The sequence below is a fragment of the Coprococcus sp. RTP21428st1_C9_RTP21428_210409 genome (assembly GCF_040227395.1).
Taxonomy (GTDB): Bacteria; Bacillota; Clostridia; order Lachnospirales; family Lachnospiraceae; genus Coprococcus; species Coprococcus aceti.
This window is the reverse complement of record NZ_JBEHVV010000011.1, coordinates 1-57,671: the sequence shown is the minus strand read 5'-3', so window position 1 is coordinate 57,671 and position 57,671 is coordinate 1. Positions and strand designations below refer to the sequence as shown.

Below are 57,671 nucleotides of genomic sequence, written 5' to 3'. Positions count from 1 at the left end.
GTGAGACAGTTCGGTCCCTATCCGGCGTGGGCGTAGGATATTTGAGAGGAGCTGTCCTTAGTACGAGAGGACCGGGATGGACAAACCTCTGGTGTATCTGTTGTTTTACCAAAGGCATGGCAGAGTAGCCAAGTTTGGCAGGGATAAACGCTGAAGGCATCTAAGCGTGAAGCCCCCCTCAAGATAAGATATCCCATCTTCGGAGTAAGACCCCTTGAAGACTACAAGGTTGATAGGCTTTGTGTGTAAGTGCGGTAACGCACTCAGCTGAGAAGTACTAATAGGTCGAGGACTTATCCTTAGAGGTTTCTAAGAGATAAGCTTTGGAGATACGCAAGTGTGCATGATATCTGCAAGGTGCAGAATCTAAGGCATACACAGTAAAGAATAAAGTTTACTTTGAAACAGTCGTTGGTTGTTAGATGGGGTTAGGTTACTAGCTTTCTGTGTGAAATTCTGAAGGTACAAAATAAAAGTACCGAGAAAATTTAACGCTGCAACAGGTGTTAAATTTTTTCTGTATATAGGGGATTGGTCAAATGGTATGATAGGGGTCTCCAAAACCTTTGGTGGGAGTTCGATTCTCTCATCCCCTGCTAAAAAGCCTTGAAAACTCAGTGTTTCAAGGCTTTATTTATATTAGTGGGAAGGAAAATGGCAAACTATGAAAAAGGAGAATGAACCACATTAATATAAAGGCAGTTCTATATATTTTATAGTGACTTTGGTGGAAAAATATGTAAAATATTATAATATAAAGTAAAGAGAAGAAGGGATTAATATGTATTACAATGATGTGCTTGATCTGATAGGGAATACTCCGCTTATGTGTCTGAAAAAGTCGACAGGATACAATATATTTGCCAAGGCGGAATTCCTTAATCCTGGTGGAAGTATTAAAGACAGGATCGCAAAAAACATGCTGGAGGTTGCAGAGAGTGAGGGAAAACTCAAGCCGGGAATGACTATTATAGAGCCTACGAGCGGTAATACCGGAATAGGGCTTGCACTCTGTGGTGTTCAGAAAGGTTATAAAGTGATAATTGTGATGCCAGAGAATATGAGTGAGGAGCGAAAGAAGGTTATCAGGGCATTTGGTGCTGAGCTGGTACTTACGGATCCGGTTCTAAGCATCGGTGGTGCTGTTGATAAGGCAAATGAGATAGCAGAATCTGATCCAGAGAAGTATTTCATGCCGCAGCAGTTTGTCAATCAGGCAAATCCAGATGCGCATTATCGCACAACAGCAGTTGAGATGTGTGAACAGCTTGGTCAGAAGATAGACATATATGTGTCTGGTGTTGGAAGTGGAGGTACTCTCCAAGGTATAGCTAAATATCTGTTGGAGAAAAATCCAGATACGAAGATTGTTGCCGTTGAGCCTAAGGGAGTGTCAGCGCTACATGGAGATGGCCCGGGAATCCATCAGATACAGGGAATAGGCGATGGATTTATACCGGATGTCCTGGATACATCACTGGTAACAGATGTAGTGGAAGTGGCGGATAAGGATGCCATTGAGATGGCGAGACGACTTGCCAAAGAACAGGGACTTCTTGTAGGTACGTCATCCGGTGCAAATGTATGGGCGGCTATGAAGATGGCAGAAAAATATGGGAAAGATAAAGTTATAGCCACAGTTATGGCGGACAGAGCTGAAAGATATTTCAGTGTAGGTTTATTATAAAATAGGAAATAAATTTATTTAGGGACATTTTCAGGAGATGCTATGTATGGTACAGTGGAAATGTCTCTATTTTATTGATTTAAATGTGTTATTTGAAAGAACGCAAAATATAAACCATGTAAGTATAAAGGAGAAAAAGAGATGGATATAAATGGGAAGATGACGGGAAAAAATGTGGTTAGCGAGGCACTTGCTGCATCGAGGGAATACGAAACTCAGAATGAAATAGATAAGAATGAGCGACCGTTGTTTCATGTGACTCCGCCTGTCGGTTGGATGAATGATCCGAATGGATTTTCTGTGTATAATGGTAAGGTGCATTTGTTTTACCAGTATCATCCGTACAGTACGGAATGGGGACCTATGCATTGGGGGCATCAGGTCAGTGACGATTTGATAAGATGGGAGCAGCTTCCTGTGGCGATTGCACCTGATACGATATATGATGCCGAGGGCTGTTTCTCAGGTACGGCCATTGAAAAAGATGGAGAGCATGTCCTGATATATACCAGTGTTATGAAAAATCCCAACGGTGATGGGGTATTGCAGAACCAGAGCATAGCGGTTGGTGATGGCGTTACATATAAAAAAATACAGAATAACCCGGTGGTGACCGGAGATATGCTGCCGGAGGGATTGAGCAGAGCGGATTTCAGAGATCCGAAGGCATGGCTTGAGGAAGGCAGATACTATATGGCTGCAGGCTGTGGGGATCAGGATAATAAGGGGCTTGTGGTATTACTTTCGAGCGCTGATATGGAAAGCTGGACATTTGAGAGTATCCTTGCACGGAATGAAGGTGATCTGGGCGGCATATGGGAATGCCATGATTTCTTCAAATTAGACGATCATCATGTACTTCTCGTATCGCCTACGGGAATGAAAGCAGAGGGATATGAATTCCACAATGGAAATAATTCTATCTATTTTGTTGGAGAATTTGATAAAGGTGAGAAGAAATTTGACGGTGGAGAGCCATTATCACTTGATTATGGAACAGATTTCTACGCGCCTCAGACTACACTTTTGCCGGATGGCAGAAGGATAATGATAGCGTGGATGCAGTCGTGGCATAATCTGTGGATACCCGGTGGACAGAAGTGGCAGGGAATGATGACGATTCCGAGGGAGATATCTCTGAAAAATGGATGCTTGATACAGAAGCCAGTGAGAGAGATAGAGAAGTATCATGCTAATATGGTCAGGTACTCAGATGAAGTAGTGAGTGGACGGCGTAGTCTGGAAGGTATAAGTGGAAGAAGTCTGGATGTGACATTTGTAATCACTGGAAACAAATACAGCAGATTTACCGTGAATCTGGCAAAGGGAAGCGGATATTATACTCGATTTATATATGACAGAGAAAATAATATAATAGAGATGGACAGGACATTTGCCGGATTTGAGAAAGATGTGGTGTGTATCAGAAGAGCCTGCGTGAAATCAGCAGAATGTTACGGGGATGTCAAGGGAAAGGTTGATGAACAGCAGGAGGCTCAAGATAGTATAAAGCTCAGATTTATACTGGACAGGAATTCGATAGAGCTGTTTGTAAATGATGGAGCTATGACAATGAGCACGGCGATATATACACCTATTGAAGCGGATGGAATAGAGCTGTTATGTGAGGGACAGGCAGTCGTGGATGTGGAGAAGTATGATATCATTTAATAAAAGATGATCTTGCTCAATTGTTTAGTTGTTGCACTGCCAGGCATCAGTCTGGCGGTTCTCCAGGTTTCAGGTGCCTCCGTTCCAACATTGAGATGACAAGGAAAGTTGTCAAAAGTTATTGACAACTTTCCTTGTCATTTGTTATACTCAATTGTAAAAGAAATGACAACTATAGTTGTCATTTGGCATATATAATATATATAGCTTGAATTTGGAATGGGATTTTAGTGGTAAGAATTAAAATGGAGTTATGAGGATATGAGGGAAAAGCAAGGTGTAAATAAAAAGGACAATCTAAGTGAAAATGGCATGGATAAAGGTAATAAGAAATCTACCTGTGAAACACTACAAGCTATGTTTGAGGGCATGATCGTCTCCCAACCAGTGGACAAATTGAAGACGCAGGTCAAGGGGTATTCCGTGACAATGATCACAGAGAGAATGTTAAAGAAGAACAAGCTGGGGGATGTTATTGCTGAGATCTGTGATATGACTGAGCTTGAGCGCGAAATCCGCCAAGGTCTGGAAAAGGGACTCCCTGTGTATGGTTTCTTCAGAAACAAGCAGATGTGGAGCTGCTTTATCTTTGATAAAGAAGATATTGCCAGGAGTGAGTTGACGCCTGAACCTGAAAGTGGCAAGGATGTACTCAGTATATACAAGCTTAGAAAGTATTACATTCATCCTGAGGTGGAGTATCTGGCAGATGACATGATGGAGGTTGCCCACAGCAATGTGTATCAGAATGTGATAGATGTATTTGGAGATGGGAAGAGTGATGGATTCTTTTTGAGGGATAAAATATATGTGTGTAAGCGCGATAAAACCACTGGCGCACCACTTGGAATTATCATAGGTGTTGCACTTGGTATAGTGTACGGAATGCTGTTTGACAATTTGGCGCTTGGAATTTCCATTGGATTCTGTTTTGGAATAAGCTTTTCCATGATATGGGGGACATCCACACATAAGTATGCAGAGCATGGGCTGGCAGACAGAGCAGAAGCTGAAGATGCGGACAATGTAATAAAAGGATTGGGCTCTGATGGAGAGGACGGCATAAACAGATAATGGACCTGATTATGATGACAATACAGATTAACAAGCTGGAGGTGATATAGATGCCGCTGTACAACAGGCTGAAGGAATATCGGGCGAAGCTGGGAGTAAACCAGCAGGAGATGGGAGCGTTGGTGCAGACCTCGAGGCAGACGATAAGTCAGATAGAGAGGGGAGATTACAGTCCATCGGTGACTCTGGCACTCAAGATCGCAAAGGTGTGTGGTGCCAGTGTGGAGGATATATTCCAATACGAGGATGATAAGGAATGATTCCTGACATATGGATAAGGTCGTGTTAATTCATAGAATGAAAAGAGGATATGAGATGAAGGATACTGATAAAAAAGTGAACAAGAAAAGTAATCTGAAGATATATATAATATTTGCGGTCATGATCCTGGCAAGTCTGCTGGGAGGTTTCCTGGCGGGAAGGCTTGCCGCGGTGAACAAGGACACATTGGATGGGATCAACTGGGATCATATATGGTGGATAACAGCTGATACGCTGCCTATAGTATATGGTGTGCTCATGCTGGCGACGTTTGTGGTGTCATTTATCATGTATGGGAAGATAAAGAGGATGATCAGAGGCTGGGACGGAGAGAACGAGGATGTGATAGTGGATATAGAGAGTCGGATCACGACTGCCTCATATCTCCCGTGTGTCATCGTGTTCGTTGGACTTGTGTTGTTTCCGGTGTGTATATACGCTGTGGACAGGACGTACAGTGATGGGCGTGGCACATTCCTGACAGTGCTGTCCGAGCTCATATTTCTGATATCTATGGCACTGTATTGTGTGGTTGAAAAGCTTGTCATCGATGAAGAGAAGAAGCTTAACCCGGAGAAAAGCGGAAATATATTCGATATGCATTTTCGCCGTGACTGGGAGAACACATCGGACGAGGCTGAGCTTATCATGATAGCCAAATCCTCCAAGAAGGGATTTATGACTGGAATTAAGGCAGGATTTGTCATGTGGATACTTACGTTTATGAGCATGTTTGCATTTGACACAGGCGTGATGCCAATAGTGGCTGTTGGACTTGTGTTGATTGTAATGTATGTGGCTTATTGCAGAGAGTTTGTGAGACTACAGAAATAAAATAAATATATGTGATATAATGGCGGATGGCTGTATGACAATTGCAGGGCATTCGCCTTTTATTGTATGACACGGTCCTGAGATTTTTCATTGCCATACATATATATAAATGACCAGAAGGCAGAAAAATATAAAAAAATAGAGATGTAGGAATAGAGCTGTACTATTTTGGACAATAATATCTATGCGATGGGATGAATTTTAATCGAAAGGAGTATTGCTATGATATTAAAGGAAAAAGAGAAAACAGTTATCCAGGATCTTCAGACACAGGAGAAGTCCTGTGTGGAGAAATATGGAAGATATGCGGAGCAGGCGAAGGATCCTGAGCTTAAGAATCTGTTCCAGACTATACAGAAGGAAGAGCAGAAGCACTATGATTCACTTACCCAGGTGCTTGACGGACAGGTTCCACAGTGTGACTGCAATGACAGCGATGGAAAAGATTATGAGCCAAAGCAGACATACAAGATGATGGACGATTCCGAGGATAAGAAGAATGATGAGTTCCTTGCAACAGACTGTATTGGAACAGAGAAGCTTGTGTCAGGCGAGTACAATGGAGAGATATTTGCATTTGGCGAGAGCGCGGTGAGAAAGCTTCTGGCGGATATACAGATCGAGGAGCAGAATCATGCGGAGATGCTCTACAAGTATAAGGTCGCAAATGGAATGGTGTAGGGAAAAGCTTACACAAGGGAGCATAAATTGTAAGGAGGATATGTATCACATGTGGTATATATCCTCTTTTTTGTTGCAATGATTCGTTAAAGCAGCTAGTGAAAACTCTTTGTTTTGAATTGAGGTTTTATGCGGGGATGTATTCACAAAACGGATGACAAAATGTAGAATGTTATTATGCATTTTGGAAAAAGATAGCTAAATTTTAATAGGATGTATATAGGCAGGGATAACATTTTCAGAGAGGAGAATGTGACGTGAAAAGAAAATTTTACAGTGTACTGTATGTAGCAATATTTGCATTGCTGATGTCCGGGTGCAGTATGTCAGGAATTGCGGATGGCAGCAGGTCCGCGGTAAAGGGATATGAGAAGGAGACTGTAGAAGATACCTCAGAATCAGAGAATACCACAGCTGCGGAGAAAAAAGATAACACCGGCAACACGTCACCTGAAAGCAGTGCGGCATCATCTGAGAATATTGCAGATCAGCAGGCTTCGAGCATGGAGATTGCTGATATTCCCATATATTCGGGAGAGGCATATTGTGAGATAAATGGCAATGTGCCTTATTTCAGTGAGGATGAGATGGTGACGGAGGCATTTGAGAATTACAGCGATCTGGACTTTCTTGGAAGATGTGGAGTTGCCTATGCCAATATCTGTAAGGAGATTATGCCAACGGAGGAGCGCGGCGAGATAGGTATGATAAAGCCTTCAGGGTGGCATACAGTTAAATACAATGATCGTATAGACGGCAATTATCTGTATAATCGCTGCCATCTGATCGGATATCAGCTTGCCGGGGAGAATGCAAATGAAAAGAATCTGATAACTGGAACCAGATATCTGAATGTCACTGGCATGCTGCCATTTGAAAATGAGGTAGCTGATTATGTGGAAAGTACTGGAAATCATGTGCTTTACAGGGTTACACCTGTATACGATGGAGACAATCTGGTTGCGTCCGGAGTGCAGATGGAGGCGGAGTCCGTGGAGGATAAAGGCGCAGGAGTAAGTTTCAATGTGTATGTGTACAATGTACAGCCAGGCGTGATAATCGACTATGCTACAGGGGACAGCGAAGCGGATCCGGATTATGTGGTGCCGGGAGAGAATGCCAGCACTAAAGTATCAGAGGAAAAAGGAGATGATGACCAGACAGCAGAAGCTGGAATGATCGGAGAAACTCAGGATACGGAGTCAGATATTGGCAGTGATACATCGGAGATCCAGAAGGAGTCTGCGGATGAGGATACATACATAGTCAACACCAACACCGGTAAGTTTCATAAGCCATCATGCAGGAGTGTGAAACAGATGAAGGAAGCGAATAAATCTGAGAGAACGACCACAAGGGACGAGCTTATATCTGAGGGATATGCACCTTGTAAGAACTGCAATCCGTAGTTGGACTTTGCTTGGGATTCTGATACACTCAGAACAAATTACGAGAGAGCTTCATCGGATAGTGACCGCAGTTAAGAAAGATGGAGAGGTAGGTCTTGAGTATATGAAGAGTGTGGAGATAGAGAAAAGAATAAGACAAGAGAGCAGAGAAGAAGAGAGAAAAACTAATTAGACAATCACTTGATATCGTATTGTATATCAGGTGGTTGTTTTTTATAAGGGTAAAGCGCATATTTTATCAAAAATTTGATATGGCTGAAAAATTATCAAAACAGCACTTGACAACAGGGAGATTATATATAAAATATAACAGTGTAATATAACACTGCTATATTTGCGCGTGTCTGATGGTTGGTATGGCACTTGCATTTGGAATCTGTTTCGGTCAGAAGCGAGGCACATTAAACGGGAGAGGAGTCTTTATGACAGAAAAAGCAGAGAACACAAGACAAAATATTTTGAAAACAGCACTGAATCATTTCCTTGAGTATGGATTTGCAGGGGCATCGCTCAGAAGCATTGTGAAAGATGCCGGACTTACAACAGGTGCATTCTATAAATATTATCCTACAAAGGAGGCACTTTTTGATGCACTGATAGATCCGTATGTGGATGAGCTGTATGGGATATATGACAGCGTGCTTGAGGAGTTCCAAAGTCTGCCTCCGGAGAAGCAGACAGAGAATATGGCAAGCGCATCCGGAAACGGAATGGATCAGATGGTTAATTATGTGTATGATCATTATGATAATTTTAAACTTCTGCTGCGGTGCAGCGACAATGAGAAATACGGAGATATGATACATAATCTGGTAGGCCGTGAGATGAGATCTTCAAAGCAGTATGTGGATGAGATGCACAGAGCCGGTATAAATGTGCCGGACATAAGCGACAGCCTTTGTCATATGATATATAGTGGCTTTTTTTCGGCGATATTCCAGATCATAGAACACGACATGGATCGTGAGACTGCGATAGAGAATGTCGGCAAGCTCAAGAAGTTCTACACCGGAGGCTGGGAGAGACTATGGAAGGTGCAGTTTCCGGAGTAGTCAGTAGGTATGCGGCAAGGTAAAATACCGAACCGCATAATTTTAAACTATGAGGTTAGGCGAAACTAATGCAAATAAGTGAAAACGAACAAGTTTTTGCTCAAGATATAAGGAGGAGAAAAAGTGGAAGAAAAAAAGAAATCAGCGGTGAGCTGGGTCCTCACATGGGCGGGGCAGAAGAAATCATCCTATGTGTGGAGCGTCATTTTGGCGGTTATCAATGTAGTATTCAAGATAGTTCCGTATTTCATCATTGCGGACGTGGTCAGGATGTTCCTTGACGGGGATAAGGATCTCAGGGAATATATGGTGAAGGCTCTTATCATAGCGGGATCATTTATACTTGCAGAGCTTTGCCACAGCGTATCAACGGCATGTTCCCACAAGGCGACATTTACCGTGCTTGCAAATATCAGAAAGTCATGCTGTGACAAGCTTGCAAGGGTGCCGCTTGGATATGTGAAGGACACTCCATCGGGATCATTCAAGAACATCATGGTGGAGAGAATAGACAGCATAGAGACGACTCTGGCACATGTTGTGCCTGAGTTTACATCCAACCTGCTGGCGCCTATCATTGTCATTGTGTATTTTTTCATGGTTGACTGGAGACTGGCGTTGTTCTCATTTATCCCGATAGTCGTTGGATTTGCAACGTACATGGGCATGATGATCGATTTCCAGGAGAACTACAACAGGACAGTTGAGAAGACCAAGGCGCTGAACGACGCAGCAGTGGAGTACATAGATGGAATTGAGGTCATCAAGGCATTTGGCAAGACAGAGAGCTCATATGCCAAGTTCACAAAGGCGGCAAAGGAGAACGCAGACTCGTATATCAACTGGATGAAGAAGTGCTCATTCTTCCAAGCAGCCATGTTCGTCATCACACCGTACACACTTGCAACGGTCCTTCCGATAGGTGCGCGCTATGTGTCAAATGGTTCGCTCACCACAGCGGATTTCGTTGTGTGTATCATCCTCTCACTTGGAATAGTCGGCCCGCTGCTCACCATCGGTTCATACACCGATGACTTAGGCAAGCTGTCGACAGTCATCGGAGAGGTGACAGGAATCCTGGAGCAGCCGGAGCTTGTGAGACCTGAGCGAACAAAGGCACAGCCGAAGGACAATGGAATAAAGGTTACAGATATTACATTTGGCTATCACGACAAGGAGATACTCCACGGCGTGAGCATGGATATAAAGGCGGGAACGGTAAATGCGATAGTCGGTCCGTCGGGAAGCGGAAAGTCTACAATAGCCAAGCTGATAGCTTCACTGTGGGATGTGAACAGCGGAAGCATAGAGATCGGAGGCGTGGACATAAAGGATATCGCGCTGGCGGATTTCAACGACAGGCTTGCGTATGTGTCACAGGATAATTACCTGTTCAACGAGACAGTCAGGGACAACATAAGACAGGGAAGACCGGATGCCACGGACGCCGAGGTCGAGGAGGTAGCCAGAAAGAGTGGTTGCTACGACTTCATCATGAACCTTGAGAACGGATTTGACACCGTGGTCGGCGGTGCAGGTGGACATTTGTCGGGCGGTGAGAGACAGAGGATATCCATCGCCAGGGCGATGCTGAAGGACGCGCCGATAGTTATACTGGATGAGGCAACAGCCTACACCGATCCGGAGAATGAGGCCATACTTCAGAGCTCTATCGCCAAGCTTGTGGCGGGTAAGACGCTGATAGTCATAGCCCACAGACTTTCCACCATCAAGGATGCGGATCAGATATTTGTGGTAAATGCAGGAAATGTGGAGGCTCACGGAACACATGAGGAGCTTCTTAGCAAATGCACACTTTACAGGGATATGTGGCAGGCGCACATCTCAGTCAAGGATACGGCAGGCGATGAAAAGGAGGGCGAGTAATATGTTTGGAGTATTAAAAAAGTTCTTCCTGTTCTCAGGTAAGGAAAATGGCCGCAAGTTCAAGCGTTCAATAGTGATAAGCCTGATAGATGCACTGGCATCGGCGCTGAAGATCCCGGCTATAATGTGTGTCCTCATGGGCGTTATAGAAGGAAAAGACCTTGGAAAATATATACTTGGTTCAATAGCCATCATGGCGGTATCGATCGTAGTTGGAATACTGTGCAAGATGTCGTCGACCGTGCTGCAGACAGAGGGCGGCTACACCACAGCGGCATTCAAGCGTATAGAGATGGCGGAGCACCTCAGATATGTGCCTATGGGATATTTCAATTCCAACAGCATAGGTGAGATCGCATCAGTAACGACAAATACCATGGAGAATCTGGGAGATGTGGCTACGAGAGTAGTCATGCTCACGACCCAGGGACTTCTCGAGACATCCATGATCATACTCATGATCCTGCTCTGCGACTGGAGGATCGCGCTGGTATCATTTGCAGGAGTTGCCATATTCCTTGTGATAAACACGGTGATGCAGAATGCCGGCAAGCAGGCATCTTCGGCGAAGATTGACTGTGACACTGAGCTCATAAACCAGATCATGGAGTACATACAGGGCATATCGGAGGTCAAGTCCTACAACCTCATCGGCAAGCAGACGAAGAGACTCAATGCGGCAAATGAAGCCTGCGTCAGGGCAAATGTAAAAATGGAGCTTGCCTATGTTCCATATCATTTCCTTCAGAGCGTTGTGACAAAACTCACCGGAGCTGCAATAATAGGTCTTTCGGCTTATTTCTATATAAATGGCAGCATGAGCGTTCTGTATGCTGTGGGTATGTCGATCGCGGCATTCATGCTCTACGGGGGCCTTGAGACCATGGGAACATTTTCATCACTGATACATGTGGTCAGTGTGTGCGTAGACAAGGCAAATGTAGTGCTCGGACTTGACACAATGGATATAGATGGAAAGGAACTCAATCCAGAAAATCACGATATAGAGGTTAAGAATATAGAGTTCTCTTACGACAAGAGAAAGATAATAGACGGAATCTCACTCACCATACCGGAGAAGACAACGACGGCGATCGTCGGACCATCTGGCGGTGGAAAGACAACCCTGTGCAATCTGATCGCCAGATTCTGGGATGTGGATTCGGGTGAGATAACCCTGGGCGGAACAAATGTTAAGGATTACAGCATGAACAGTCTCATGAACAACTTCTCATTTGTATTCCAGAATGTATATCTCTTTGCTGATACCATAGAGAACAACATCAAGTTCGGAAGGCCGGAGGCAACCCATGAAGAGGTTGTGGAGGCTGCAAAGAAGGCGTGCTGCCATGACTTCATCAGCAAGCTTCCTGACGGTTACAACACTGTGATCGGTGAGGGCGGTGCAACCCTCTCAGGCGGTGAGAAACAGAGAATATCCATAGCCCGCGCCATCATGAAGGATTCACCTATCATCATCCTTGACGAGGCGACTGCAAATGTCGATCCTGAGAACGAGAAGGAGCTTACTCTTGCAGTGGACGCTTTGACAAAGGAGAAGACGATCATCATGATCGCCCACAGACTCAAGACCGTAAGACATGCGGATCAGATAGTAGTGGTGGATCAGGGAAGAATAGCCCAGAAGGGAACCCACGAAGAACTCATGAAGCAGGACGGAATCTACAGAAGATTTGTGGATTCGAGAGAACTGGCAGTTAGCTGGAAGATATAAGTGAAATGTATCCTGTGAAACACAGAAGACAGGTGTCAGATAATCGACACCTGTCTTTTGCTTTGGGATATTAGTTATCAGTTCGCAGCCTACTCAAAATCGTCCTCATCATAATCGCAGTCGCAGTTACAGCCGCCATCGCTGCAGTTGCCGTTGTATGAGCCAAATGTCTGGCTCTTTCTAGGAGAGCAGAGCATTCCGAGCACAAGCCCTGTGAGGAATGTGCAGATAGCGAAAAGCACGGCCTCTCTTGTTGAGTAGTCTTTATCCTTTACGACAACAGTGAATTTGTTCCATCCGTCTTTGATAGTTTTCATTGGTTTCATTGAAATCCCTCCTGATCATATTATATTGATAAATCCTGAATCAGGGAAAATCCCCCATCTGTAATGAATTTCCCTGAACAGTTAATTACATGATACATCAACATCACACATCAGTCCACCCCTGGGCAGGAGACTTGAGAACAAAATGAGATTTGTGGAAGTCGATCAGCCCATCAGTCTTCATCCTGCCAAGTTCAGTAGACAGTCCACTGCGATCCACGGACAGAAAGTCAGCGAGCTGCTGTCTGGAAAATGGTATGTCAAATTCGTTGCTGCCATGTCTGTGCATCTCCGATGACAGGTAGGAGAGCAACTTATCCCTGGTTGTTTTCTGACTCATGTGCTTTGATTTTTCGCCGAGCCTCAGGTTCTTGCCGGCGAGATCACGCAGGAGATTTCTTATCATCTGATTATGTCTGCCACATGTTACCGGGCAGGTGGTGAGCATTTTTTGAACATTCAGAAACAATACAGAACTTGCAGCTTCAGCATATACGCTGACGTCGAGTACGGAGCCAGGGGTACAGGCATATGATTCCGCAAACGTGTGTCCGGGCAGGATGGCAGACATGACGCTTTGACCCCCCCAGTAATCCTCCTGGATGACTATCGCTTTGCCTGTAAGCAGCAATCCTATATATTCTGTTGTGTTGCCAGCCATGAGAATACACTCATTTTTTTGGTATTTTTTGATGATTGCACCCAGACAGTCCAGTATGGAGTCAACGTCGTCGGCGATAATACCAGAAAAAAGACTGGATTTCAATAATGTGTCCATGTATTTGTTCATATTACCTCTTAGTGGGGACGCTACTTTTGTCACAAGGATTGTCCCTAGAAAGTATAACATTTTTATGTTGAAAATTCAACATACACAAATGCTCTGACTGAATATAATGACGTTAAAAGCAGGAAAAAGATTGGAGGAAATATATATGATAAGAAGAGTTATACAGATAGACGAGGACAAGTGTAATGGATGTGGAGCCTGTGCAAATGCGTGCCATGAGGGTGCTATAGGCATGGTAAACGGCAAAGCAAAGCTGCTCAGAGACGATTATTGTGATGGACTTGGCGACTGCCTGCCGTCGTGTCCTACAGGAGCCATAACATTTGTGGAGAGAGAGGCGGCTGCGTATGATGAGGCGGCAGTCATGGCAAACAAACAGGCAAGACTCGATGCAGAAAAATCCAGAAATATGGTTGGCTCAGGAGTGATGCATGAAAAAAGTCCGGCACACTCCGGTTGCCCTGGTTCCATGGCGAGAAGCATATTCAGGAGACCGGCAGCAGCTTCAGGTGAAGCAGTACAGGCAAGCTCATATGAACAGGCAGCAGTAGAATGCGTACAGAATACAACTGATAAAACAGTCAATCAGCAGGCGGGTGACATATATAATTATGAGCGCCCGAGCCAGCTCACACAGTGGCCGGTGCAGATCAAACTTGCCCCGGTAAATGCGCCATACTTTGATGGTGCAAAGTTGCTTATAGCGGCGGACTGTACAGCCTATGCCTATGCATCGTTCCACGAGAAATTCATAAAGGGACATGTGACTCTGATCGGCTGTCCGAAACTTGACAGTGTCGATTATTCAGAGAAACTTACAGAGATTATCAGGCGAAATGACATACAAAGTGTTACAATAGTCCGTATGGAGGTTCCTTGTTGTGGAGGACTGGAGATGGCTGCGAAGAAGGCACTTCAGGACAGCGGCAAGTTTATCCCATGGCAGGTTGCAACAATATCAATAGATGGAAGAATTCTTGACTGACATTCTCTTCACAGCACCATGAAAGGTAAAGACAATGGAAGATAAAATAAGAATTACAACTGAGACAGGCAGTCGTCTGGTCGGTGCTCTGATAGGGCTGGTGAGAGCCACTGATGGGATGATGCATGTGACTGATGATACAAATAACATAATAATAGAAGGTTTGCACATGTCTGATATTGCTCTTGGCATCTCTGATGCAGACATGAAGGCGATGATCGCAAGGGTGCATGCTGATAAGCATACAATTGTCCCTGACTGCAGTGTATGCGGTGCACCATGTGGCAGGACTGCAGATTATGACTGGGAGAGCGTGTACAGAGAAGAACGGACAGAGCACGAGGAAGGCAATAGAGATGGCAATGTGGCAGAGCCTTCTGTCATATCGGACGTGCGGATAGACATACTTTCCACACTTCAGAAGATATCCCACAGAGTGATCTCCGGGGAGATCAACGCAGATGGCGAGGTGAACTTCAGTGTGTGCAGGGCAGTATTTGCACTGGGGGAGAACTGGAGTGACGGCGAGCTTGAGAGAGTAGAGCGTGAGCTTGAAGATTTGTCAACCAACAACAGTATGTAACAATGGCACACAAAAATATAATACTTGAAAATAACAAGGCTTGGCGCATCACAGATGGAATAAAAGTGGTGCGCCTGTTAAAATTAATAAGAAAATACTTCATACTACAGGTATAAAGCCATTGCAAATACAATTATTCGGGAGTACAATAATCGGACGCATCAAATTAAATGATGAAAGAGATAATAACAGGAAAAGGTAACAAAAATGGGAAGTGCTGCTACGGGCTTTGTAAAAAATAATAAAAAGGTGACATGGAAAGAATTTGCCAGAATGCTGGCTGTGCTTGCTGTGCCTATTGCGATGCAGAATCTGCTGGCGACCACCGCTAGTATGGTTGATACCATCATGATAGGAAGTGAGGGCGAGATCGCCGTTGCGGCGGTTGGCGTGTGTGCACAGATAGGATCACTTTTGTTTTCAACATATTGGGGATTTGTCAGCTGCTCCCTTCTGTTCATGTCTCAATACTGGGGTGCCAAGGATCCAGAGGGAATGAACAAGGCATTTGGTCTGGCGATCATATGTGCGGGAATATTTGGAATAGCATTTGCGGTGGTGACTGTGGTTGCACCGGGGTGGATACTTGGAATATATACAGATAAAGTAGAGATCATAGCACTTGCGAAGCCATATATGAGAATAGTTGGATGGTCTTATCCGCTTCAGGTATTTGCCGCAATAATTACAGCACTCCTTAAGTCAACGGAGAGGGTGAAGGTGCCACTGGTATGCTCGGTCATCTCACTTTTACTCAACTTTTGTATAAATTTTGTGTTGATCTATGGTAAATTTGGTGCTCCCAAGATGGGAGTTGCTGGTGCGGCTATAGGTACACTGGTGTCTGGTATCGTGAACATAGCGCTGCTCATTCTGTATCTTGCAAAGAGCAGGCATGAGATAAAGTTCAGTGCGCGAAAGGCATTTGATATTGATATGGGATTTGTGAAGTCCTATGCGTCCAAGGCATTCCCGATCGTATGCAACGAGATCCTCTATGGCGTGGGCCAGATGATAATCAACGTTGTCATGGGACATCAGAGTGATTCCGCCATAGCCGCCATGGCTGCATTCCGTGTATGTGAAGGTTTTGTATATGCATTCTTTGGTGGCCTGGCAAATGCGTCCAGCGTCGCCGTGGGAAATGAAGTCGGTGCCGGTAATCTGGACAGGGGACTTTCCTATGCCAAGAGAGCTGCACTGGTATGTCCTGCCATCACATTCACAATTGTGCTCATCACGATGCTGCTGCACAATCCGCTGTTCGGATTGTTTGGACTCGGGGCTGAGGCGATGATGTACACAAAGTATATGCTTATAATATATCTGTTCTTCGGAGCAGTCAGAACATGCTGCTATATACAGAACGAGTGCTTCCGTGCAGGCGGTGAGGCCATCGTTGGAACAGTTATGGAGATCAGTGGACTGATGTTGTTTTCGGTCCCGGCTACATGGGTAGCAGGAATGGTGCTCAAGCTGCCATTCCTCGCAGTGTTCTCATTTGTTTACACGGATGAACTTCTGAGATTTGTCATACTGACACCGTACTTGTTAAAAGGAAGGTGGATCAAACCTATGACGGGACCTGGTCGCGCGGCACTTGATGAGTTCAGGGGCAGGATGAAGCGAAATAAGCATAGAGCGCGATAATCTATGGGGACGGAGGGGTCAGGTATCTCCGTCCCCTGTTTTGAAAAAGGAGAAAATAATATGTTGCAAATAAAAAATCTCACAAAGAGATACGGAGATAAGTTGGCGGTGGACAATCTAAGCCTACATATAATGCCGGGGGAGATATATGGTTTCATCGGACACAACGGAGCAGGTAAGACAACCACTATAAAGGCGTGTACAGGAATCCTGAATTTTGAGGAGGGAGATATCCTTATAGATGGAGTGTCCATAAAGGAAAAACCGCTGGAATGCAAGAAACAGATGGCATATATTCCTGACAATCCAGATATGTATGATTTTATGACCGGAATCGGATATTTGAATTTTATAGCAGATATATTTGACGTGCCGGAGGAAGTCAGGGACGAGCTCATAGACAAATATGCTGACGCATTTGAGATAAAAGACAACCTAGGACAGCTGATATCCGAGTATTCCCATGGTATGAAGCAGAAACTGGCAATCATATCAGCATGGATACATGAGCCGAAACTTGTCATCATGGATGAACCGTTTGTCGGACTTGATCCAAAGGCTTCCCATATACTCAAGCAGATGATGAGAAAAATGTGTGATGACGGAGGGGCGATATTCTTCTCCACACATGTATTGGAAGTCGCAGAAAAGCTGTGCGATAAAGTGGCGATCATCAAAGGCGGACGACTGGTGAAGGCGGGCATAATGGAGCAGGTGAAGGGAGACGAGTCACTTGAATCCGTGTTCCTTGATCTGGAGGGTGAGTCATGATAAGGATATTGATGAAGAAACAGCTTAAGATGCTGTTCAGTGGATTTTTCGTTGACCGGAAGACTGGAAAGTCCAGATCCAAAGGTGCTGTAGTTCTGGGTATCATCAGTTATGTGGCAGTGCTGCAGGGCTGTATGGGAGCCATGTTCGGAATGGAGGCATATTCGGTGTGTGAGCCGCTTTGTTCTGCGGGGCTTGATTGGATGTACATGGCGATGATGTCTATGATGGCGTTGACCATCGGTATATTAGGAAGTGTGTTCAATACATATGCGAGCTTGTATCAGGCAAAAGACAATGACCTGATGCTGTCACTGCCCATCCCGGTCAGGGCTATATTATTTGCAAGACTGTCAGGAGTGTACATCATGGGTGCGATGTTCGCCGTGACCGCCATGGTTCCCGGTATCATAGTATATGGAATAGTAGCCCATCCCGGTGTGTGGCCGGTCGTGTCATCTATTATAGTACTGGTTCTTCTGACATTTGTCATACTGGTGCTCTCATGTATACTTGGCTGGGTAGTGGGGAAGATAGGCAATAAGACCAGAAATAAGAGCTTTGTGACAGTTGTATTGTCACTGGCATTTATAGCCGCATATTATGCTGTATACATGAATGCAAATAAGCTGCTCTCAAAGATCCTGGCAAACAGCGGAGAATACAGTGCAAAGATAAAAGGTGCTGCATATCCGCTCTATTCAATTGGTCGTGCGGCTACAGGAGATGGACTGCAGCTGGCGTTTGTGGCAGCAGGCACATTGATCATCTCTCTTGCAGTGTGGCTGGTACTTGAGAGAACATTCATCGGAATCGTGACGACAAAAGCCGGACATACAAAAAGGAAGAATATAATAAAAGCTGCAAAGGCGCAGAGCCAGGATGCAGCACTTCTTCAGAAAGAGTTCAAAAGACTGGCAGCATCTGCCGTATATATGCTCAACTGTTCCCTGGGGACATTGATAATGATCGCTATGGCAGTGGTTTGTCTTGTTAAAGGACAGTATGTAGTAGATATGATTACGAAAACTCCCGGACTACCGGATGGTGTACTTATAATTGGGGCATGTATAGCCGTATGTGCCGCCGCGTCGATGAATGATCTGACTGCACCATCGATATCTCTGGAGGGAAAGAATCTTTGGATCGTGCGTTCGCTTCCAGTCACATCGTGGCAGATACTTAGGGCAAAACTGAGGATGCATGTGATACTTACCCTGATTCCGGCGCTGATCCTTGATATAGTGATGCTTGTTTTTGTGACACCATCACTTGTAGATGGCGTGATGATGTTACTGATACCATGTCTTTATGTGTGCTTGACTGCATACATAGGGCTTGCAGTCAATCTCAAGATGCCAAAGCTTGACTGGACGTCGGAAGCATCAGTCGTGAAGCAGAGCATGGGTGTACTTGTTGCTCTTTTATCTAATTTTGTGTATATTATTGTACTTGTGGTGGGATATTTGTTATTCGGAGGTTTTACCGGAGCGACAATGTATCTAGCAATAAGCACTGCATTGACGGCAGCCGCTGCAGTTTTGTTTAGGATATGGCTGAAGAGACGCGGGGTGCAGGTGTTTGAGGCACTTTAGCGGTCTGCGATGATGATCCCAGGGCAGTACTCTGCACGGGAGCTGGAGACTGCGGTTGTAAGACAGTGTAGATTATAGATAGCAGTATAAATTATAGATAGAATTATAGATAGAGTTATAGATAGAAAGAAGTTTTAGGATTAAATATGGCAGAAGTAAATAACTTAGAAACAGACATGAGCAGTCAGCAGAAAGCTGAGCTGGACAAAGAGAAAAGCAAAGAAGAGAAGAAAGACTCAAAAAGAGAAAAAAAGCAGCACTACAGGGAATTGAATGAGCCGCCAAAGCTCACCGTTCTCGAGGAGGTGGGAAATGCTGTTACCCACGGAATAGGAGCAGGACTTGCCATAGCCGGCTTTGTCCTTCTTCTCCTGAAGTCAGACACAGGACTCAAAGTGATGGCATCGTGTTTTTATGGAATATCACTGATATTGATGTTTCTCATGAGCTGTCTGTATCACTCATACAAATCCGGGCTGGCAGTCAAGCGGCTCTGGAGAAGATTTGACTATTCCTCGATATATCTGCTGATAGGCGGAACATTTGCTCCGCTGTACCTTGTGTACTGGGGAAATGTGCTTGGAATAGTGTTGTTCTGTGTGCAGTGGGCGCTCATAATAGCGGGGATCACCATCATATGTGTGTTCGGACCGGGCAGGTTCAGACCGATACACTATACGTTGTACTTCGTCATCGGATGGAGCGCCATCATGTTCATTCCGGGCTGGTTCAGAAATGACAAGCCGCTTCTGGGATGGATCGTGGGCGGTGGTATTGTCTATACGCTTGGCATGATTCCATTTGTGAAGGACACCAAGGGGGCGCACTTTATCTGGCATATCTTTGTGATGCTGGGGGCTGCGCTGCATTGGTTTGGGATGTACCTTTATGTGTATTGAGGACGGACGAAAAAATGCTCTCCAGACATAATAAGCCGTGTGCCTGTATTCTGAATCACACTAATCTTCCGTCACTTCAGCTTGCTTATATTTGCACTGCGCTCTGCGCACGATAAGGGCGTTTGTGCGCGCCGCTCCGGCAATAAGCGCTGAAGTTCAGTCGATTACGCTATCGATTCAGAATACAGGCACGCGGCTTATTATAATATCTGGAGAGCAGTTTTTCTGTTACCGATAGAAGTTTATTGCTTATATTGGATTCGATTTACGAGTAATTATATTTGCGGTTGATTGCAGCCATAAAGAATGGTATCTTTTAGTCAGATATAAACATGATGAGTAAATATTATAATACGAGGAGAAAATTCTATGGATAGAGTAGAGAAAATGTTTGGCAGAATGAAAGCTGGCAAGTTATATAAATGTGTGGACTGGGATCCAGAGGGGAAGGCGAAGGATCTGGTTGATAAGTTCAATGGTGCTCCGAGGTCTGAGACAATGACAAGAACCGGCGAGTATCTTGGAAAATTATTCGCACACATGGGAAAGGAGTGTTACATAGAGCCGCCATTTTACTGCGACTATGGAACAAATATACATGTGGGAGACTATTTCTATGCAAATACAGGGCTGATAGTCCTGGATCAGTGTGACGTCGTCATTGGAGATCATGCATTTCTGGGACCAAGGGTCAATATATATTGCGCAAGTCATCCGATAGATGCGATGATCAGAAATGCCGGTGTGGAGCTTGGCAAGCCGGTCACAATAGGCGATAATGTATGGATCGGCGGCAATACGGTCATCAATCCGGGTGTGACCATAGGTTCAAATGTTGTCATAGGCTCAGGGGCGGTTGTCACAAAGGATATTCCGGATGGTGTGATAGCTGCTGGAAATCCATGTAAAGTCATAAGACCGATAACAGAAAAAGATAAGCAATATTGGCTTGAACAGGTAAAGGAATTTGAGGCAGACACAGGCGAGCAGGTCCCTGGAGAGGACATATGGTAAATTACAGATTTACTTTCAGCTATGATGGCACACGTTATCACGGCTGGGAGAGCAAGACAAATGCGGATACAGTGGAGGGGCGAATAGAGGCGGTCCTCACCAGGATGGTCGACGCAAAGGTCGACATCCATGGTGCAGGCAGGACTGATGCGGGAGTGCATGCCAGAGCCATGGTGGCGAACGGAAGGCTAGAAACAGATAAGACTCCGGAAGAGATAAAAGATTATCTGAACAGATATCTGCCTGCGGATATCTGCGCGCTTGATGTTGCTGTGGCCGGGGACAGGTTTCATGCAAGGCTGAATGCAACCGGTAAAGTCTACGAATACACGCTGTATGTAGGTGCTGAGAAACCTGTATTTGACAGAAATTATGTGTGGTGTGTGCCGCAGGGCAGTGCACTTGATGTGGATGTGATGAAAAAGGCTGCATCGTATCTTGTCGGAAAGCATGATTTCAGATCTTTTTGTGGCAACAATAAGATGAAGAAATCCACGGTCAGAACAATATACGATGTGGATATAGTCAAGGAGGGAGACTACGTCCGCATGAGATTCCATGGAAATGGCTTTTTGCAGAACATGGTGAGGATACTGACCGGAACACTGGTAGAGGTTGGATATGGGAATATGAGTGCGGAGCATATTCCTGAGATCATAGCCGGGATGGACAGGCAGCTGGCGGGGCCTACGGCGCCTCCACATGGACTTTGCCTGATGAAAGTGGAATATGACTGAGTACAATTAAGAAAATGGGGTTAAAATAGATGATAAAGAAGCTTGGAACAAAGTACAGGATAAAATGTATTATTGGAGCAGTGATATTTGCAGCAATCGGAATCTCCGGTGTTGCTGCAGCAATGGGGGTAGATGAAGGATCGATATGGATAGGGCTTGGATCCGCGATGTTCCTCGCATTTGCGGCATGGTTTGTATCCCTGGCAATAAGGCAGAGCAACATAAGAGACGTGCTGGATTACTGTAAGAAGAAGCCGAATCCTGAGTATGAGATGGAGAGGATAGAGCAGTTTTACAGATCAGGTGCTGCAGTGAATGGTCTCAGATTAAATAACGAGTTCTTCATGTATATCAAGGGTGACACGGTGAATTTTGCCGAGACCAGGGAGCTTATGTGGGTATATAAGCTCATAACCCAGAACAAAGTGTACGGAATCAAGGCGGGTAAGTCTTACCAGATCGAGGTCAGGCTGAATGATGGCAGCGGAATGGCGCTTCCGATGAGGAAGGAGAAGGACTGTGATGACACCCTTGCATACATAGAAAGAGTGGTTCCATACATAATAATAGGATACAACGATGAGATAAATAAGATATATAACCACAATCAGAAGGAACTGGAGAAAATGGTGGATGAGAGAAGACACCAGTATTTCCAGCAGGTTCCAATGAGATAGATAATGGCATGAGGTATATCTGTACAAAAAGGATGGTGGCATATGGGTATGGCGGATATCGACAGGCACAGCGGAATGGAGAAGCTGCGGGATATGCCTCAGGGAAGTCCGGAGGATGTGAAAATGCTCGGCCTGTTCATGGATGTCGGAGCCATGATGATCCGGAATGGCTCGGAGGTGAAGAGAGTGGAGGATACACTCAGACGAATGGGAGCTGCTTATGGAGCAGAGCGTATGGACGTATTTGCTATTACATCCACTCTGGTATGTACCATGAACATGCCGGATGGATCGGTGTGCTCCATGACCAGAGGAACCAGGGATGGGACAAAGACGGACTTCTGGAAGCTGGAGCGGATAAATGCCCTGAGCAGAGAGTATTGCAGACAGCCACTAGCCACTGAGGGCCTGAAAGAACGAATTGAAGAGATAGAGCAGGCATCAGCGCCGAGATTCCGGGTGTGCGTGGGAAGCGTGCTGGCGGCGGGAGCGCTTGCGGTATTCTTCGGCGGAACCATACTTGATGGAGCTATGGCGGCGGCATTTGCTGTGGGGATATGGCTGATGCAGATGTATTTTGCCCCGATATGTACCAACAACATACTGTTTAATTTCCTGTGTTCATTTGCCACGGGTGTATTGATAGGACTGGCGGGGCACGTGCTTCCAATACATGAGGACAAGGTCATGATAGGAGATATAATGCTGCTGATCCCGGGGCTTGCGCTGACAAATGCAGTGAAGGACATGTTTGTCGGTGATACGATAACTGGAAGCCTGAGACTGGTTGAGTCAGTGCTGTGGGCGGCAGGCATAGCCTGCGGATTTGCATTGGCGGTATTTATCTGCAGATAACAACAGGAGGAATGGCAAATGGCGGTACAGATAATCACTGCGCTTCTGGGATCACTGGGATTTGCGCTTATGTTCAATCTTGGCAGGCGGAATGTGATACCGGCGGCGGTCAATGGAATGTGCACATGGATAGTATACATTCTGGTCAGAAATATCATAGATGACGTATTTATCCCATCTCTTGCGGCAAGCCTGTGGGCTGCCATATATGCTGAGATAGCGGCAAGGATCATGAAAGCACCGGCAAATCAGTATCTCATAGTCGGACTCATCCCGCTTCTGCCGGGGGCTCCGCTCTATTACACACTGAGCGCGGCATTTGATTCAGACTGGAAGGCCGCAAGCGCATATGGCAATTCCACAATGCTGTTCGTGCTTGGGATAGCGGTGGGAATAAGTGCAGTCTGTGGATGTGATGACATAATAAGGAGGCTTAAGAACAAAAAGGCGGAAAGCTTGAGTAAACACATATAAGGTGTTATGATACAGGTTAAGTGTTATATTAAGGAGATCGAGGGTTATGCTTGAGAAGTATGGAAAAAAGCTGTTTATATTGCTTGGATGTGATGTAGTATATTTTATATTGTGGGTTATACCGGCCATAAGGATACCTGCTTCATCTGCGATTTTTACCGGACTTGGGCTTATGACCATGACGGCACTCAGCTTTGTTGAGGTTGAGGATGATACATTTGACAGGGTGACAGGTGATGAGAAGTGGTTTAAGATAGCCTTTCTGGTGGGAGCGGCACTCACGCTTGTGGGAATCATACTCCTGCTGATGTTTTTCAAATTCTAAATATAATGTGGATTACAGATCCCTTCCGTATGATTAGGTACATCATACGGAAGGGATTTTTTCGTCTTAAGAATATCTTAAAGTTCCCGGCAATTGTTTCTTAATGTACACCCATTTTACAATACATTATGAGCAGAGACATTTCTGAAGTTTAATGTGAAGGGAGGCAGAAAATGTCAGGAAATTCGTGGCGGAAAACTGCGCTGGCCATGTCTGTACTTGCCGTATGTGGCATGTGTGGCTGTGAGAACAGGTCGAGCGGTGATGGGGACAGGACAGAATACATATATGGTGATTCCATTGAGGAGGATCATGGCGGAGGACCACTCGGTATAAGGCTTGGCGTTCCTGATAGCTGTGATCTAACATTTGATACCGGTCATTCAAAGCTTTCGGAGATAAGTCTTGTGGATGATGACATACAGGTTGCAAATGTGGACAGGGCGTATACTGTAAGCTTTGACAGGATGAGGATGGATACGTCGAGGATACAGGACATGGTGGAGAGTGTATTTGACAAAGACCAGGGAATATATTGCCGTGATGACGGCGACGAGAATATGACGAAGGAGGAGATACAGAAGGAGATAGACCTCATAGAGGTGTACAGGCAGCAGGCGCTGGAAGAAGGGCAGCAGGATGTTGCGGAGATATATGAGAGTGACATAGCAGAGACGAAGAATCGGATGAAGGAAGCCCCCGATTCGTATACGCCGGTCAGAGAATATACGACAAATAAGATATACATAGGCCAGCATGACGGTGAACAGTACAGCCTGTGGATATCCGGGGATGACACAGCAGATGCATCTGGTAGGGTAAGCATAGTATATGAGCCGGCGGGTGATCAGGAGCAGAAATATCTTGCAGATGTGGAAGATGCAGTGATGACGGAGACCGCCGGGGGAAACTATTTTGGCGGCGATATTGATGACCAGGAAAATAAATGTGGGATAGATGAAAATACAGCAGAGCATGAAGCTCAGGCATTTCTGGATAGGATGGGAATATCCGGAATGGCAAAATGCGGAAGTCAGGCTGTGGTGAGGTCGTGGCTGGACAGCGGATTTGAAATTATAAAAGCTGAAAAGAATGGGTACATGTTCGAATTTGGAATACAGATCGGCGGAGTGGATACTGCCTATATAGACCCGACAGGAGTGGATAACCTGAAGAATAAAAATGGTTACGTCATGTACGAGGGTGACAGGATATCCGTATGTGTGGATGACAGCGGAGTGTTTAATGTGAGAGCAACCTTAAGTACGGATACGGATTCATTTGTCAGGGAAAAGGTGGATCTCCTAAGCTGGGAAGATATGGAGAATAAGGCTGACGAGAGCATAGCGGAATATTATGAAAAATATCCTACCGCCTATTCAGAGGTGCGGTTTAACAATGTGGAATTTATGTATGTTCCCTGTATACAGGATGGAGAAAAGCTTGTGTACATACCGGCATGGGTACTGACCCAGTCTGAAAATAATGACATCTCAGAGGAGCATGGCGCATACGATAATATAGTGCAGCTTGTGTACATAAACGCAGTGGATGGAAGCTGTGTAGATATAATTGAGACTGCAAAATGTCTTGAGACATGGTACGGAACAGACCCGGAGACTGGGGCAGGAACAAAAACCATATCAAAATAAATGTGCTGATATGGTCAGATGAAATGTCTAATATATGAATATTTGCGAAATGACAAGGAGGAAGATAATCATGGGAAAGAGAGCGACAAGAATAGCGGCATGTGTGCTGGCAGGAGTGATGGCGATGCAGATGACAGGATGTGGAAATAAAAAGGTTGATTATACATTGGATGGAGAGTCGGGTTCGGCAAGTGGATACAGTGATGATGGCAGTAACGATGCGGGTGGCAGCCTTGCAAAGAGTCTGGGAATCCCGGAGAAGTGTGATGAGACATTTGATGTGGGCAATTCGGGCTTGTCAGAGATAAGCTGTTCCGGTTCGATAGATATTCCTGATACGGATTCCATGAAGAGGGTATATTACAGCACTATGAAGCTTGATGCTGCACAGATACAGAGCATTGTCGAGGGACTCCTGGACAAGTCCCAGGGCATATATATCCGCAAGGATGGAGTGCAGACCAAGGATGAGCTGAAGAGTATGATAGAGAGTACAGAGAAGTTTAAGAAGGAGGCTCAGGGGCAGGGGGATGATTCGTCGGATGCCTGGTATGATACCCAGATAGAGACATACAAGAAGCAGATGGCAGATGCACCGGATTCACTTCCTTTGCTGGAGAATTATGATGATCCGTATTCATCGTATACAGGCAAATATGGAGACAAGGAATATACGGTGAGTATATCACAGTATGGCGGTGAGGATGACAATACAGACGCAGGTGTGTATATATCATTTTACAAATCCGAGAGTGAGGAAAACAAGCTTTTGGATGGTGTGAGCGGCGCAACATACACCTATGTGACGGGTATCAGCAATGCCACAGACATAGATCTGACCAATGTCACAAATGAGAGCAAACTCACGGAGAACGATGCCATATCCCAAGCGATGAATTTCCTCTCAAAGATGGGGATAGACGGTATGGAGAGTACAAAGACAGAGCCGCTTGCCAGAATATGGTCGGATGACAATGGCGAGGTAAAGCAGACCAAGGTGAGTGGATACTCGGTAACGCTCAGCAGGTCTATATACGGAGCAAAGGAGAGAGAGGGCGAATTATATAACGTTGACAATCTCCAGACACAGAATGGCTATATGTTTGAGCCTGGTGACAGTGTAACATTAAATATTGATGATGATGGAGTTGTAGATATGTTTGCCCAGCTTTACACAGATCCTTCATCCCTGCAGGCGGAGGATGTGGAACTCATGAGCTGGAACGACATGATCGCAAAGGCAAATGAGGGCATTGCAACATATTATGAGAAATACCAGACCAGATATGGCAAGGTTCAGTTCAACAACGTGGCACTCAGATACATGGCGACAGCAGATGACGATGGAAAGCTCTGCTACATTCCTGCATGGATATTTACACAGAGCGAGGAGCTTCGGGGACAGGACACGGTAGGGGAGATATCCCAGATTATATGTATAAATGCAATTGACGGAAGCTGCATTGACATAGTGGATAATGCCAAGAAGATGAAGTTGTGGGAGACGTATTAAACGGACAAATCCAGGCGTAAAATCCGCAGATGTTATAAAGTTTGTTTCGGATCAGCCGGATTTTGCAGATGATGCCGCTTACATGAGGGTATGCTAGATATTGTAGTTATAAGAAAGTAATAAAAATACAGACAGTCAATTGTTTTTTGAGGTCACTTCATTCACAATTGTGCTGTCTGTATTTTTATTTGAAAGTATCAGTTTTAAGCTGACTAATTCTACAGGTGAAGGACTCTGTCCTTGATCTCCTGTGTACGTCCCTGATTCCAGAACTGGGTTCCGATATAACCGCAGGTACGTCTTGCAACGAAGAGAGTGTTCTGGTCGCGGTTGCCGCAGTTAGGGCACTCCCACACCAACTTGCCATAATCGTCTGTCACGATCTTGATCTCGCCGTCATAGCCACATTTCTCACAGTAGTCGCTCTTGGTGTTGAGCTCTGCATAGAGAATGTTGTCGTATATGAACTTCATGACTTCAAGGACTGCGTCTATGTTATTCTGGAGGTTTGGAACCTCAACATAGCTGATGGCGCCGCCCGGTGACAGCTTCTGGAATTCTGACTCAAACTTCAGTTTGCTGAAGGCGTCTATGTGCTCGGTTACATGTACGTGATAGCTGTTGGTTATGTAATTCTTGTCTGTTACGCCCGGGATGATGCCGAAACGCTTCTGCAGATTCTTGGCAAATTTATAAGTAGTGGACTCCATAGGTGTTCCGTATACGGAATAGCTGATATTCTCAGCAGCCTTCCACTCAGCACATTTGTCGTTGAGCTTCTGCATTACAGCGAGCGCAAATTTCTTGCCTTCCTCGGATGTATGTGTTTTGCCGATCATACGGACACACATTTCGCAGAGACCGGCATAGCCAAGGGAAATAGTTGAGTAGCCGCCGAAGAGCAGCTTGTCAATCTTCTCGCCTTTCTTAAGTCTTGCCAGCGCACCGTGCTGCCACAGTATAGGAGCGACATCTGATATGGTTCCGAGCAGTCTTTCATGTCTGCATCTGAGTGCCTTGTGACAAAGCTCAAGACGCTCGTCCAGGATCTTCCAGAATTTGTCCATGTCGCCGTATGATGAACATGCCACATCAACAAGATTGATGGTCACGACGCCCTGGTTAAAACGTCCGTAATATTTGCGGGATCCATCAGGATTCCTGATGCCGTCCTCCTTTGTAGGAAATGATCTGCAGCCCATGCATGGATATACGTCGCCGTCCTTCATCTCTCTCATGACTTTGGCGGAGATGTAGTCAGGAACCATACGTTTTGCGGTGCATTTGGCGGCAAGCTCGGTCAGATACCAGTATTTGGAATCTGTGGTGATGTTGTCCTCGTCCAGAACATATATGAGCTTAGGAAATGCCGGAGTGATCCAGATTCCCTTCTCGTTCTTAACTCCCTTGATCCTCTGATTCAGGACCTCCTCTATGATGAGCGCCAGGTCATCCCTTGTCTGTCCCTCAGGAACCTCATCCAGGTACATGAACATGGTGACAAATGGTGCCTGTCCGTTACATGTCATCAGGGTGATGAGCTGGTACTGTATAGTCTGTATTCCACTTTTGACCTCGTTCAGAAGTCTCTTCTCTGTTATCTTGTCGATAATGGCATCATCAAGGGATTCGCCACAGTCCTTGCGCTCCTCGATGACCTGTGCACGGAGCTTCTTCCTGCTCACATCCACAAATGGTGCCAGATGGGACAGGGTAAATGTCTGTCCGCCGTACTGGTTGCTGGCAACCTGTGCCACGATCTGCGTGGTGACGTTGCATGCCGTGAAGAAGCTGTGCGGCTTCTCGATCATGGTCTCACTTATCACTGTTCCGTTCTGCAACATATCCTCAAGGTTGATGAGGTCACAGTTGTGCTCCTTCTGAGCGTAGTAGTCAGAATCATGGAAATGTATGATTCCGGCCTCATGTGCCTCAACTATATCCTCAGGCAGAAGCATTCTCTTGGTCAGATCTTTGGATACCTCACCGGCCATGTAGTCACGCTGTGTCGAGTTGATCACCGGATTCTTGTTGGAGTTTTCCTGATTGACTTCCTCGTTCATATGGTCTATGAGCGCAAGGATTCCGTTGTCCGTGGTGTTGGACTTACGTGCGAGCTCTCTCTTGTAACGGTAACGCACATATTTCTGTGCAACCTCATATCCTCTCATCTCCATGATACCGGTCTCGACCATATCCTGAATGTCCTCCACGTGAACTGCGTGGGACATTGATTCTATCTGTTTCTCCAGGTTGTCCGCGATGGCGTGAACCTGATATTCGTTGAGCTGGTGGAGTTTGTCAACCTCATTGTTGGCAGCTTTGATGGCATTCTCGATCTTTGACAGGTCAAATGTCACCTCTTCTCCATTCCTTTTGATTACGTGTACGTGTGTTTTAGCTTCCTCTGACACAGCAATAGCCTCCCTCTTCCAATTCAATGGTAAATTTAATCGTAATATTCCAATCATTCAAGTTAACTGAAATCAGGCCAATCAGGTCTGGTTCGACGTAATATAGTAGATGCGGCTGCCTGTGCCGCATGGAATTATTTATAAAGAAAAAATATGTAAACACAATATATTTGGTGGAGATAATGTGAAACACCCACTAGATATTGTGCTCTGTTATTATAGCCATCACAAATAACATTGTAAAGATGAAAAATGTGCTTTTACACAATAAAAATCCCGTGAGGCGCATAAACCTTGACAAATTTTGAGAAAAAATTTTTGAGGGCTTCCAAAGCCTTGACAAGCAACCATAAAAAGTGATACACACTTATATGGATACAATTTCTAACAGGTATTAATACAAATATCAAGGAGATAAAAAAATGCAGGAATTAAAGCCAATCAAAGAAGGTAAGGTACGTGAGATTTATGACAATGGAGACAGCCTGATCATGGTAGCTACAGACCGTATAAGCTGCTTCGATGTCATCCTCGACAATGTAATTTCCAAGAAGGGAACAGTTCTGACACAGATGTCAAAGTTCTGGTTTGACATGACACAGGACATTCTTCCTAACCACATGATCTCAGTTGATGTAAAGGATATGCCTGAGTTCTTCCAGCAGGAGAAGTTCGACGGCAACAGCATGATGTGCAGAAAGCTTGAGATGCTTCCAATCGAGTGTATCGTTCGTGGATACATCACAGGAAGCGGTTGGGCAAGCTACAAGGAGAATGGCACAGTATGTGGAATCAAGCTCCCAGAGGGATTAAAGGAGTCTGATAAGCTTCCTGAGCCTATCTACACACCATCAACAAAGGCCGAGATTGGCGATCACGATGAGAATATATCATATGAGCAGAGCATTGCTCACCTTGAGAAGTACTTCCCTGGCAAGGGCGAGGAGTACGCTTCAAAGCTCAAGGAGTACACCATCACACTTTACAAGAAGTGTGCAGAGTACGCACTTACAAGAGGAATCATCATTGCAGATACAAAGTTTGAGTTTGGTCTCGATGAGAATGGCAATATCGTTCTCGGCGATGAGATGCTTACACCTGACAGCTCAAGATTCTGGCCAGCAGATGTATATGAGCCAGGTCATGGCCAGCCATCATTTGACAAGCAGTTCGCACGTGACTGGCTGAAGGCTAATCCTGACAAGGGCTGGAAGCTTCCTGATGATGTCGCACAGAAGACCATCGACATCTACCTTGAGGGCTATGAGAAGCTCACAGGCAAGCCACTTGGAAAGTAATCAGTACATTATAATATATAGATGCAGTGTTGAGTGATGGCGGATAAACCGTATGTCACTGGATGTCTGCATGGCAGAAAAAAGACTCCCGGCGCAATGATATGTCCGGGAGCCTTTTTTTAAAGCATTTTCGCCAAAAGATAAAAAACACAAAGTTATCTGACACCCGGCGGACAAGCCCTGAACTGGGAAATGACCGAAAATAGAGACTCATCAAGTTGTGAACTTCGTTGAAATAAATGGCGCCGGGTGGTAAAGTGTAAATGTTATGAAAAGGCAAAATCAAATGAGATTTTACAAGGAGGTAACAATGAAGAATATGCTGCGTGTGGCAGCCGTTACGCCGAAGGTTCACATCGGAAGTGTCAGCGGAAATGTCAGAGAGATAATGGACATATATGAAGAGTATAAGGATGCTGCGGATGTCATAGTGACGCCGGAGCTGTCTATCACGGGATATACCTGTGCGGATCTGTTTGAGAACAGAAAGCTCATAGATGGTGCGAGAAGAGGACTTCTTCAGCTTGCCATGGCTACATGTACTGGTCAGTCGGCACTGGTGGTCGGTCTGCCATTTGAGGTGGACGGAGAGCTGTTCAACTGTGCGGCGTTCCTGCAGGGCGGAAGAGTCGTGGCCATCGTGCCGAAGACTTACCTTCCAAACTACGGTGAGTTCTACGAGAAGAGATGGTTCTCAGCCAGAAAGTATGATGCGGTGATGGTCAATCTCATGGACCCGGAAGATGATGGAGATGAGCTTGAATACAATGCCGGTTCAAAGAAAGCCGGGGACAGGGCTGTTGGCAGTGAAGTGCTGTTTGGCAACAATGTGATGATAGAGATGGGCAGCGGAGACCAGAGAGTCAAGCTTGGCATAGAGATATGTGAGGATGCCTGGACTCCGGTTTCGCCGGGAAGACTTCTTGCCATGGCGGGAGCAGAGGTGATACTCAACCTTTCCGCGTCAAATGAGGTCATCGGAAAGGCTGCATACAGGCACAAGCTGATAGGAAGTGTGTCGTCGGACTGCCTGTGCGGATATGTGTATGTGTCGGCTGGAATGTACGAGTCCACATCGGATCTGGTATTTTCAGGACACAATCTGATGTACGAGAACGGCAAACTCCTCGGCGAGGTAAAGCCATTTGAGGATGGAGTGCTGATAAGGGATATAAGTCTCACCAAGATCAGACACGACAGGATAGCCAACAAGTCATTTGCCGACTGCAAGCGTGATTTCGCATTCAGAAAGTATGAGACGGTGGTGTGTGATACCCCACTCATGGACAAAGGAAATGTGCTCATGAAGGTGAAGATGACACCATTTGTCCCATCGGGAAATAAGCTTGAGAGGTGCATGGCGATATTCAAGATGCAGGTTGCCGGACTTCAGAGAAGGATAGAGGCGACCCACTGTAAATGTGTGGTCGTGGGAGTGTCAGGTGGACTTGATTCCACACTGGCTTTGCTGGTTTCAGCACAGGCGGTGAAGAATGCGGGACTTCCACCCACAACTGTCGTGGGAATCACCATGCCGGGATTTGGAACGACAAACAGGACGAAGAACAACTCCACGGAACTCATGAGACTGCTCGGTTGTGACAGCAGAGAGATAAGCATAGCTGCATCGGTGAGACAGCATTTTGCCGATATTGGACAGGACGAGAGCGTGCATGACGTCACTTATGAGAACTGTCAGGCGAGGGAGAGAACACAGATACTCATGGATGTCGCCAACAAGAAGGGCGGATTCGTGGTTGGAACCGGAGATCTCTCGGAGCTGGCACTTGGCTGGTGCACCTACAACGGCGACCATATGAGCATGTATGCGGTGAATACAAGTATACCAAAGACGCTGGTGCGCTCACTTGTGAACGAAGTCGGACACTTCATGGAGGTTGATGGATTTGTGGGTATCGCGCCGATCATAGACGATATCATAGACACACCGGTCAGCCCGGAGCTGCTTCCACCGAACCCGGACGGAACCATCGCGCAGAAGACGGAGGACACCGTGGGATCATACATCCTGCACGATTTCTTCTTATATTATACACTGCGATATGGAATGTCACCTGAGGAGGTAAATGAGCTGTGCAAGGAGGCTGTAAGACAGAGTGACGAGTACAATTTCTCAGACAGCGAGATCGACAAATGGCAGAAGGTATTCTACACGAGATTCTTCCGCCAGCAGTTCAAGAGGAACTGTATGCCGGACGGTGTGAAGGTTGGAACCGTGTCGGTCAGCCCGAGAGGAGATCTGAGACTGCCATCTGAGATAGAATTTGAGGATTTTTTGTAGACATTTGCCTGGGATAGTTATTAACGTGGCAGAATCATAATAGCATACCAATCAGGGGTCGCTCCCGCTTAACTCAGCCTGCAACGGTACTAAGGTGCCGCCTGTTGCGCCACCTAAGGACCGGCGGCATCGTATTCCCCTGATTTGGTAGTGCTATTATGATTCTGCCACAATATAGCATACAAAGACAAATGTCTACAAAAGTCGTGTATATATTTTATATGAATAATATAATTTAGGAGGACAAAGAAATGCCATTTATAGATTCAAAGGTTACAGTGAAGATGAGCGATGACCAGAAGGAGACTCTTAAGAGCAGTCTCGGTCAGGCGATAACAACGATGAACAAGACGGAGAGCTACCTTATGGTCGGCATCAACGATGGATACGACCTGTTCATGGGCGGAAAGAAACTTGATAAGGGTGCATATGTGGAAGTCAGCGTATTCGGTGATGTGACTCCAAAAGCGTGTGATGCCATGACAGGAAAAATCTGCGATATATTTGCGGATGTGCTTGGAATCCCGGGAAATGCGGTGTACGTGACTTACCACGGCGTACATGACTGGGGCTGGAACGGCGGTAACTTCTGATGTGGGAAATAGAGATACTTGACGCTCTCCAGAATATACATACTCCATGGCTTGACAAGATCATGGTGGCGATCACATCACTTGGAAATGCGGGAATCCTGTGGATAGTAATGGCGGCGGTGCTGCTGATCATTCCAAAGACGAGGAAGGCAGGGCTGTGCATGGCCATCGCACTTATCCTTGATCTTCTCATAACCAACTGCTTGTTAAAGAATCTGGTTGCCAGAACAAGACCGTATGATGTGGCGGATTTTACAGATCTGATAGTGAAGAAACCAAAGGATTACTCCTTCCCATCGGGACACACGGCGGCATCATTTGCGGCTGTCACGGCGTTGTTCATGAGCAGGAAGAAACTGCTGGGCGCAATATCCTGTGTGATAGCGATCCTCATAGCGTTCTCAAGAATGTATCTGTATGTGCATTTCCCGACAGATATCATTGGCGGAATAGTGGTAGGCGTGGCGGCTGGAGTGGCAGCAGGATTTATACTTAGAGCGATTGATAAATGATTTGGCGGATCGTTGGTTTGGAGGGATACGATTATGAGTGAATATACCATACTGCCGTTGATCAATGCAGCATTTCAGCCGGGTGAAGCGAAAAAGATGGTAGACAGTTTTGAAGACAGGGATTTTCAGGAGATAGCACGTGCTGAATACTATTATTTTACCGGGCAGGCGGAGGAGTGCAATCATATAGCAGAACGTTATCTGATGAGCCATAATATAAAATTGAAGATGTCATCCTGCCTGTTATATGTATATTCTAATCTGACACTTGGCAGAGAAGCTGCATCAAGAAAAGGACTGAGGGAGATTCAGGAATGTCTTGAAAAAGAGACGAAAAATCCTTCATCCGCTGAGGACAGGGCTGTCAGTGTATTTGCGGGATATATGTCCTCTGTGCTTTTGCATCTTTCGGTGGATGAACTTCCGGATGTGGAGCTTTATGCAGTAACATTGCCGCCTGGAATTAAGCTGTTTTCTGCCTATGTAATAGCTCACATGGCATATTTAAAAGGCGAGTATGGCAGAGCACTTGGAATTTGCGAGGCAGCATTGATGTTCAGGGATGATATATATCCTATTAGTATGATCTATCTGTATTGTATGATTGCAATGTGTCAGATGAATCTGAAAAATCAGCAGAAAGCAAAAGATGCATTGATGCTGGCGTGGAACGTGGCGAAAGAAGACGAATTTCTGGAACCTTTCGTTGAACATCATGGTTTGCTGCAGGGACTTCTGGAGTCATGTATCCGCAAGGAGGATTCAAAACTATATAACAAATTATCTGATAAAGTCATTGCCTTTAGCAGGGGATGGATGTCAATCCACAATCCTATGTCAGGAAATTCAGTGACGGATGCATTATCCACAGTGGAATTCTCGATTGCAATGCTGGCAAGCCGAGATTGGAATAATCAGGAAATTGCAGATTATCTGGGATTTTCACCCAATACGGTTAAAACTTATCTGAGCAGGATTTATGAAAAAATGAATATAAATAAGAGGGATGAGCTGAAAAATTATATGCTGAAATAGGAAAATATACATTTTCGTATCGAAACGGAGATTACATGGAAGAAGTCAAAATGATAAAATCTTTATATACAGAAATCACTAACCAAACTCAGATTTATTTTTAAGGGAGGGAACTATATGAAGAGAAGAATTTTGACCACCCTGCTCACTATGTGCATGGTGCTGATGCTGCTGCGGATACCGGCATATGCGGGCAAAGCCTATTGCGACATCTGTGGTAAATGGGTAAGAACAACCGAAACTTATGAATACAAAGACGCTGGATATCATTGGCATCACGTTTATTGCACAGAATGTGGCACTAATATCACCAATCCACGTTCTGCGCATGTGTGGAGCGGAACGGCAACCTGCACAAGCGGACAGACTTGCACGATCTGCGGAGGAACATCCACCCCTCTCGGACATGATTGGAACTCAAACTGGATTTCGGATGAAAACAATCATTGGCATGAGTGTAATGTCTGCGCAGAAAAGGGCGATGTTGGAATACATATTTGGGATAATGGCACTATAACTATTTCTCCAACCTGCACAACAGAGGGGGAGAGAAAGTATACTTGCATTGGATGCGGCAGAATAAAAACAGAGACGATCCAAGCTACGGGTCACGACCTCGTACATCACGATGCACAGGCGGCGACTTGTACCGCAAACGGTTGGGAAACTTACGATACCTGCAGTAACTGTGATTACACCACCTATACGGAGATTCCGGCAGTAGGTCATAGTTATGGAGATGTAACATACACATGGAGCACAGACAATCAACACTGTACAGCAGAAAGAAAATGTACAGCATGTGATGGCGTAGAAAGTGAGACAGCAGATACAACAGCAACAGTAATACAGGAAAAGAACTGCGTATTGCCAGAATTAACTACATACAGTGTGACATTTGAAAATTCTGCTTTTGAATCTCAAACAAAGGAAAATGTACGGACAGCAGAAAACGCCGGTCACGATATGGAAAAAGTAGAAAAGCAAGCTGCTACTGCTGCAAAAGAAGGAAACAGCACATATTGGTTCTGTGATAAATGTAATAAGTATTTTAGTGATGAAGAAGCAGAAAATGAAATTAAAAAGGAAGACACAGTGCTTGCGAAACTTGCCCCTGTTATTATCAAGGGAGACGGAGCGACAGTAACAGCAGGTGCGAAGAATGCACTATCATTCACATCTGATGCTGCATACAGGGATTTTATTCGTGTTGAGGTTGACGGAAAGACCATAGATGAGAGTAATTATACGGTGGAATCTGGAAGTATAATCGTAACATTGAAAGAGGATTATGTTGCCGGTTTTTCGGAGGGTGAGCATACACTTGGCATTGTCTCTGAGAGCGGAACAGCGACAGCTCATTTTACAGTAAACGAGAAGACAACGGGGACACAGGAGCCTTCGGAAGACACAACCGGTACAACACAGGAGCCTTCGGAAGACACAACCAGTACAACACAGGAGCCTTCGGAAGGTACAACCAATAAAACACAGGAGACAAGTACAACGGATAAAACAACACAATCATCTCCAAAAACTGGTGACAGTACAGACTTGCAGTTGTATGTGATTCTTATGTTTGTTTCAATAGTGGGGGTTGCAGGAATTTGTGTTAAGAAAAGGTTCAAGACCCATTGATGGCTTTGAATGAAATGGCTGTTAGAGCGGAAATTACATATTAGATCTCTATAAAATGAGGCATATGGACTAAAAAGATGTTCATATGCCTTATTTTAATATGTCTTTAAATACTTTAAATACACAGAAATTTCACAAACAAAACGCCTCTGTATACTATTGACATTAAAAAATAGAAGTATTAATATTTATGCAACTTGCGTCAAATCACACATAGCTGACGATCAGATATCGCATATCATAAATCAAATTCCTGATTTTGTGCATCTGAGGATTCTGTCAGCATTTCAAACTGAAACAAGGAGGAAATAGAATGATCAAAACATTGCTTGGTCAGGTGGGCGAGTACAAGAAGGACTCAATACTCACACCTGTATTTACGGCGGCAGAGGTCTTCATGGAGATCCTCATTCCATTTGTGACCGCCAAGATAATCGATGAGGGAATCAACGGACAGGACATGAGCAAGGTGTATATGTATGGCGGACTCATGCTTGTACTGGCTTTCCTAAGCCTTTTCTTTGGAGTGATGGCGGGCAAATTCGCTGCCAGCGCATCAACAGGATTCGCGTGTAACCTGAGGGAGGGCATGTACAGGAATGTTCAGGAGTTCTCATTTACCAACATTGACAAATTCAGCACCGCCAGTCTTATAACACGTATGACGACGGATGTGACAAATGTACAGAACGCGTACCAGATGCTCATACGAATCGCAGTCCGTGCGCCACTCATGCTCATTTGCAGTATGATAATGTGCTTTACAATCAACGTGGAGCTGTCACTTGTATTTGTGGCAGCACTTGTGGTTCTTGCATTTGGATTGTTCTTCATCATATTCAAGGTAACACCTATATTTGACGAGGTATTCAGGAACTATGACAACCTGAATGCCAGTGTTCAGGAAAATGTATCAGCGATAAGAGTTGTAAAGGCATTTGTCAGGGAAGAATATGAGGATAAGAAGTTTGGGAAGGCAGCAGAGGTTCTTGCGGAACTGTCCATAAAGGCTGAGAGTCTGCTAGCTTTCAACAATCCTATCATGATGTTTGTCATCTTTACATGTATGATGCTCCTGTCGTGGATCGGAGCACACTTCATAGTCAGTGGTAGCATGACAACTGGAAATCTTACATCACTTTTCAGCTATGTCATGAGCATGATGATGTCGCTGATGATGCTGTCCATGGTATTTGTCATGATCTCCATGAGTATGGCAAGTATGAGACGAATATCTGAGGTCCTTGAGGATACACCTACCATGACCAATCCTGATGAGCCGATCATGGAGGTCCCTGATGGAAGAATAGATTTTAACCATGTTGATTTTGTATATAAGGCAGGAAGTGCAGAGGACACGCTGAAGGATATTGACATTCACATAAAATCAGGTGAGACGGTCGGTGTGATAGGTGGAACCGGCTGCGGTAAGTCGACATTTGTTAATCTGATAAGCAGACTTTACGATGTGAAACCGGACGGTGGTTCGGTCTGTGTCGGAGGACATGACGTGCGTGATTACGATATGGAGGTCATCCGAAATGAAGTGGCGGTTGTGCTCCAGAAGAATGTGCTGTTTTCGGGTACGATACTTGATAATCTGAGATGGGGCAAGGCGGATGCCACGGAGAATGAGTGCCGTGAGGTGTGCGAGCTTGCCTGTGCGGATGAGTTCATAGACAGGATGCCGGATGGATATAACACCTGGATAGAGCAGGGCGGAAGCAACGTGTCTGGTGGTCAGAAGCAGAGACTCTGTATTGCCAGAGCGCTGCTCAAGAGCCCGAAGGTACTCATTCTCGATGATTCCACAAGCGCAGTTGACACCGCTACGGATGCGAAGATCAGGCAGGCATTTGCAACCAAGATACCGAACACCACCAAGATCATCATATCCCAGAGAATATCAAGTGTGCAGGATGCTGACAGGATCATAGTTCTGGATAACGGAATGGTCAGCGGCTTCGACACACATGAGAATCTGTTAAAGAACAACACGATATATAAGGAGATCTACGACGTACAGATGTCTGGCGGCGGTGATTTCGATGAGAAGATGAATTAATTATGAAGGAAAGGAGGCAGTGTAATGACAGGAAATACAGAGAAATACAGTGAAAATAAGATGGATGATAAAGTGGATGCAGGGCTGAAGAGACCTGGAAAGGATCAGGGCAAAAATCCCATGAAGGCACTTGGAAGGCTGATCAGATATATTCTTAAGGAATACAAGCTGGCATGTATTACGGTTGTGGTCAGCATACTTATATCGGCGCTTGCGATACTGAGTATATCGATGTTCATGCAGAAACTTATCGATGTATATATTGAACCGATGATGAAACAGAGCTCACCTGATTATGGTCCCCTGGCCCACAGGATGCTGGGGCTTGGACTTATACTTGTGCTGGGAATCATCTGCGCATACGCATACAACAGGATCATGGTAAATGTGACTCAGGGAACCATGAAGAGACTCAGAGTTGAACTTTTTGAACGTATGGAATCCCTTCCGATATCTTTCTTTGACACACATGCACACGGAGATATCATGTCGGTGTACACCAATGATGTTGACACACTCCGTCAGGTCATAAGCCAGAGTATGCCGCAGCTTATCAACTCAAGCATCACATTTATCTCAACACTCATTGCTATGATAGTCCTTGATATACCGCTCACGGTTCTGTCGGTCGTCATGGTGCTTATCATGATAAAGGCGACGTCGAGCTTGGGCGCGAAGTCGGGAAGATACTTCATGAAGCAGCAGCAGGATCTTGGTAAGGTAAATGGCTATATAGAGGAAATGATGAGCGGCCAGAAGGTTGTCAAGGTGTTCTGCCACGAAGAAAAGGCATATGACGATTTCTGCAAATTGAATAGATCTCTTCAGGACAGCGCCTACAAGGCAAATATGATAGCCAACATTACCATGCCGGTGAATGCGAACCTTGGAAACATAAGCTATGTTCTCTGCGCTGTACTTGGAGGTGTACTTGCAGTAAATGGATGGTCAGGTCTTACCATAGGAACGCTTGTGGCATTCCTGACGCTTAACAAGAGTTTTACGATGCCGGTTACACAGATAAGCCAGCAGATCAACGCCATAGTCATGGCTGCAGCTGGAGCCGACAGGGTATTTACCATGACGGATGAGAAGCCAGAGGAGGACGAGGGCTATGTTGAGCTGGTAAATGCAAAGAAGGATGCAGATGGCAATCTCACGGAGACCGAGGAGAGAACCGGACTCTGGGCATGGAGACATAGGCATGAGACTGGCGAGGTCACATACAGGGAGCTCACAGGCGAGGTTGAATTTGAGAATGTGGACTTCGGTTACAATCCGGATAAGATAGTTCTGCACGACATAAATATGTATGCAAAGCCTGGTCAGAAGATAGCATTTGTCGGAAGTACAGGTGCGGGCAAGACGACCATAACCAATCTGATAAACAGGTTTTATGATATACAGGACGGCAAGATAAGGTACGACAATATCAACATAGGCAAGATCAGGAAGCCGGATCTCAGACGAAGTCTTGGTATAGTTCTTCAGGATACACATCTGTTCACAGGAACAGTCATGGATAACATAAGATACGGCAAGCTGGATGCCACGGATGAGGAGTGTATCAAGGCTGCAAAGCTTGCAAATGCCCACGACTTCATAAAGCGTCTCCCGGACGGTTATAACACAATCCTTACTGGCGATGGTTCAAACCTCAGTCAAGGACAGAGACAGCTTCTTGCGATTGCAAGGGCAGCGGTTGCGGATCCACCGGCATTGATCCTTGATGAGGCTACATCATCCATCGATACGAGAACTGAGGCCATGGTATCAAGGGGAATGGATGCCCTCATGGAGGGAAGAACGTCATTTGTCATAGCGCACAGACTTTCCACGGTCAAGGACGCAGACTGCATCATGGTCATGGAGCAGGGACGTATCATAGAGAGAGGCACCCACGACCAGCTCATAGATACGAAGGGCAGATATTATCAGCTGTACACTGGCAAGAAGGCCGTGGCTGGGCAGGCGTAAGCCGAATTGTTTACAAAAAACAGAAAATTACTTGCAATTTAAAAATATTTGTGCTACCATAGGGGCAATTAATGGTAGTCGCAGTTAAGCTCAACGAGATGAAAGTTTCGTTGGGCTTTTTATTTTCATAAGGAGGGGCCCGCGTAAGCGGGAGGAATCCTTGAGAAGCACGCATGCGCCTGCGCGAAGCGCCTTTGAATGCGCATGCTCAATATTATTTTCGTAAGGAGGAAATTATTATGCCACAAAACAAATTACAGGAATTCGTATTCACAACGATCATGGCCATGTTCATGGTCTATGGAATGATCTGCTACAATGTAGCATTAAGCACAGGAGGTTTCACCAATCAGACATTTGTCATGGCACTTCATGAGATGCCGATCATGTGGCCGATAGCTATTGTGCTTGAGCTTTTCGTGGTTGGAAAGCTTGCACCAATGCTTGCGTTCAAGATCGTGAGACCGACTGACAGACCACAGGTGATAACCTTCATGATATCATTCTACATCTGCATAATGATGTGTCCAATCATGAGCCTTATAGCAACTGTTTTGTTCAAGGATTCACCAAGTGTTGGTACATTTATCCAGACATGGGGAATGAATCTCCCTGTTGCACTGCTCTGGCAGCTCTGCTATTGCGGACCGCTTGTGAGATTGATATTCAGAACCATATTTAAGAAACAGCTTTCGGGAGCAGGATGCGCCGAGACATCAAATGAGCCTCAGCCAGAGGCTTAATTCTCCGTTTTGGAGAGTTTTGCCTAAAGTATAGACAAAGGCTGGGCGAGGTGTTACAATCCGTTCAAAGCATAGGTTTCAAGTCGAAGGTTTCTATGAGTCCGAACGTAAGAAACGGACCATTCCAACGTATCTATAATTTGCGAATTTCTCATGCTTTTATATCACATTTTTCATAAGAGCAGGAATAATATTCTGGCTGATTTTTTGAAGAAGAATAAGGCGGAGATTTTGCGTATGAATATATTTGAATATGATCAGGAAAAGCATATGAGGCAGACATATGAAGAAACGAGGGGCTGTGTATGAGTGAGGAATACATAACGCTGGATGGATTGTGTCAGCAGCTTTCAATATCGAGGGCAACGGGGCGGAACTGGCTCAGACTTGGGAAAATTGAATCACAGGGCATAGATCCGGCCGGTCAGATGTATTTCACAGAGGAGTACGTAAGTAATCTGAAACAGTCACTGGAAACTGGCGAACGAAGGTCGCTCAGAAGCCGGCGGAATAAGCGGTATGTGTCCGGCAAAGGATTGTATGACAGATATGTGTCAGACATTTGCGAGAGTACAGACACAGTAAAAAGTCTGGTGGATAAGCTGGAGAGGCAGAATATATGTGTGACTGAGATGGTCATGAGAACTCTGCTGGCGGATTGTGCACTCAAGCTGCTGGTAAGCAGTGATGAGATTACTGTTGACAGAGAAATATTCCCTGCATATATAGATGGAAGCTTGACAATTGGTGTATGGAGTGCGCTGATCGATGATATAATTCAGGACAAAAAAGCAGCATTATCATGGGCAAATAATAACAAAAATCTTATGGACACCAATTACTATTATCAAAAGGGGGAGGACGTACTTGGACTTCTCTATATGTCTATAAGAGATGCAGGCAGCCGGAAGGCGGCTGGTTCATATTATACGCCGACAAAGGTAGTAAGAACGCTGATAAGTGATGTGACCGGTGATATGGGAAGCAGAATATCTGAGGGCGGTAAGCGATTATTCGATCCATGTTGCGGAACCGGCAATTTCCTTATACAGCTTCCGGATGATATAGAACTAAATAATATATATGCGTGCGATATAGATGAACTCAGTGTACAGCTTGCGAGGTTCAATCTGGCACTTGGGAGATTGTCCGGAAGAAGACATGTCAATGTGGACGAAGCGATCCGGACAATATATGAGCACATAGAGCGCAGAGACTTCATTTCAGAATACAGGAATGATTCAGAATGTGGTGGGGATGATAAGAAGCTCTTGGCTGATCCGGGATATGACATCATCATCGGTAACCCGCCGTGGGGATATATATTTGACAGGGAGACACGGACATTACTCAGGAAAGCATACAGAACTGCAGCCGGAAGGGGCGTGGAGTCGTCAGATGTGTTCGTGGAGTGTGCGCTGAAGCTGTTGACAGATGAAGGAGTTCTTGCATTTGTGCTGCCGGAGGCATTGTTAGATGTACATAATCATAAGACGATCAGGGAGATCATAGCCGAATCGGCAAATGTGAGCCGGGTGAGTTTCCTTGGCGATGCATTCTATGGTGTGCAATGTCCATCGTTGGTGCTGCAGCTTGAAAAGAGTTTTGATCCTGGACATAGCAAAGGTGCGGTGATCGAGAGAGACGGCAGAGAGTTTGTTGTAGGAACGGACAGGCCGCTTGGCAGTGAGAATTTTATGCTTAGGCTCACTGATGATGAGTACAGGCTGCTTTGCAGAATAGAAAATACAGATAACTGTGAATTTCTGCGTGGACAGGCAGATTTTGCACTGGGAATAGTGACCGGGGATAATGCAAAATATGTGTCCACAGAATGCGGAGAGGGAATGGAGGCAGTGATAACCGGAGCAGATGTATACAGATACAGATGCGGAAAAACGGAAAAATATATGTATCCGGAACTTACCCTGTATCAGCAGGCGGCGCCGCTGGAGCTTTACCGGGCTCCGGAGAAACTGATCTACAGGTTTATCAACAGACAGCTTGTATTTGCATATGACGACAGGCAGAGGCTTACGTTGAACAGTTGCAATGTGGTCATTCCACATATACCGGGACTTGATATGAGATATATCATGGCGATACTCAATTCAAGGGTGGCGCAGTACATATATGAGAAGCGGTACAACGCAGTGAAGGTTCTGAGATCCCATATAGAGAATATTCCTGTTCCAGTCGCAGACGAGGAGACACAGAGACGCATAATCTCAAAGGCAGAAGAGCTTATGGCAGAAGAACTTATCACAGAAAGTTCTGTGAATTCAGAAATGCAGACGTACAAGACAGGTAAAGACCATTTGCAGCGATACAGGTTGTATGAAGAGATAGATGACATTGTTAGGAAGCTGTACTCAGTTACCGATGAAGAGTACGAGTTCATAAAGCAGTCTTTATCCGGTGACAAATATATGTTATAAAAATAATATACTTTAATTGATCAGGAAGAGGAAGAGACTATGAATAATATACTGCTTATAAACGATATGGCTGGTTATGGCAAGGTTGCACTGTCAGCGATGATACCGATAATGTCCAACATGAAATTCCAGGTGTACAACCTTCCGACGGCACTCGTGTCAAATACACTGGACTACGGGAAGTTCGATATACTTGAGACGACCGGATATATGAAGAACAGCATGAGAGTGTGGGGTGAGCTTGGATTTACATTTGACACCATAGCAACCGGATTTCTTGTATCGGAGGAACAGACCAGGCTTGTGGCTGAGTTCTGTGAGAAGAAGAAAGACCAGGGTGCGTTTATATTTGTCGATCCGATCATGGGCGATGACGGAATCCTGTACAACGGTGTTACGGAGAATACGGTTGGCTATATGAGACAGATGTGCAAAGTGGCGGATCTCATAGTGCCAAACTGCACAGAAGCAGCATTTCTTGCCAGCAAATACACTGACAAGAGGATACTGACCATGGCGGAGGCCGAAGATCTGGCACATACGCTTCACGGATATGGAGCAAAGACCGTAGTTATTACCAGCGTGAATATAGATGGACAGACAAGCACTCTCCTGTTGGATGGCGAGACAGACAAAATGAACGTGTTCCCATATACAGAGATTCCTGTGAGATTTCCGGGAACCGGTGATATATTCTCTGCTGTGCTTATCGGAAAGTACAGAGGCGGACACAGCATAGAAGACAGTGTGCAGTTAGCCATGAAAGTGGTGGAGAAGCTTATAGCCTTGAACAAGGACAATGTTGACAAGTACAAGGGAATCCCTCTTGAACAGTACATAGAGGTGATAACGGAATGAGCAGACCGCAGATCAAGATAACACTCATAGACCGCAAAGGCCCTCACGGCTGCCACAGGGGGCATAAGATAGGTGACAGCTACGATTTTGATACTGAGCGAGGGCAGCTCTGTCCCATGGCCATGCATGTGGCATTTCCATATGTGGATATTCTTAGATATGGTGGAACCATCCCGGGAAATGAGCCGGGAACTGCAATGTTCTGTTGTCCTGATGTGGACACGATCAATGTGTTCAGGATAGAGGTTGTCCAGCCTGAGCAGGATAAGAATTGACAAATAAACGGCAAAGAGACAGCTAAAGAAGCGGTGTATCGGAAGAAAAAAACTCCCTTATATAATATAATACATGGTAAGTAAGACAGATGTATTTATCAAGTATGGGAGGTGGCACATATGGCAGGATGCAGAGCGCATTACAATATATATGCATGGATAATTGCTGTGGTTATGTGCGTCTCATATCTTGGAGTTTGTGGGCTTTACAACCCGAATGTCAGGAATTATTCTGCGCATTCGGTATCATTGCTTGGTGAGAGTCGGGGAATAGACGCCGGGAACAACGATGTGCTCATGGTTGACAGTTCTGCGGGGCTTGTGATCCAGACAAGAAACATACGGACTGGAAATTCAGAAGAATCCATAGACGATACATGGATGCTGTCGGCGGTTCTTGCGGCATTGCTGTTGAGTCTGATATTCTGTGTATGTGCATCTGCAGGCAGATATCCCGAGATGACAAACAGCCGCAGATGGATACTCCTGGAATATATACATAGGTCAGACGGGAAGAAACGCACCTTCATTGGGAATTAAATGTAATAGAGATTACCAGTGAAGGAGAGATAATTATGGCAATGGATATATTGGCTTATACATTTGGGGTTATAGCACTTGTAGCAGCAATCAAATGCTTTGTGGATGAAAACTGGGGTGAGAAGATGCACCGTGAATCAGAGGATATCACGGCTCCAGATGCAAAAGACATGACTCAGGATAAGAAGGCAGCTTAGATGATAAGCAGTTTAACCAGACAATAAAATAGAGAGAGAATTATTGATCCCACAGATATTATTATGGATATCTGTGGGATCATTTTTATTTTTTCATCCGGTTAAGCTCCGGTATTACGGTTAACAGCATTGTGAAAAAGCATGCGCTTCCTCCGAGTATATTTGATATAGGTTCAGCCATGAATACGCCATTTGTTCCGAGATGGAAAGCATACGGCAGCAGGTATGTAAGAGGGACTACGATGATCGCCTTTCTGAGCAGAGAGAAGAAAATCGCCTGCTTTTTCTTGTTCAGCGATTTGAAAGTAGTCTGGCCGATATACTGAAGCAGCATAAATGCAAATGCAGCGAAATATATTTTGAGAGCCGGGATGGAGTCACTTATAAGTGAACTGTCGGAGCTGAATACAGATATAAGTGCTCCCGGAGCAATCAGGATGATTCCCCATGCTATGACCATATATATCACTGCAAGCAGAGACATGATGGCTATGGATTTTTTGACATGATCGGGCTTTCTGGCTCCATAATTGTAGCTGATGACTGGGGAAGCACCTTCGGCTATTGACCAGATAGGAGTTTCGACGATCTGTCTGACGCTTGACACGATGGTCATGACTGACACATAGACATCGCCTCCGGTACGTGACAGGACACTGTTACAGCATATTGATACAAGGCTGTTTGTGAGCTGCATCACAAATCCAGCGGTTCCCAGACTGACAATATCCTTTGCATATGTCACACACTCCCTGAATTGTCCCAATGAAAGCAGCTTTACCTGCAATTCGGCTTTGTTCTTCAGAAAGTAGAGGACAAAAGCGGCAGACATGATCTGCGATATCACGGTGGCTATGGCCGCACCTCTGACGCCGAGATGTAGGACAAATATAAATACGGGATCGAGAATACAGTTGGCGGCAGCACCGACGGCCACTGTCAGCATACCTGTTACAGAATATCCCTGTGCATTGATGAATGGGTTCATGCCTGTTGATACCATGGATGGCAGAGTGCCAAGCAGATATATCATCATATATGGGTACGCATATGTGAGTGCGCTTTTCGATGCTCCGAACAGGACCAACAGCGGTCTTGCAAATATCATACCGACAGCCATGAGAATAATGGCAGCACCACATAACATAGTGAAGGCTGTATTCATTATGGTATCTGCGGTTTTATCATCCCCCATCCCTCTTCTGATTGAGAACAGAGGGGAACCGCCACTGCCAAACAGATTGCTGAAGGCAGTGATTATGATGGTGATCGGGAAACAGAGACCGACTCCGCCGAGAGCAGCGGTGCCCACATCAGGTATTCTTGCTATGTAGATCCGGTCGATCACGTTGTACAGAAGACTTATGAGCTGAGCCACTAGCATAGGCATGGCCACACCGAGTATATTTTGAGTTATCTTTCCATTTTCAAAGTTTACTCTTTTCATAGATTTCATTCCTTACAAAATGTATTGAATAGTTTACTTTCATATAATAGAACTGCAGTTAAAAATAATCAATAGACGTATATGGGGGTGTGTTATAGATATGAAACTACCTTCTCAATCATATTTTGTTTAAAGTGATTAAAAAATAATTAATATTTAACTAAATTAAGTTTGACTATTAGGTAGAGCTTAACTAATATGAAAACAGAAATGTATAATGTATATAGAACAAATGGAATGACAGGAGACAATATTATGAAGATCAAGCCAAATGATGTTATGATCAGGTATACAGGACGTATTGACTGGACAGATGCGGAGAAGCCGGTGTGGGTATATCCTTGTACATCTGCGGAGATGAAATTTACGGGCAATACTCTTAAGATAAAGGTGTCCAACAGGAATAACTACTGGGACAATTATCTTGGATGTATAATCGACCAGTCGCAGAGAAGTTATCTTTTAAATAAAGAGGGAATTACAGAACTTGATATAGTTGTTCCGGATAACGATACAAATGAACATTGTGTACTGTTCTTCAAGAGACAGGATGCATGCCATGAGGTAACAATACTTGAGTATGAGATTGGAGATGGGGAGAGACTTCTTCCTTTGAAACCGCTGTCAGGCAGGCGAATAGAGGTGTATGGAGACTCGGTGTCAGCGGGCGAGGTATCGGAGGCTGTCGACTGCGTTGGAAAGGAAGACCCAGTACACAATGGCGGTTATTCAAACAGCTGGTATTCGTATGCGTGGATTACTGCAAGAAAGCTGAAAGCACAGATTCATGACATAGCCCAGGGAGGGATAGCTCTCATGGACAGGATAGGATGGTTCCAAGAGCCGAATCAGATTGGCATGGAAAGTGTGTGGGATAAGGTTCACTACAACCCTACATTTGGTCCGGTGACACAGTGGGATTTCTCCCAGTACACACCTCAGGTTGTTATAGTTGCTATAGGGCAGAATGACAACCATCCGTATGATTTTATGAAAAATGACTATAACGGCAGGCAGGCGGAAACGTGGCGTGACCACTACATGAAATTTCTGGGAAAACTCAGGAAGACATATCCGGATGCACACATAATCTGCTGTACCACACTTCTCTGCCACGACTGTTCATGGGACAAGGCTATAGGTGAAGTGGTTGACAATATGAATGATAAAATGATAACTCATTACGTATATGGAAGAAACGGATTCGGCACGCCAGGACATTTGAGGATACCAGAGGCGTGTGAGATGGCAACGGAGCTGGCCGAATATATAGAAGGTCTCGAAATTGAGGGGTGGAATTAAATTATATCCTAACTTAGAGGTAATATAGGATTATTAATGAGCTGATGATCAAATGGGGAGGTTAAACCATGGAAAATTATGATCTTGAAAGAATAAAATCAGTTATACAGCGCGCCCAGAGTGGACAGGAACTTACAATAGGTTTCCTTGGCGGTTCGATAACGCAGGGAAGTCTGGCGACGGAGCATGAAAATACTTATGCATACAGGGTATACAAGTGGTGGTGTGATACATTTCCACAGGCGAAATTCAACTATGTAAATGGTGGAATCGGAGGAACGGATTCATACTATGGCGTGTCCAGGGCGGTAACGGATGTGCTCATGTACCAGCCGGATTTTGTGATCGTGGATTTCAGCGTAAACGATACTAGAAATGAGATGTGTCGGGAGACCTACGAGGGCGTCATCAGGAAGCTGCTCGGATGGAATTCAAGGCCGGCAGTCATGGTGCTGAACAACATATATTACGACAGTGGAGTCACTGCGGAGGACATACATAACAGTGTTGCGGATTATTACGGCGTGCCGCATGTGAGTATCAGGGAGACTGTGTACAGCCGAATGAAGGCGGGAGAGTACACGCAGGATGAGATCACACCGGATGGCCTGCATCCAAATGACAAGGGACATGGACTGGTGGCGGCAGAGATAACAAATGTGCTTGCAGAAATCGCAAGAGATATGACAGAATCAGCAAGTTCGTGGACACTTCCGTCTCCGATGACGGCAAATGCCTATGAGAATGCAAGACGTCTTACCATACGGGAGATCAGCCCGAAGCTTTCTGGTTTCAGAGCAGATACGCATGAGAAGCTCGGGCATCTGGATCACTTCAAAAATGGCTGGACAGGAGTAAATGCTGGAGACAGCATAATATTTGAACTTGAGGGAAGCTGTATTGGTATACAGTACAGAAAGACCATATCAAGACCGGCGGTCAGGGCACAGGCAGTCCTTGACGGTGATACGGATCATCCGATATTGCTGGATGGCAATTTTGATGAGGACTGGGGCGACTGTCTGTATATAGAACCGGTGCTCCATCATGGAGAGAACAAAAGCCACACTTTAGAGATAACAGTGATCAATGATGAGTGTTCAGGAACTACTCCATTCTATCTCATGTCCATAATAGTTGCCTGATAGGTTGTATCTGAAAAATAGAAGATAAAAATACATGGTGTTGTATATTGCAATATTGGGAATATAGGACTATTATTAATTCAGAAAGTACAAAGAGGTACTGCGATGTTTCGCAGTGCCTCTATTTTTTTCGGCGGTTTTATGCCGGAACAGTATCAAAGGAGGATGATATTATGACACCAATGAACAACGCAGATTATCTTATCAGATTACAGCATGCAGATGAACTTGACGCACTCAAAGCCGCAAAGAAGGCGAGCGGCCTCACATATGAGTTACTTGCAGAGAAAGTAGGTGTGAATAAAGTATGGCTTGCCTCGGCGTTTGAGGGACAGCAGTATGTGCCAGAGGAATACTGTGACAAGCTTGCGGAGGCACTTGGAATAGACAAGGCGGCTACGGCATTTCTTGCCGAGCATCCTTATAAGGGCAACACAGATCCTATTCTCTACAGACTTCATGAGGTCATTGATACATATGGCCCTGCCATCAAGGACATAATCCACGAGCAGGGCGGAAATGCCATCATGAGTGCCATCGATTTTGGCCTTGACGTGGATGTGACTGAGGATGCCGAGGGCAACCACAGAGTCATCATCAAGTTTGACGGAAAACTCCTGCCATATGCCAAGAAAGGACAGTATCCTTGGTAGAGTTGATGTGTTGACATTACAATTGTTGTAAGGTTTAATATCATGTGGGGACGGAGGTAACGGACGCCCTCCGTCCACATCAACATGAAAGACGAGGCCATACAAATCAATGGAAAAGAACCTTACGACCGGCAGTGTGCCAAAGACGATGGCGTACTTTGCACTGCCTTATCTATTATCTTATTTTCTACAGACTCTATACGGGATGGCGGATCTGTTCATCATAGGGCAGTTCTGTGGCAATGATGCCGGAGCCACCACAGCGGTGGCAAATGGCTCCCAGGTCATGCACATGCTCACGGTTATTCTGGTGGGACTTGCCATGGGAACAACTGTTGTCATAGGAAAAGCAGTGGGGGCGAAGAAGCTTCAGGATGCACAGGCGGCCATAGGAAATACAGTCACCATCTTCATGATAATATCAGTATTGCTTACAGTAATGCTGCTCATTTTTATAAATCCAATAGTTGCAGTTATGGATACCCCGGAGGAGGCTGTCAAAGGAATCACGGATTATCTGATAGTATGCTTCATAGGAATTCCATTTATAACAGCATACAACGTGATAAGTTCCATATTCAGGGGACTTGGCGATTCTAAGAGTCCTATGTACTTCATCGCGGTTGCATGCGGCCTTAATATTGCACTTGATTATATATTTATAGGTGTCTGTGGCATGGGCCCTCTTGGCGCTGCTCTTGGAACGACGCTGGCACAGACCTTCAGCGTTATAATATCATTTGTGGCGATAAAGAGAATGAACACAGGGCTGAGACTTACGAAAAATGATTTTGTCCCGAGAAGATCTGTGCTCGGAGAGATCGTAAAGATAGGTCTTCCGGTGGCTGTTCAAGACGGCTGTATACAGATAGCATTCATCATCATAACCGTCATTGCGAATAAACGTGGTGTAAATGACGCGGCGGCAGTGGGCGTTGTGGAGAAGATGATAAGCTTTATCTTCATAGTTCCATCGTCAATGCTCGCCACAGTGTCGGCACTTGCCGCACAGAATATTGGCGCAGGAAAGCATGACCGGGCGGAGCAGATACTAAGGTATGCGCTGGGGATCATAGTGGTATACGGAGCCATAGCTATTGCGGTAGTTGAAATATTTGCACCGGAACTTGTGGGACTCTTTAGTAAGAACAAAGTAGTTGTAGCGATGGGAGTTCAGTATATCAGCAGTTATATAGTGGACTGCGTATTTGCGGGAATACATTTCAGTTTCACCGGATATTTCTGTGCCTATGGCAAATCCTATATAGGGTTTATTCACAATATGATAGCCATAGTATGTGCAAGAATTCCGGGATCATATCTGGCATCTGTCATGTATCCAGACACCCTGTTCCCGATGGGATTTGCGGCACCGGCTGGATCATTTATATCCATAGTGATATGCGTGGGAGCATTTGTGTGGATGAAGAGGCGCGGTACGCTGTATAAGGCCAACTTATAAGAGATATGTATTTGGTGATAGGAATGTTTATTGTGCGTTCATTTCGTAAAGGTATTATGATCGTTCGGATACAAGTGGCAGTTCATTGATCATCAGTCGTGAGGAATATCATGGAACCTTCCGTCCAGCTCCTCGGTCTTGACCACGTTGATAAATGCGTGCTCATCGATCCCACGGATCATCGGTATGAGCTCACGCTTCGCTTCCGAGTTGATGACGGAGTAGATGAGGGTTTTCTCCTTCTCCTCGTAACATCCGACACCCTTGAACAGAGTAGCGTCATGGTGAGTCAGGTCGCTGATGGCGTGGTAGATCTCATTTGATTTGTCGGAGATGATGAACAACGTTTCTTTCTTATATCTCTTATACAGAAGCTGGATCACCTGCGTGCTGCAGAACTGGTAGATGATGGAGTACAGAGCCTTTGACCAGCCGAACAGTGCACCGGCGGCGATCAGCATCACGATGTTTCCGAGCAGTATGTAGTTCCACGCATCTATACCCTTCTGGTGGGACAGGAATATGCTGATGAAATCAGTTCCCCCGGTGCTGGTTCCAACGTTCAGGCACAGGCTGATGGCGAGTCCGTTGATGAGACCGCCGAACAGGCTTACAAGCATTATGTCGTCAGTGAATACATATGATGGCAGAATATCCACAAATATACTCGACAGAAGAATGACTATGATCGAATAGAGGGTAAATCTTTTGCCGATATATTTGTATGATATGTATGTGGGAAATAGATTCAGTCCAATGTTGAATACTGCAAAAGGCACGCTTATGTGCAGAAATTTTATTCCAATGTTCTGGAGAAGCAGGGATGCTCCGGAGAACCCACTTGGAAACAGTCCTGCGGTCTTGGCAAAGCATCGGAGATTCCATGCGTATAGTATAGATGCAAATACGACGATGAACAGGCGGAATATCTGATAAAATCTTGGGTGTTTTAACTCTAGAGATTGAAACATAGCGGTACCTCCTTTGTAAGTGTCACTGTAAAATGCGGTTAATTTTCAAATGGGCGAACCCTCAAAGTCACGCCTAAATCCTTGCATATCTGGCGGCATCGCTTGATCTTATCCTCGGGCATGACCTTGTCAACAACTGTCATGACAACGTGTGGCACGTACCTTTTGGCAAGAACGGCAAAATCCTTGATGGCCGCGTAGGACTGGATCCCATAGCGTGATCTGGTCAGTTCAAGAAATTCATTTTCATCAGGGGCGTTCAGGGATATTGATACAGTGTCGAATCGGCCCTCAAGCTCAGGTGTGACATCTCTCCCATATATAAGATTGGCAAGTCCGATGGTGTTGAGACGGACTTTGAGATTGGGATATGTGTTTTTCAGTGAATCGATCACCGCGCACACGTCTTCCAGTCTCTCAAGAGGCTCGCCAAATCCACAAAATACAAGTTCATTTATGATATTCAGGTCATACTTTGAGAAAAGCTCCAGAACCTCCTCTATAGAAGGCTCGCCATCCTTCAGCCAGAGAGTATTGTTCTCCTGCTGCTTTTTTGTCTGCCTCAGGCAGAACACACAGCTGCATGGACATTTGTTTGTCATGTTTACATATATATTTTTGCCTGTGAGATCCCCGCTCTTTGCAATGTCGAGGTAACCTTCCTCACCGACTTTTCCGGTTACAGTGTATAAAACCATAGTTGAATCTCCAATCGTTTAAGTTATTCCTCAGTCAGATCATTCATGTACATCTCAAAGCACAATCCCCAGTTCTCCGGAACATTGTTCTCAACGCAGTAGCTTATGCACTTTGATACATATGAAGCGGCCTTTTTCACGGACTCATAGACGCTGTGTCCGTTCAGATACATACCCGCAATGATGGCTGCGATCACATCTCCGGTGCCGCTCCTGTCGCCGCCGATCCTGTCAACCATGACCATCTGGAAATCCTCATCCTTGTTGTAGATGAAGTTGGCTATCTGAGTCTTATTGAAATGTATTCCTGTCACAACGATATGTTCCGGTCCCTGCTCCGCCAGGGCCATGCACATTTGCCTTAGCTCGTTCACGGTCACAGTGTGCTCCGGATATGGAAGATCAAGGAGGGTGCAAAGCTCCGTCAGATTAGGAGTGATAATGTCGGCATATTTTACAAGCTCCTTCATCTTGCTGCACATAGACGCGGTATAGGTTGGGTACAGCTTGCCGTAGTCACCCATGACTGGATCGACGATAACAAAATTCTTCTCGTTTTTAAAGTATTTGATAAAGTCGATAACTATATCAACCTGTTCCTCAGAACCGAGAAATCCTGTTGATATGGCATCGAACTGCAGCTCCAGATCTTTGTAGGTCTGGATGTAATCCCGCATTTTGGGTGTGTAGTCATCAAAGTAAAATATAGGAAACTGTGTATGTGTAGATAGTATTGCTGTTGGCACAGTGACAGCCTGGATCTTCATGGCGGACACTATCGGCGCCATGACAGCGATGGAACATCTTCCGAATCCTGTAACATCATTTATTAGAGCGATTTTTTTCTGCATCTTAGTTCTCCAAATTCAATAAATATAGTAGATTTTATCATCAAATACAGGTGTGTTCAATATTTGAATTCCGTCAGACCAAGTGAAATTTATGTTCAAAAGGGAGAGAATAGGTAAAATTTCCACATTGCCCCATATCTTGATACGTAGTAAAATATAACCATATTTTGCTGCGCTTCAGGAGGAATGAGTATGAATGAAGTCGTTTTGAAGATATATGTCTTTTTATCGATCATAATAGCCGCTACAGATATTATACTGGGTATGAAATCCATAAAAAAGAATAAGACGACTGGAAGGTTTCTGGGACTTGCCTGCATAGGAGCAGCTATAGTCGATGTCAGTTATCTTATCAGCATTATAAGCGATTCGTATATGGCCATGTCCGTCATGTCGAGTATATATTTCGTAAGCATTGATTATATGCTGGTATGTCTGCTCATATTTATTGTTTATTTTACAAAAGGACGTTTTTCAAAGTATGGAAGAGCAGCGATAGGCGTCTGCTTTTTTTACTGTCTGTATGAGCTTGTAATATTTGCCATAAACCCATTCAAAAATATAGCGATAGGGTATGTCAGAAGAGACACCGTGATAGCAAAATACAGCTATGATATGAAACCGCTGTATGATATGCATCTGGTTTTTTCATATGCGCTGGTGGGAGTGGTACTCATACTCCTTTTAAAGAAGCTTTGCAAGATTCCACATGAATATCGTTTGCAGTACAGCAGTGTCATCCTGGGAATTCTTGCGCTTGTCGGGATAAATGCAATATTTCTCTACGTTCCGGGAGCGGAGGTATACAAACTTCTGGATTATTCCATCTGTGGCTACAGTCTTACATCATATATTCTGTACTGGAGCTGCTTTAATTATTCAACCCATGGAATGCTCAACAAACTAAAGACAAACATATTCGAGAATATAGGTCAGGGAATAGTTTTGTTTGATTATGACAATCATTTGATCCTGCACAATGACAGGGCGGATGATTTCCTTGGAAAGGAACTCCTCTGCAAATGTGAGAATCTGCAGCAGTTTCTTGAGACGTATGATCTGTCCGTTGATCTTGCAGCTGATGACGACAGTTTTTCTCTGCAGTGCTATATAAAAGGTGATGATGGAGACAGACCTTTAAGGTGCGATATCAGAAGGCTTGACAACAAGGAAGGCCGCAGACTTGGTCAGATGTTCGTATTTTCTGATATATCTCTGGAGACGGATATGCTTACAGGATTTCAGAAATGGGATAGCTTTCAGAGACTTGCCATGGAAGAGGTGGACCATTTTACGTTTCCGGTTGGAGTGGCAATATGCGATATCAATGGATTGTCTGTGATCAACAGCACTCGTAGTAATCAGGCGGGTGACCAGAGGATAAATGCACTTGCGGGCATCATGAGAAAGAACTTTCCGGAGAGAACATATTATGTCAGGGGTATTGATGCTCACCTGATAGCACTTTGCAGTCACAGCAGTGAGGAAGAGATGGCGGCATGTGTTGAAAAGGTCAAAGAACAGTATGATGGAAGTATACAGTATGCAGTGGGGGTGGCTGCGGATGAGGGACAGAGCATCGTCGCTGCAATCACTGATGCGGCAACAGCCATGAAGACAAAAAAGCTTGTGGACAGTGAATCATTGCACTCAGATATGCTGACATCGCTTATAAGGGCTCTTGAGGAGTGCGACAGCGATACGGAACAGCATGTGCGTCGTACACAGGAGATGGGGGCTGAGCTTGGCAGACGAATAGAGCTGTCAGATATCCAGCAGAGCAAGCTGGCGCTGCTCTGTCTGCTCCATGACATAGGGAAGGTAGGAGTTCCTATGGAGATACTCAACAAGCCGGGAAAACTCACGGATGAGGAATGGAAGATCATGCGTTCTCACGTTGAGAAGGGTTATGAGATCGCCATGAGCAACACAGAACTCAGACAGATCGCGGAGGAGATAAGGCATCATCATGAGAGATGGGATGGAAATGGATATCCGGATGGACTGAGCCGTGAAAGCATACCGGTTCTGTCACGTGTGATCGCGGTGGTCGATGCATTTGACGCAATGATCAATGACAGACCTTACAGAAAGGGTATGCCGATATCAAAAGCGATAGAAGAATTAAAGAGCTGCGCGGGCAGCCAGTTTGATCCATATATAGTTTCGGAGTTTATCAGGCTTGTATCAGAGAAGTATGCAGATTCGCTGGCAGCTGACTCAAAGCAGAGGGCTGCTGATGGTGGTGTCGGTGCAGATGGTAATGAAGAGAATGTTGGTGATCGAACTGCCCCAGGAGATGGTCTGGCGGACGCTGATGGTGATGGCGCCAGCACAGACGACGAACAGACAGAGATCCGGATTATGGCGCGCAGACAGATGGTGGATTTTACTGAATATGGCAAGGATGCGTTTCGTGTACATACAGTCAAATATAGCAGATATCTGGTGGATGAAAACTGGAGGATCATATCTGTAGACGATAATTTTGAGGAGCTTACGGGTTACAGCAAGGAGGACATAGAGAATAATATCATAACCCAGATCGACCTTATACCGGACGAGGATAAAACAGAATATCTCTGTCAGGTAAATGCGAATCTGGCAAAGAGCACATTTGTATTTCAGGAACACAAGATACATAGGAAGGATGGCAGGGATATATATGTATTATGTACTGGAAGAATGTTTTATGATTCGGCACTTCAGAAAGACAGAGGAGAAATAGTAATAGTGGATGTATCAAGTACATATGCTTTGAAGATGCTGACAGATGCGGAGCAGAATAAGGCGGATGTGAGACTCAGAAACTGGGAGAATACCTATCGTACAGATCCCCTCACAGGACTTTTGAACCATGCGGCATTTAGAAGTGACATGGAGCAGAGACTTCTTGAGTGTACGCACACAGCGGTGATGATCATGATGGATGTAGACAGATTCAAGCAGTACAACGACACCTACGGACATCACAATGGCGACAAATATCTTGTCCTTGTGGCACAGACACTGCAGGCGGCACTCCGCGGTGATGACCATGCATGCCGTATGGGCGGTGATGAATTTGCAGCCATGCTGTTCTTCAACAAGAGTGTGTCTGATGACGTGATAAGGGAACGT

50 protein-coding genes, 1 tRNA gene and 1 rRNA gene (1 of these 52 running past the window's edge) are annotated in these 57,671 nt (G+C 45.1%); 45 read left to right on the top strand and 7 right to left on the bottom strand.

Features of this window, described 5'->3' with window-relative positions; all coding sequences use genetic code 11:
- The 12 genes from ABUA34_RS03985 to ABUA34_RS03930 all read left to right on the top strand — a co-directional run.
- Positions 1-301 (top strand): 23S ribosomal RNA (locus ABUA34_RS03985) (its annotated part extends 486 nt beyond the left edge of the window); the annotation flags it as partial.
- 224 nt (positions 302-525) lie between these two features.
- Positions 526-596: transfer RNA gene (locus tag ABUA34_RS03980), tRNA-Trp, on the top strand.
- A gap of 185 nt (positions 597-781) precedes the next feature.
- Entirely contained in the window at positions 782-1,687 is a 906-nt protein-coding gene (gene cysK, locus ABUA34_RS03975; RefSeq protein WP_055147632.1) for a cysteine synthase A, read from the top strand.
- A 141-nt stretch (positions 1,688-1,828) separates the two neighbouring features.
- Entirely contained in the window at positions 1,829-3,358 is a 1,530-nt protein-coding gene (locus ABUA34_RS03970; protein ID WP_349822873.1) for a glycoside hydrolase family 32 protein, read from the top strand.
- A 387-nt stretch (positions 3,359-3,745) separates the two neighbouring features.
- Positions 3,746-4,432 carry a glycine zipper domain-containing protein gene (locus ABUA34_RS03965; protein ID WP_349822872.1) on the top strand — a complete coding sequence of 229 codons (687 nt, stop codon included), beginning with the start codon at positions 3,746-3,748 and terminating at the stop codon, positions 4,430-4,432.
- Between the two features lie 50 nt (positions 4,433-4,482).
- Positions 4,483-4,692, top strand: a complete 210-nt coding sequence (locus ABUA34_RS03960; RefSeq protein ID WP_118017118.1) for a helix-turn-helix transcriptional regulator — start codon at positions 4,483-4,485, stop codon at positions 4,690-4,692.
- Positions 4,693-4,747: 55 nt separating this feature from the next.
- Positions 4,748-5,527, top strand: coding sequence for a DUF3169 family protein (locus ABUA34_RS03955; RefSeq protein WP_349822871.1), 780 nt, complete (start codon positions 4,748-4,750; stop codon positions 5,525-5,527).
- Positions 5,528-5,749: 222 nt separating this feature from the next.
- Complete coding sequence (locus ABUA34_RS03950; protein ID WP_055147620.1) at positions 5,750-6,208, top strand: ferritin-like domain-containing protein; 459 nt, start codon at positions 5,750-5,752, stop codon at positions 6,206-6,208.
- 257 nt (positions 6,209-6,465) lie between these two features.
- On the top strand, positions 6,466-7,617 hold the full coding sequence (locus ABUA34_RS03945; protein WP_349822870.1) for a DNA/RNA non-specific endonuclease: 1,152 nt from the start codon (positions 6,466-6,468) through the stop codon (positions 7,615-7,617).
- Between the two features lie 422 nt (positions 7,618-8,039).
- Positions 8,040-8,669 (top strand): TetR/AcrR family transcriptional regulator, encoded by a 630-nt coding sequence (locus ABUA34_RS03940; RefSeq protein WP_022216873.1) that lies wholly within the window; start codon positions 8,040-8,042, stop codon positions 8,667-8,669.
- A 123-nt stretch (positions 8,670-8,792) separates the two neighbouring features.
- Positions 8,793-10,556 (top strand): ABC transporter ATP-binding protein, encoded by a 1,764-nt coding sequence (locus tag ABUA34_RS03935; protein WP_349822869.1) that lies wholly within the window; start codon positions 8,793-8,795, stop codon positions 10,554-10,556.
- A gap of 1 nt (position 10,557) precedes the next feature.
- Positions 10,558-12,291 (top strand): ABC transporter ATP-binding protein, encoded by a 1,734-nt coding sequence (locus ABUA34_RS03930; protein WP_161172117.1) that lies wholly within the window; start codon positions 10,558-10,560, stop codon positions 12,289-12,291.
- A gap of 89 nt (positions 12,292-12,380) precedes the next feature.
- Here the strand turns inward: ABUA34_RS03930 and ABUA34_RS03925 are convergent, their stop codons facing one another.
- Complete coding sequence (locus tag ABUA34_RS03925) at positions 12,381-12,617, bottom strand: hypothetical protein (protein ID WP_015533578.1); 237 nt, start codon at positions 12,615-12,617, stop codon at positions 12,381-12,383.
- Positions 12,618-12,720: 103 nt separating this feature from the next.
- Positions 12,721-13,407: a Crp/Fnr family transcriptional regulator gene (locus ABUA34_RS03920; protein ID WP_161172116.1), complete on the bottom strand. Its 687-nt coding sequence runs from the start codon at positions 13,405-13,407 to the stop codon at positions 12,721-12,723.
- 145 nt (positions 13,408-13,552) lie between these two features.
- Between ABUA34_RS03920 and ABUA34_RS03915 the strand changes: the two genes are divergently transcribed.
- The 14 genes from ABUA34_RS03915 (at position 13,553) to ABUA34_RS03850 (ending at position 27,137) form a co-directional block, all read left to right on the top strand.
- Positions 13,553-14,392: an ATP-binding protein gene (locus ABUA34_RS03915; protein WP_015533580.1), complete on the top strand. Its 840-nt coding sequence runs from the start codon at positions 13,553-13,555 to the stop codon at positions 14,390-14,392.
- A gap of 34 nt (positions 14,393-14,426) precedes the next feature.
- On the top strand, positions 14,427-14,975 hold the full coding sequence (locus ABUA34_RS03910) for a hypothetical protein (RefSeq protein WP_015533581.1): 549 nt from the start codon (positions 14,427-14,429) through the stop codon (positions 14,973-14,975).
- A 207-nt stretch (positions 14,976-15,182) separates the two neighbouring features.
- The gene (locus ABUA34_RS03905) at positions 15,183-16,625 is read left to right on the top strand and encodes an MATE family efflux transporter (RefSeq protein WP_015533582.1); all 1,443 of its coding nucleotides are present in this window, start codon (positions 15,183-15,185) and stop codon (positions 16,623-16,625) included.
- Positions 16,626-16,685: 60 nt separating this feature from the next.
- Positions 16,686-17,396: an ABC transporter ATP-binding protein gene (locus tag ABUA34_RS03900; RefSeq protein ID WP_015533583.1), complete on the top strand. Its 711-nt coding sequence runs from the start codon at positions 16,686-16,688 to the stop codon at positions 17,394-17,396.
- Positions 17,393-18,991 carry a putative ABC transporter permease subunit gene (locus ABUA34_RS03895; RefSeq protein ID WP_349822868.1) on the top strand — a complete coding sequence of 533 codons (1,599 nt, stop codon included), beginning with the start codon at positions 17,393-17,395 and terminating at the stop codon, positions 18,989-18,991. The genes ABUA34_RS03900 and ABUA34_RS03895 overlap by 4 nt, the downstream gene beginning before the upstream one ends.
- 146 nt (positions 18,992-19,137) lie before the next feature.
- On the top strand, positions 19,138-19,890 hold the full coding sequence (trhA, locus tag ABUA34_RS03890) for a PAQR family membrane homeostasis protein TrhA (protein ID WP_349822867.1): 753 nt from the start codon (positions 19,138-19,140) through the stop codon (positions 19,888-19,890).
- A 369-nt stretch (positions 19,891-20,259) separates the two neighbouring features.
- Positions 20,260-20,904 carry a sugar O-acetyltransferase gene (locus ABUA34_RS03885; protein ID WP_015533586.1) on the top strand — a complete coding sequence of 215 codons (645 nt, stop codon included), beginning with the start codon at positions 20,260-20,262 and terminating at the stop codon, positions 20,902-20,904.
- Entirely contained in the window at positions 20,898-21,641 is a 744-nt protein-coding gene (gene truA / locus ABUA34_RS03880) for a tRNA pseudouridine(38-40) synthase TruA (RefSeq protein ID WP_015533587.1), read from the top strand. Before ABUA34_RS03885 ends, truA begins: the two co-directional genes overlap by 7 nt.
- A gap of 29 nt (positions 21,642-21,670) precedes the next feature.
- On the top strand, positions 21,671-22,318 hold the full coding sequence (locus ABUA34_RS03875) for a DUF6709 family protein (RefSeq protein ID WP_015533588.1): 648 nt from the start codon (positions 21,671-21,673) through the stop codon (positions 22,316-22,318).
- Positions 22,319-22,360: 42 nt separating this feature from the next.
- Complete coding sequence (locus tag ABUA34_RS03870) at positions 22,361-23,173, top strand: threonine/serine exporter family protein (RefSeq protein WP_161172113.1); 813 nt, start codon at positions 22,361-22,363, stop codon at positions 23,171-23,173.
- Positions 23,174-23,191: 18 nt separating this feature from the next.
- Positions 23,192-23,647 (top strand): threonine/serine exporter family protein, encoded by a 456-nt coding sequence (locus tag ABUA34_RS03865; protein WP_161172112.1) that lies wholly within the window; start codon positions 23,192-23,194, stop codon positions 23,645-23,647.
- Positions 23,648-23,693: 46 nt separating this feature from the next.
- Positions 23,694-23,972 carry a hypothetical protein gene (locus ABUA34_RS03860; protein WP_015533590.1) on the top strand — a complete coding sequence of 93 codons (279 nt, stop codon included), beginning with the start codon at positions 23,694-23,696 and terminating at the stop codon, positions 23,970-23,972.
- 173 nt (positions 23,973-24,145) lie between these two features.
- The gene (locus ABUA34_RS03855) at positions 24,146-25,624 is read left to right on the top strand and encodes a DUF6034 family protein (RefSeq protein ID WP_349822866.1); all 1,479 of its coding nucleotides are present in this window, start codon (positions 24,146-24,148) and stop codon (positions 25,622-25,624) included.
- A gap of 70 nt (positions 25,625-25,694) precedes the next feature.
- Complete coding sequence (locus tag ABUA34_RS03850; RefSeq protein ID WP_055280429.1) at positions 25,695-27,137, top strand: DUF6034 family protein; 1,443 nt, start codon at positions 25,695-25,697, stop codon at positions 27,135-27,137.
- Positions 27,138-27,355: 218 nt separating this feature from the next.
- Here the strand turns inward: ABUA34_RS03850 and nrdD are convergent, their stop codons facing one another.
- Positions 27,356-29,551, bottom strand: a complete 2,196-nt coding sequence (gene nrdD, locus ABUA34_RS03845; RefSeq protein ID WP_022216859.1) for an anaerobic ribonucleoside-triphosphate reductase — start codon at positions 29,549-29,551, stop codon at positions 27,356-27,358.
- Positions 29,552-29,973: 422 nt separating this feature from the next.
- Between nrdD and ABUA34_RS03840 the strand changes: the two genes are divergently transcribed.
- The 14 genes from ABUA34_RS03840 (at position 29,974) to ABUA34_RS03775 (ending at position 46,022) form a co-directional block, all read left to right on the top strand.
- Complete coding sequence (locus tag ABUA34_RS03840) at positions 29,974-30,849, top strand: phosphoribosylaminoimidazolesuccinocarboxamide synthase (RefSeq protein WP_015533595.1); 876 nt, start codon at positions 29,974-29,976, stop codon at positions 30,847-30,849.
- Between the two features lie 310 nt (positions 30,850-31,159).
- Positions 31,160-33,151: an NAD(+) synthase gene (locus ABUA34_RS03835; protein ID WP_055222933.1), complete on the top strand. Its 1,992-nt coding sequence runs from the start codon at positions 31,160-31,162 to the stop codon at positions 33,149-33,151.
- Between the two features lie 251 nt (positions 33,152-33,402).
- Positions 33,403-33,744 carry a phenylpyruvate tautomerase MIF-related protein gene (locus ABUA34_RS03830; RefSeq protein ID WP_015533597.1) on the top strand — a complete coding sequence of 114 codons (342 nt, stop codon included), beginning with the start codon at positions 33,403-33,405 and terminating at the stop codon, positions 33,742-33,744.
- A complete protein-coding gene (locus ABUA34_RS03825) occupies positions 33,744-34,256 on the top strand; it encodes a phosphatase PAP2 family protein (RefSeq protein WP_172676667.1) in 513 nt (170 codons plus the stop codon). The genes ABUA34_RS03830 and ABUA34_RS03825 overlap by 1 nt, the downstream gene beginning before the upstream one ends.
- A gap of 33 nt (positions 34,257-34,289) precedes the next feature.
- Positions 34,290-35,291 carry a helix-turn-helix transcriptional regulator gene (locus ABUA34_RS03820; protein ID WP_055147590.1) on the top strand — a complete coding sequence of 334 codons (1,002 nt, stop codon included), beginning with the start codon at positions 34,290-34,292 and terminating at the stop codon, positions 35,289-35,291.
- A 117-nt stretch (positions 35,292-35,408) separates the two neighbouring features.
- On the top strand, positions 35,409-36,929 hold the full coding sequence (locus tag ABUA34_RS03815; RefSeq protein WP_015533600.1) for a hemoblobin-interacting domain-containing protein: 1,521 nt from the start codon (positions 35,409-35,411) through the stop codon (positions 36,927-36,929).
- Positions 36,930-37,242: 313 nt separating this feature from the next.
- Positions 37,243-38,994, top strand: a complete 1,752-nt coding sequence (locus ABUA34_RS03810; protein WP_055147584.1) for an ABC transporter ATP-binding protein — start codon at positions 37,243-37,245, stop codon at positions 38,992-38,994.
- Between the two features lie 60 nt (positions 38,995-39,054).
- Positions 39,055-40,971 (top strand): ABC transporter ATP-binding protein, encoded by a 1,917-nt coding sequence (locus ABUA34_RS03805; RefSeq protein ID WP_349822874.1) that lies wholly within the window; start codon positions 39,055-39,057, stop codon positions 40,969-40,971.
- Positions 40,972-41,210: 239 nt separating this feature from the next.
- Positions 41,211-41,714 carry a DUF2798 domain-containing protein gene (locus ABUA34_RS03800; RefSeq protein WP_055273229.1) on the top strand — a complete coding sequence of 168 codons (504 nt, stop codon included), beginning with the start codon at positions 41,211-41,213 and terminating at the stop codon, positions 41,712-41,714.
- Between the two features lie 305 nt (positions 41,715-42,019).
- Positions 42,020-44,152: a TaqI-like C-terminal specificity domain-containing protein gene (locus ABUA34_RS03795; protein ID WP_349822865.1), complete on the top strand. Its 2,133-nt coding sequence runs from the start codon at positions 42,020-42,022 to the stop codon at positions 44,150-44,152.
- 39 nt (positions 44,153-44,191) lie between these two features.
- The gene (locus ABUA34_RS03790; protein ID WP_055147575.1) at positions 44,192-45,010 is read left to right on the top strand and encodes a pyridoxamine kinase; all 819 of its coding nucleotides are present in this window, start codon (positions 44,192-44,194) and stop codon (positions 45,008-45,010) included.
- Positions 45,007-45,285 (top strand): TIGR04076 family protein, encoded by a 279-nt coding sequence (locus ABUA34_RS03785; protein ID WP_055222944.1) that lies wholly within the window; start codon positions 45,007-45,009, stop codon positions 45,283-45,285. Before ABUA34_RS03790 ends, ABUA34_RS03785 begins: the two co-directional genes overlap by 4 nt.
- Before the next feature lie 120 nt (positions 45,286-45,405).
- Positions 45,406-45,825, top strand: a complete 420-nt coding sequence (locus ABUA34_RS03780) for a hypothetical protein (protein WP_055147572.1) — start codon at positions 45,406-45,408, stop codon at positions 45,823-45,825.
- 35 nt (positions 45,826-45,860) lie between these two features.
- Entirely contained in the window at positions 45,861-46,022 is a 162-nt protein-coding gene (locus tag ABUA34_RS03775) for a hypothetical protein (protein ID WP_022216273.1), read from the top strand.
- An 85-nt stretch (positions 46,023-46,107) separates the two neighbouring features.
- Here the strand turns inward: ABUA34_RS03775 and ABUA34_RS03770 are convergent, their stop codons facing one another.
- Positions 46,108-47,469 carry an MATE family efflux transporter gene (locus ABUA34_RS03770; protein WP_055222946.1) on the bottom strand — a complete coding sequence of 454 codons (1,362 nt, stop codon included), beginning with the start codon at positions 47,467-47,469 and terminating at the stop codon, positions 46,108-46,110.
- A gap of 255 nt (positions 47,470-47,724) precedes the next feature.
- On the opposite strand from ABUA34_RS03770, the gene ABUA34_RS03765 reads away from it, so the two are divergent.
- The 4 genes from ABUA34_RS03765 (at position 47,725) to ABUA34_RS03750 (ending at position 52,031) form a co-directional block, all read left to right on the top strand.
- Positions 47,725-48,771 (top strand): SGNH/GDSL hydrolase family protein, encoded by a 1,047-nt coding sequence (locus ABUA34_RS03765; protein WP_055222948.1) that lies wholly within the window; start codon positions 47,725-47,727, stop codon positions 48,769-48,771.
- 68 nt (positions 48,772-48,839) lie between these two features.
- Positions 48,840-49,916: an SGNH/GDSL hydrolase family protein gene (locus tag ABUA34_RS03760; RefSeq protein WP_349822864.1), complete on the top strand. Its 1,077-nt coding sequence runs from the start codon at positions 48,840-48,842 to the stop codon at positions 49,914-49,916.
- A gap of 173 nt (positions 49,917-50,089) precedes the next feature.
- The gene (locus ABUA34_RS03755; protein WP_349822863.1) at positions 50,090-50,569 is read left to right on the top strand and encodes a cyanase; all 480 of its coding nucleotides are present in this window, start codon (positions 50,090-50,092) and stop codon (positions 50,567-50,569) included.
- A gap of 109 nt (positions 50,570-50,678) precedes the next feature.
- Entirely contained in the window at positions 50,679-52,031 is a 1,353-nt protein-coding gene (locus tag ABUA34_RS03750; protein WP_349822862.1) for an MATE family efflux transporter, read from the top strand.
- Between the two features lie 92 nt (positions 52,032-52,123).
- Here the strand turns inward: ABUA34_RS03750 and ABUA34_RS03745 are convergent, their stop codons facing one another.
- The 3 genes from ABUA34_RS03745 to ABUA34_RS03735 are packed head-to-tail and all read right to left on the bottom strand — an operon-like array spanning position 52,124 to position 54,551.
- Positions 52,124-53,002: a YitT family protein gene (locus ABUA34_RS03745; RefSeq protein WP_055147563.1), complete on the bottom strand. Its 879-nt coding sequence runs from the start codon at positions 53,000-53,002 to the stop codon at positions 52,124-52,126.
- 38 nt (positions 53,003-53,040) lie between these two features.
- Positions 53,041-53,700, bottom strand: a complete 660-nt coding sequence (locus ABUA34_RS03740) for a TatD family nuclease-associated radical SAM protein (RefSeq protein WP_055147560.1) — start codon at positions 53,698-53,700, stop codon at positions 53,041-53,043.
- Positions 53,701-53,723: 23 nt separating this feature from the next.
- Complete coding sequence (locus ABUA34_RS03735; RefSeq protein WP_349818991.1) at positions 53,724-54,551, bottom strand: pyridoxamine kinase; 828 nt, start codon at positions 54,549-54,551, stop codon at positions 53,724-53,726.
- Positions 54,552-54,743: 192 nt separating this feature from the next.
- Between ABUA34_RS03735 and ABUA34_RS03730 the strand changes: the two genes are divergently transcribed.
- The coding region (locus ABUA34_RS03730) for an HD domain-containing phosphohydrolase (RefSeq protein ID WP_349822861.1) at positions 54,744-57,671 on the top strand (2,928 nt) is incomplete at its 3' end.

Excerpts from the sequence above, each read along its gene's own strand:
- cysK (WP_055147632.1), top strand. The coding sequence starts at position 782 with ATGTATTACAATGATGTGCTTGATCTGATAGGGAATACTCCGCTTATG.
- ABUA34_RS03970 (WP_349822873.1), top strand. The coding sequence starts at position 1,829 with ATGGATATAAATGGGAAGATGACGGGAAAAAATGTGGTTAGCGAGGCA.
- ABUA34_RS03960 (WP_118017118.1), top strand. The coding sequence starts at position 4,483 with ATGCCGCTGTACAACAGGCTGAAGGAATATCGGGCGAAGCTGGGAGTA.
- ABUA34_RS03955 (WP_349822871.1), top strand. The coding sequence starts at position 4,748 with ATGAAGGATACTGATAAAAAAGTGAACAAGAAAAGTAATCTGAAGATA.
- ABUA34_RS03950 (WP_055147620.1), top strand. The coding sequence starts at position 5,750 with ATGATATTAAAGGAAAAAGAGAAAACAGTTATCCAGGATCTTCAGACA.
- ABUA34_RS03940 (WP_022216873.1), top strand. The coding sequence starts at position 8,040 with ATGACAGAAAAAGCAGAGAACACAAGACAAAATATTTTGAAAACAGCA.
- ABUA34_RS03930 (WP_161172117.1), top strand. The coding sequence starts at position 10,558 with ATGTTTGGAGTATTAAAAAAGTTCTTCCTGTTCTCAGGTAAGGAAAAT.
- ABUA34_RS03925 (WP_015533578.1), bottom strand. The coding sequence starts at position 12,617 with ATGAAACCAATGAAAACTATCAAAGACGGATGGAACAAATTCACTGTT.
- ABUA34_RS03920 (WP_161172116.1), bottom strand. The coding sequence starts at position 13,407 with ATGAACAAATACATGGACACATTATTGAAATCCAGTCTTTTTTCTGGT.
- ABUA34_RS03915 (WP_015533580.1), top strand. The coding sequence starts at position 13,553 with ATGATAAGAAGAGTTATACAGATAGACGAGGACAAGTGTAATGGATGT.
- ABUA34_RS03910 (WP_015533581.1), top strand. The coding sequence starts at position 14,427 with ATGGAAGATAAAATAAGAATTACAACTGAGACAGGCAGTCGTCTGGTC.
- ABUA34_RS03905 (WP_015533582.1), top strand. The coding sequence starts at position 15,183 with ATGGGAAGTGCTGCTACGGGCTTTGTAAAAAATAATAAAAAGGTGACA.
- ABUA34_RS03900 (WP_015533583.1), top strand. The coding sequence starts at position 16,686 with ATGTTGCAAATAAAAAATCTCACAAAGAGATACGGAGATAAGTTGGCG.
- ABUA34_RS03895 (WP_349822868.1), top strand. The coding sequence starts at position 17,393 with ATGATAAGGATATTGATGAAGAAACAGCTTAAGATGCTGTTCAGTGGA.
- trhA (WP_349822867.1), top strand. The coding sequence starts at position 19,138 with ATGGCAGAAGTAAATAACTTAGAAACAGACATGAGCAGTCAGCAGAAA.
- ABUA34_RS03885 (WP_015533586.1), top strand. The coding sequence starts at position 20,260 with ATGGATAGAGTAGAGAAAATGTTTGGCAGAATGAAAGCTGGCAAGTTA.
- truA (WP_015533587.1), top strand. The coding sequence starts at position 20,898 with ATGGTAAATTACAGATTTACTTTCAGCTATGATGGCACACGTTATCAC.
- ABUA34_RS03875 (WP_015533588.1), top strand. The coding sequence starts at position 21,671 with ATGATAAAGAAGCTTGGAACAAAGTACAGGATAAAATGTATTATTGGA.
- ABUA34_RS03870 (WP_161172113.1), top strand. The coding sequence starts at position 22,361 with ATGGGTATGGCGGATATCGACAGGCACAGCGGAATGGAGAAGCTGCGG.
- ABUA34_RS03865 (WP_161172112.1), top strand. The coding sequence starts at position 23,192 with ATGGCGGTACAGATAATCACTGCGCTTCTGGGATCACTGGGATTTGCG.
- ABUA34_RS03860 (WP_015533590.1), top strand. The coding sequence starts at position 23,694 with ATGCTTGAGAAGTATGGAAAAAAGCTGTTTATATTGCTTGGATGTGAT.
- ABUA34_RS03855 (WP_349822866.1), top strand. The coding sequence starts at position 24,146 with ATGTCAGGAAATTCGTGGCGGAAAACTGCGCTGGCCATGTCTGTACTT.
- ABUA34_RS03850 (WP_055280429.1), top strand. The coding sequence starts at position 25,695 with ATGGGAAAGAGAGCGACAAGAATAGCGGCATGTGTGCTGGCAGGAGTG.
- ABUA34_RS03840 (WP_015533595.1), top strand. The coding sequence starts at position 29,974 with ATGCAGGAATTAAAGCCAATCAAAGAAGGTAAGGTACGTGAGATTTAT.
- ABUA34_RS03835 (WP_055222933.1), top strand. The coding sequence starts at position 31,160 with ATGAAGAATATGCTGCGTGTGGCAGCCGTTACGCCGAAGGTTCACATC.
- ABUA34_RS03830 (WP_015533597.1), top strand. The coding sequence starts at position 33,403 with ATGCCATTTATAGATTCAAAGGTTACAGTGAAGATGAGCGATGACCAG.
- ABUA34_RS03825 (WP_172676667.1), top strand. The coding sequence starts at position 33,744 with ATGTGGGAAATAGAGATACTTGACGCTCTCCAGAATATACATACTCCA.
- ABUA34_RS03820 (WP_055147590.1), top strand. The coding sequence starts at position 34,290 with ATGAGTGAATATACCATACTGCCGTTGATCAATGCAGCATTTCAGCCG.
- ABUA34_RS03815 (WP_015533600.1), top strand. The coding sequence starts at position 35,409 with ATGAAGAGAAGAATTTTGACCACCCTGCTCACTATGTGCATGGTGCTG.
- ABUA34_RS03810 (WP_055147584.1), top strand. The coding sequence starts at position 37,243 with ATGATCAAAACATTGCTTGGTCAGGTGGGCGAGTACAAGAAGGACTCA.
- ABUA34_RS03805 (WP_349822874.1), top strand. The coding sequence starts at position 39,055 with ATGGATGATAAAGTGGATGCAGGGCTGAAGAGACCTGGAAAGGATCAG.
- ABUA34_RS03800 (WP_055273229.1), top strand. The coding sequence starts at position 41,211 with ATGCCACAAAACAAATTACAGGAATTCGTATTCACAACGATCATGGCC.
- ABUA34_RS03795 (WP_349822865.1), top strand. The coding sequence starts at position 42,020 with ATGAGTGAGGAATACATAACGCTGGATGGATTGTGTCAGCAGCTTTCA.
- ABUA34_RS03790 (WP_055147575.1), top strand. The coding sequence starts at position 44,192 with ATGAATAATATACTGCTTATAAACGATATGGCTGGTTATGGCAAGGTT.
- ABUA34_RS03785 (WP_055222944.1), top strand. The coding sequence starts at position 45,007 with ATGAGCAGACCGCAGATCAAGATAACACTCATAGACCGCAAAGGCCCT.
- ABUA34_RS03780 (WP_055147572.1), top strand. The coding sequence starts at position 45,406 with ATGGCAGGATGCAGAGCGCATTACAATATATATGCATGGATAATTGCT.
- ABUA34_RS03775 (WP_022216273.1), top strand. The coding sequence starts at position 45,861 with ATGGCAATGGATATATTGGCTTATACATTTGGGGTTATAGCACTTGTA.
- ABUA34_RS03770 (WP_055222946.1), bottom strand. The coding sequence starts at position 47,469 with ATGAAAAGAGTAAACTTTGAAAATGGAAAGATAACTCAAAATATACTC.
- ABUA34_RS03765 (WP_055222948.1), top strand. The coding sequence starts at position 47,725 with ATGAAGATCAAGCCAAATGATGTTATGATCAGGTATACAGGACGTATT.
- ABUA34_RS03760 (WP_349822864.1), top strand. The coding sequence starts at position 48,840 with ATGGAAAATTATGATCTTGAAAGAATAAAATCAGTTATACAGCGCGCC.
- ABUA34_RS03755 (WP_349822863.1), top strand. The coding sequence starts at position 50,090 with ATGACACCAATGAACAACGCAGATTATCTTATCAGATTACAGCATGCA.
- ABUA34_RS03750 (WP_349822862.1), top strand. The coding sequence starts at position 50,679 with ATGGAAAAGAACCTTACGACCGGCAGTGTGCCAAAGACGATGGCGTAC.
- ABUA34_RS03745 (WP_055147563.1), bottom strand. The coding sequence starts at position 53,002 with ATGTTTCAATCTCTAGAGTTAAAACACCCAAGATTTTATCAGATATTC.
- ABUA34_RS03740 (WP_055147560.1), bottom strand. The coding sequence starts at position 53,700 with ATGGTTTTATACACTGTAACCGGAAAAGTCGGTGAGGAAGGTTACCTC.
- ABUA34_RS03735 (WP_349818991.1), bottom strand. The coding sequence starts at position 54,551 with ATGCAGAAAAAAATCGCTCTAATAAATGATGTTACAGGATTCGGAAGA.